This window comes from Pseudomonas fluorescens group sp., assembly GCF_020093335.1.
Taxonomy (GTDB): Bacteria; Pseudomonadota; Gammaproteobacteria; order Pseudomonadales; family Pseudomonadaceae; genus Aquipseudomonas; species Aquipseudomonas petroselini.
This window is the reverse complement of record NZ_JAIOKW010000028.1, coordinates 1-56,992: the sequence shown is the minus strand read 5'-3', so window position 1 is coordinate 56,992 and position 56,992 is coordinate 1. Positions and strand designations below refer to the sequence as shown.

The window sequence follows — 56,992 nt, the reverse complement described above, 5'->3', positions numbered from 1 at the left end:
GCGCGCACGATCGGTTCGCGCATGTCTTCGATGGAAGACAGGTCTGGAAGCTTGGACGGGTTGTCGACGTAAATCGTTTCACCGGTTTTCAGCGCCAGCTCAAAAATAACCGTCGGCGCGGTGGTGATCAGGTCCAGGTCGTACTCGCGCTCAAGACGCTCCTGGATGATCTCCATGTGCAGCATGCCGAGGAAGCCGCAACGGAAGCCGAAGCCCAGGGCGTCGGAGCTTTCCGGGGTGTACTGCAAAGACGAGTCGTTGAGGGTGAGCTTTTGCAGGGCTTCGCGGAAATCTTCGAAGTCGTCGGAGCTGACCGGAAACAGGCCGGCGTAGACCTGCGGCTGGATGCGTTTGAAGCCCGGCAGCACGTCGACGTCAGGGGTGGAACTCAAGGTCAGGGTGTCACCGACCGGCGCACCGTGAATGTCCTTGATACCGGCGATGATGAAGCCTACTTCACCGGCTTTCAGATCAGTGGTAGCCGTGTGCTTCGGGTTGAACACACCGACGCTGTCCACCAAGTGGATCTTGCCGGTGGACTTGACCAGGATCTTGTCGCCTTTTTTCACACGGCCATGGCGCACGCGTACCAGGGAAACAACGCCCAGGTAGTTGTCGAACCAGGAGTCGATGATCAACGCTTGCAGCGGATCTTCGTAGTTGCCGGTGGGGGCGGGAATGGTCTTGACCAGGCGCTCGAGCACTTCGTCGACGCCCAGGCCGGTCTTGGCGCTGCACTCGACGGCGTCGGTGGCGTCAATGCCGATGATTTTTTCGATTTCTTCTTTGACGCGGTCCGGATCGGCCTGTGGCAGGTCGATCTTGTTCAGCACCGGCATCACTTCCAGGCCTTGCTCGATGGCGGTGTAGCAGTTGGCCACGGACTGGGCTTCAACGCCCTGGCCCGCGTCCACCACCAGCAACGCACCTTCGCAGGCCGCCAGGGAACGGCTGACTTCATAGGTGAAGTCGACGTGGCCCGGGGTGTCAATGAAGTTCAGTTGGTACTTGATACCGTCTTTGGCGGTGTAGTACAGGGTCACGCTGTGGGCCTTGATGGTGATCCCGCGCTCGCGTTCGAGGTCCATGGAATCCAGTACCTGGGCTTCCATTTCACGCTCGGCAAGGCCGCCGCACATCTGGATGAATCGATCGGCCAGCGTCGACTTACCATGGTCAATGTGGGCGATGATGGAGAAATTGCGGATATGACTCAAATCACTCACGGATCAACACTCAAAAAGGCTGCAGGCAGATTGCCCGCTGAAAAATAGCCGGGAATTGTACCTGATGCTCAGGCCAGGCGTCATCTTTGCTGACCAGAACAAAAATGCCCCGATCTCTCGACCGGGGCATTTTTTGTTCATAAGCGCGCGGCTAGCCCGCCCGGCGCAGCAGCCAGAACCCGGCCAGGGCGCAGATAGCGGTCGGCACCAACACCGCAAACAGCGGCGAGAAACCAAACACCAGGCTCGACGGGCCCAGCAGGTCCTGGGCGATGCGGAAGGTGAAGCCCACCAGCACGCCGGTAAACACGCGTTGACCCAGGGTTACCGAACGCAACGGGCCGAAGATGAACGAAATCGCCATCAGCACCAGCGCCGCAGTGACCACCGGTTGCAACACCTTGACCCAAAATGCCAGCCAGTAGCGGCCGTTGTTCAGGCCCTGGTCCTTGAGGTAGTGGATATAGCTCCACAGCCCCGAGATCGGCAGGCTTTCCGGGATCATCACCACGGTATTCAAGAGTTCCGGCTTGAGGGCGATATCCCACTCTTCGCTCGGCACGTTGATCACTTCGGTACGGGCGTTGGTGCCTTGGCCAATATTGCGGAAGTACGTGGTGGTGACGTCGCTCAGTTGCCATTTTTCGCCACTGTATTGCGCACGTTTGGCGAAGCTCGACTCCAGCAAGTGACGTTCTTTGTCAAAGGTGTAGCGCGTCACACCAATCAACAGGCCGCCTGGCTGCACGGCGTTGATGTGGATGAACTCTTCACCCTGGCGGTGCCACAGGCCGTGCTTGGAACTTTGCGCATCGCCCGACCCCTGCGCCAGGGCGCGGTTGGCCTGGGCGGTGGTTTCGGCCGGTGGCGCCACGTATTCGCCGATCAGCACGCTGCAGGCCATCAGCAGCAGCATGGGTTTCATCACGGCCCAGACGATACGCCCAATGGACACGCCGGCGGCGCGCATGATGGTCAGTTCACTGCTACTGGCCAGGCTACCCAGGCCGATCAGGCAACCGATCAGCGCGGCCATCGGCATCATGTCGTAGAGACGGCGCGGCGCGGTAAGGGCCACGTAGCTCAGCACATCCCACACCGTGTAGGTGTCGCTGACGTTGCCGACTTCATCGATGAAGGCGAACAACGAGGCCAAGCCCAGGATGATGCCCAGTACCGCCAGGATGGCGATCAGTACGCTGCTACCAATGTAGCGATCGAGCTTAGCCACGAGCCAACTCCTTCTGGCCACGACGGCTCTTCATTTTCAAACGTATAGGTTCCCAATAAAGCAGCCCCAGGCCGATTGCCAGGAAGATCCCGTGCACCCACCACAAGCCCAGGGTCGGCGACAGCTTGCCTTTCTCTACCGCCCCATGGGCAGAGATCAGCATCGTCAGATAAGCCATGTACAACAGGATCGCGGGCAACAGCTTGAGGAAACGGCCTTGGCGCGGGTTGACACGGGCCAACGGAACAGCCATCAAGGTCACGATAAACACCAACAGAGGCAAGGATAAGCGCCACTGCAACTGGGCGATAGAACGCAGTTCGTTGCTGCCGAACAGGTCCATCGTCGGAATGGCATCGCGGTCGGTGACTTCATCGCTGATGTCCGGGCGAGCCAGCATCACGCCATAGGTGTCGTACTTGATCGCGCGATAATCCGCCATGCCTGGGCTGCCATCGTAACGATAGCCATTTTCCAGGATCAGGTAGCGGCTGCCGTCAGGACGCACTTCCTGGCGACCTGAATCAGCCACCAGCACGGAAATACCACGGTCTTTCTTGTCTTGGCCCAGACGCTTCTCGGAGATGAACACACCGCCCAGGTTGGCGCGGTCGTCGGTCAGCGTTTCGGTGTAGGTCACCCGTGAACCGTCATTGAGTGCCTGGAAGCGGCCGGGTTCGAGGGTGTCGAACTCAGTCATCGCGTCCTGTTTGTTCAGCACCAACTGGAACTGCATGGCGCCCTGAGGGGCCAGGCTCAGGCTCAGCCAGGCCACGATCAGCGCGACGCCGGCGGCCGGGATCATGGTCATGCCCAGCAGACGCTGCTGGCTCATGCCGGTGGCCGAGAGCACGGTCATCTCGCTTTCGAGGTACAGCCGGCCGTAGGCCAGCAGGATCCCGAGGAACAGACCCAACGGCAGGATCAGCTGCAGGAAACCCGGCAGGCGAAAGCCCATGATCAGGAACAGCGAGCCCGGATCGAGGGCGCCGGAGGCAGCCTGGGCCAGGTATTTGACGAAACGACCACTCATGATGATGACCAGCAATACCGCACTCACGGCACTCAGGGTCAACAGGACTTCGCGGGACAGATAACGGAAGACGATCAAACCAGACACTCCAGGGTTGTCAGGCTAAGGCGGCCAAACAAGCAAGCATACCGAGTCAGCCCATTGACACAGGGCCGGCTAAAAAGATGGCGCATTATCCTGTGATTGACCGCGCCTGTCACTGCGCAACCTCATGCACATGCACAAAGCAGGTGGCAAGGGTTGTCAGGCTCCGTCGGCGAGGTTCAAACTGCGGCCTTTGTCACCGGCGGTTTACACAGCTGCCTGGTATTAAAGCCGGAGTACAGACTCTTGGCTAACAGACCTTTATAAGGGACCCGAAAATGGAATTGGTTGTAAAAAGCGTTAGCCCCGAAACGTTGAAAACCGCCACCCTCGTGGTCGCCATCGGCGAAGGCCGCAAGCTCGGCGTTGCCGCCAAGCAACTCGACGAACTCAGCGGCGGCGCCATCAGCGCGGTGCTCAAGCGCGGCGACCTGGCCGGCAAAGTCGGCCAGAGCCTGCTGCTGCAAAGCCTGCCCAACCTCAAGGCCGAGCGCGTGTTGCTGGTCGGCGTGGGCAAAGAGGCCGAACTGGGCGACCGCCCGTTCCGCAAGATCATCAGCGGCATCCTCACGACCCTCAAGGGCCTGGGCGGCAGCGATGCGACGCTGGCCCTCGATGAAATCGTTGTAAAAGGCCGTGACAGCTACGGCAAGACCCGACTGCTGGCTGAAACCCTGGTGGACGGCGGCTATATTTTCGACGAGTTCAAGAGCCAGAAAGCCGAACCGCGTGCGCTGAAGAAAATCACCCTGCTGACCATCAAGGCTGCCCAGGCTGAAGTCGAGCGCGCCGTGACCCACGCGCAGGCCATCGCCAACGGCATGTCCTTTACCCGCGACCTGGGCAACCTGCCACCGAACATCTGCCACCCGACGTTCCTGGGCGAACAGGCCAAGGCGCTGGGCAAAGAGTTCAAGGGCTTGAAAGTCGAAGTGCTGGACGAGAAGAAGATCAAGGAACTGGGCATGGGCTCGTTCTATGCCGTGGGCCAAGGCAGCGACCAGCCGCCACGCCTGATCGTGATGCAATACAACGGCGGTAAGAAGTCCGAGAAGCCTTACGCCCTGGTCGGCAAAGGCATCACCTTCGACACCGGCGGCATCAGCCTCAAGCCGGGCCTGGGCATGGACGAAATGAAGTACGACATGGGCGGCGCCGCCAGCGTGTTCGGCACCCTGCGCGCCGTGCTGGAACTCAAGCTGCCGATCAACCTGGTGTGCATCCTGGCCTGCGCCGAGAACATGCCGAGCGGCGGCGCGACCCGTCCAGGCGATATCGTCACCACCCTGAGCGGCCAGACCGTCGAAATCCTCAACACCGACGCCGAAGGCCGCCTGGTGCTGTGCGATGCCCTGACCTACGCCGAGCGCTTCAAGCCGCAGGCCGTGATCGACATCGCCACCCTGACCGGTGCCTGCATCGTCGCCCTGGGCTCCCACACGTCGGGCCTGCTGGGTAACAGCGATGAGCTGATCGAGCAACTGCTCAGCGCCGGCAAGGCCGCCGACGACCGCGCCTGGCAACTGCCGCTGTTCGATGAGTACCAGGAACAGCTGGACAGCCCGTTCGCCGACATCGCCAACATCGGTGGCCCGAAAGCCGGCACCATCACCGCTGCCTGCTTCCTGTCGCGCTTTGCCAAGAACTTCAACTGGGCGCACCTGGACATCGCCGGCACGGCCTGGACCAGCGGCGGCAAGGACAAGGGCGCCACCGGCCGCCCGGTGCCCCTGCTGACCCAATACCTGCTGGATCGCGCCAAGGCCTAACCCGGTCGGAGCGGGCTTGATGTGGCGAGGGCGCTTGCTCCCGCTGGACTGCGCAGCAGTCCCCAGCTTTTTGGGGGCGCTTCGCCCCCCAGCGCAAGCACGCTTGCTCGCCACAACAAGCTGCCTTTTACCCTTGTTGAGGCCGCCCAGGAACCGCAATGACCCAAGTCGACTTCTATATATTGCCCAGCGCCGACCCGCTCGCGCGCCTGGACTTTGCCTGCAAACTCACCGAAAAAGCCTGGCGCATGGGCCACCGCATCTACCTGCATTGCAGCGATGCCGCCCAGCGCGACGAGCTGGATGCCCGCCTGTGGCGTTTCAAGGGCGAAAGCTTCGTGCCCCACGGCCCCGCCGAGTCTGAACCTGAAGGCCTGGTAGTGCTGGGTTTAGGCGACAGTTGCGGCGATCACCACGACCTGCTGGTCAACCTGGACCTGAAAGTGCCGCCGTTCGCCAAGGCATTCGCCCGTGTGGCGGAAGTGGTGGTGGAGGATCCGGCTATTCGTCAGGCCGCGCGGGAGAGTTTCCGTTTCTACCGCGAACAGGGCTATCCTCTGCAGGATCACCGGCTACAACGACTTTGAGTAAATGATGGACACGCCAAACCCTCTAAAAAAAGACGACCACCTGCTGGACGACCTGGAGTCGATCCGTCAGTTGCTGGGTGATGATAACGTGCAGCCGCCGCTGTTGACCGAGCCCGCCGAGGGCGAGCCGCAGATTCCGCTGTTATTCGATATGGTCGGTGGCAAGCCGGTCGAGCCGGCGCCGGTGGTCAAGGCCGCCGCCCCTGCAACGGCCGAAAAAGGCCCCGACGCCCTGCTGCTGCACCTGGACAACGAACTGCGCGCCGCCGCGCAACTGATCATGCAAGACGTGATCGACGACTTTGCCCCGCATATCGAAACCGAGATCAAGCGTCGGTTGGATGCGCGGATGGAGCGGTTGCTTAGCCAGTACCAGTCTTAAACCACACCAAAATCCCCTGTGGGGCTCGCTGTGGTGAGCAGGCTTGCTGTTGTGAGCAGGCTTGCTGTGTGGTGAACGGGCTTGCTGTGGTGAGCGGGCTTGCCCCGCGCTGGACTGCGAAGCAGTCCCCTTGGTTTTTCGGTAAGCCCGTCGGGGGAAAAGCCCCCTCACCACCACAAGCCCCTCCCCCATTAGTCTTGCATCAGCCTTAAGCCCGTCTTCAACTCGCCCTCCTCGTCCGCCCCCGTTATACTTGCCGGCTTTCCTGAATAAATGCCAACTAGGGTCCCGCCGCGCATGGATAAGACCTACCAGCCGCACGCTATCGAAACTTCCTGGTACAACACCTGGGAATCCGAGAATTATTTCGCCCCGCAAGGCGCGGGCGATTCCTACACCATCATGATTCCGCCACCGAACGTCACTGGCAGCCTGCACATGGGCCACGGCTTCAACAATGCGATCATGGATGCGTTGATCCGTTTCCGCCGCATGCAGGGCCGCAACACCCTGTGGCAGCCGGGCACCGACCACGCTGGCATCGCCACCCAGATGCTCGTGGAACGCCAACTCGAAGCCACCGGCCAGAGCCGTCATGATCTGGGTCGCGAGAAATTCCTGGAAAAGATCTGGGAATGGAAAGACCAGTCCGGCGGCAATATCAGCCGTCAGATCCGCCGCCTGGGCTCGTCCGTGGACTGGAGCCGCGAGCGCTTCACCATGGACGACGGCTTGTCGGAAGCCGTGAAAGAGGCCTTCGTGCGCCTGCATGAAGACGGCCTGATCTATCGCGGCAAGCGCCTGGTCAACTGGGACACCAAGTTGCACACGGCGATTTCCGACCTCGAAGTGGAAAACCACGACGAGAAAGGCTTCCTGTGGAACCTCAAGTACCCGCTGGCCGACGGCGCCAAGACCGCTGAAGGCAACGACTACCTGATCGTCGCCACCACGCGCCCGGAAACCATGCTCGGCGACGCCGCCGTAGCCGTTAACCCGAACGACGAACGCTACCAGGCGCTGATCGGAAAGTTTGTCGAGCTGCCGCTGGTGGGCCGCCGCATCCCGATTATCGCGGACGACTACTGCGACCCTGAATTCGGCACCGGCTGCGTGAAAATCACACCGGCCCACGATTTCAACGACTACGAAGTCGGCAAGCGCCACAACCTGCCGCTGCTGAACATCTTCGACAAGAATGCCGCCGTTCTGCCGGCCTGCCAGGTGTTCAACCTGGACGGCACGCTGAACGACAGCATCGACGGCAAGATCCCGGCTGAATACGCCGGCCTTGACCGCTTTGAAGCGCGCAAGCAGATCGTTGCCGCCTTCGACGCCGCCGGTTTGCTGGTCAGCGTTGACGACCACGGCCTGAAAGTGCCGAAGGGCGACCGCTCCGGCACCGTGATCGAGCCGTGGCTGACCGACCAGTGGTACGTGTCTACCAAGCCACTGGCAGAACCTGCCATTGCCGCCGTGGAAGACGGCCGTATCCAGTTCGTGCCCAAGCAGTACGAAAACATGTATTTCTCATGGATGCGCGACATCCAGGATTGGTGCATCAGCCGTCAGCTATGGTGGGGCCATCGCATTCCGGCCTGGTACGACGAGTCGGGCAAGGTCTACGTCGGCCGCGACGAAGCCGAAGTGCGCGCCAAGCACAACCTGGGGGCGGACGTTGCGCTGCAACAGGACAACGACGTACTGGACACCTGGTTCAGTTCGGGCCTCTGGACCTTCTCCACCCTGGGCTGGCCGCAGCAGACCGAATTCCTGAAGAAATTCCACTCCACCGACGTGCTGGTCACCGGCTTCGACATCATTTTCTTCTGGGTTGCCCGGATGATCATGCTGACCATGCACTTGGTGAAGAACGAGGACGGCACCCCGCAGGTACCGTTCAAGACCGTGTACGTGCACGGCCTGGTGCGTGATGGCCAGGGCCAGAAGATGTCCAAGTCCAAGGGCAACGTCCTGGACCCGCTGGACATCATCGACGGCATCGACCTGGAAACCCTGGTGCAGAAACGCACCTCGGGCCTGATGCAACCGAAACTGGCGAAGAAGATCGAGAAGCAGACCCGCGACGAGTTCGCCGACGGTATCGCCAGCTATGGCACCGACGCCCTGCGCTTTACCTTCTGCTCGCTGGCGTCCACCGGTCGCGACATCAAGTTCGACATGGGCCGCGTCGAAGGCTATCGCAACTTCTGCAACAAGATCTGGAACGCCGCGCGCTACGTGCTGGATAAAGGCGAAGACTGCGGCCAGAACGGCGAAGCCTATGAGTTGAGCCTGGCCGACCGCTGGATCATCTCGCAGCTGCAACGCACCGAAGCCGAAGTGACCCGCCAGCTCGACCAGTTCCGTTTCGACCTGGCTGCACAGGCCTTGTACGAGTTCATCTGGAACCAGTATTGCGACTGGTACCTGGAACTGTCCAAGCCCGTGCTGTGGGACGAAAACGCGCCGGTTGAACGCCAGCGCGGCACTCGCCGTACCCTGGTACGCGTGCTCGAAGTGGCGCTGCGCCTGGCGCATCCGTTCATGCCGTTCATCACCGAAGAAATCTGGCAGCGTCTGGCGCCACTGGCCGGTATCGAAGGCAAGACCATCATGCTGCAACCTTGGCCGGTGGCCAACGAAGCGCGCATCGACGAGGCCGCCGAAAGCGATATCGAATGGCTCAAGACCCTGATGCTCGGCACGCGCAACATCCGCGCCGAGATGAACATCGGGCCGGGCAAGCCACTGGCGGTGTTCGTGAAGAACGCCAGTGCCGAGGACCAGCGTCGTCTCAGCGAGAATGACGCACTGCTCAAAAAGCTGGCGAAGCTGGAGTCGATCACCGTATTGGCGGCCGGCGAAGACGCACCACTGTCTGCTACCGCACTGGTCGGCGACATGGAAGTGCTGGTGCCGATGGCTGGCCTGATCGACAAGGGTGCGGAACTGGCCCGTCTCGACAAGGAAATCGCCCGCCTGCAAGGCGAAGTGCAACGCGTGGGCGGCAAGCTGTCCAACGCGGCGTTCGTCGACAAGGCGCCGGCGGAAGTGATCGACAAGGAACGCGCCAAGTTGGCCGAGGCTGAACAGGCCTTGGGCAAGCTGGCGGAGCAACATGCGCGGATTTCCAGCCTGTAAGGTGGACCGCGTTTAAGAAAGAGGCCTTCAGGCCTAATGCCAGTCAGTTAAGACGTGGAAAGGGTAAAAATAACCTGTGGCGAGGGAGCTTGCTCCCGCTGGGCCGCGAAGCGGCCCCAGCTCTTTGTTTCAAAAGACTGGGACTGCTGCGCAGTCCAACGGGAGCAAGCTCCCTCGCCACAGGTACAGTGTTTGCCCTTAACTGACTTGCATTAGGCCTTCGGGCCTCTTTTTTTGCCTGGAGACTCCCAATGCCAGGCTGACAATACAGTCAATGTGGGTGGGGGCTTGCCCCCGATAGCGGTGTATCAGCGACCTATGAACTGGCGGGTCCACCGCAATCGGGAGCAAGCCCCCTCCCACATTTGACCGGGACAGGCTCAGGATGTGTGACAATGCCCACCACTTTGAGCCAACACCAGAATCATCATGACCGCCCCCAGCACGCCAAAACCTCAGCGCAAGAAGCCTAAAACCGCAACCACGGCCAAACCCGTCGTGCCGCGTAAAGAGGCCACCCTGCACCCGCGCAACCGCCACACAGGCCGTTACGACTTCCAGGCACTGATCAAGACCACGCCGGAACTGGCGCAATTCGTGATCATCAACCCGTACGGCAAGGAAAGCATCGACTTCGCCAGCCCGGACGCGGTGCGGGTGTTCAACCGAGCGTTGCTCAAGTCGTTCTATGGCATCCAGCATTGGGACATCCCGGCCGATTACCTGTGCCCACCGGTACCGGGGCGTGCCGACTACGTGCACTTCCTCGCCGACCTGCTGGCCAGCGTCAATGACGGCAAGATCCCACGCGGTTCGATCGTCAAGGTGCTGGACATTGGCATGGGCGCCAACTGCGTCTACCCGCTGATTGGCTACATGGAGTACCGCTGGAACTTCCTCGGCTCGGAGGTCGACCCTATCGCCGTGGCCGCCGCCAAGGCAATCGTGCAGTCCAATGACCTGAGCAAAGTCATCCAACTGCGCCAGCAGACCAACCCCAAGCAGATCCTGCTGAGCCTGCTGGAGCCGGGTGAGCGCTTTGACCTGACCATGTGCAATCCGCCGTTCCATGCGTCCATGGACGAAGCGACCAAGGGCAGCGAGCGCAAGTGGCGCGCCCTGGGCAAAGCCGACCCCAAGCGCAAGTTGCCGGTGCTGAACTTCGGCGGCCAATCAGCTGAACTGTGGTGTGAAGGCGGCGAAGCGCGCTTTGTGACGCAGCTGATTGCCGAGAGCGCGCATTTTGCCCACAAGGTGTTGTGGTTCAGCACCTTGGTGTCAAAAGCGTCAAACTTGCCCGCTATCGAGACAGCCCTGAAAAAAGCCGGCGTGCTGGAAAGCCAAGTGGTGGAAATGTCCCAGGGCCAGAAGCAAAGCCGTTTCGTGGCCTGGACCTTCCAGACCAAGAACGAGCAGCAGATCTGGCGCCAGCGCTGGGTGCGCGACTGATCCATTGTGGCGAGGGAGCTTGCTCCCGCTCCCAGACTTTTGGGGCCGCTGCGCAGCCCAGCGGGAGCAAGCTCCCTCGCCACAGTAACCCCGCAACTACAGTAAATCGCAGGCAACAAAAAACCGTGCCCGGATCGCTCCGGAGCACGGTTTTTTTGCTGCGTCTTACTTGTTAACAGCGTCGGTCAGGCCTTTGGCCACAACCAGCTTGATAACTTTCTTGGCAGCGATTTCGATGGCAGCGCCAGTCGAAGGGTTACGGCCAGTACGGGCAGGACGCTCGGTCACTTTCAGTTTGCCAACGCCTGGCAGAGTGATTTCGCCGCCGTTTTCCAGCTGGTCAGCAACAACTTGGCTCAGTTGGTCCAGCAGAGCGCGCACGGTAGTTTTCGGTGCGTCTACTGCTTCAGCCAGGTCAGCGATCAGTTGGTCTTTAGTAATAGCCATTGTGGTGTTCCTTCCCTATCAAATTCATATGGATTGCAGAGTGCAGTGTCAGCCGTCGAGCCCGACCGTCATGGCCTGGCACCCCCGGCTATAACCACGGAGATCGGGGTTATAGATGCTTGAAACGGGGATTGGTTCGACCTGACAGATGCTGAATGCACGCTTATCGCCGAGACTTGGCGTAAGACGGGGCAAAACTAGCACAGAGACGGGGAAATATCCGCTTCTACCTACCCATTTGGTCAGCTTTATCGCTCTAAACCGTGAAAAAAAGGCATATGGCCCGTCGGAGGGTGCTCGAAACACCCTTCGAAGCACGTCTTGGCCAATGGTGCGGTACACTTGGCGACTTTTCGGGGAGGCCAACCGCTCCCCTATCAACCAGCCGAGAAGCCTATGCCGATCCGTCACTGCATCGTCCACCTGATCGACAAAAAACCCGACGGCACACCTGCAGTTCTCCATGCCCGCGACTCCGAGCTTGCCGAGTCGGCCGCCATCGAGAACATGCTTGCCGACCTCAACGAGAGCTACAACGCCAAACAAGGCAAGGCCTGGGGTTTCTTCCATGCCGAGTCCGGTGCGCACCCGTTCAGCGGCTGGTTGAAGGAGTATTTCGAGGGTGGGCAGGATTTCACCACCTTCAGCCGCACCGCTGTCGAGCACCTGCAGAAGCTGATGGAAGAGTCCAACCTCTCCACCGGCGGCCACGTGCTGTTTGCCCACTATCAACAGGGCATGACCGACTACCTGGCCATCGCCCTGCTGCACCACAGCGAAGGCGTGGCGGTGACCGACGAGCTGGATGTGACCCCCTCGCGTCACCTGGACCTCGGTCAACTGCACCTGGCGGCACGCATCAACGTGTCCGAGTGGCAGAACAACAAGCAGTCCAAGCAGTACATTTCCTTTATCAAGGGCAAGAACGGCAAGAAGGTTTCGGAATACTTCCGCGACTTCATCGGCTGCCAGGAAGGCGTCGACGGCCCGGGCGAGACCCGCACCCTGCTCAAGGCCTTCAGCGACTTCGTCGAAAGCGAAGACCTGCCGGACGAGTCCGCCCGCGAGAAAACCAAGACCCTGGTGGACTACGCCAGCAGCCAGGCCAAGCTCGGTGAACCGATGGGCCTGGAAGAGCTCTCCGGATTGATCGATGAAGATCGGCCAAAAGCCTTCTACGACCATATCCGCAACAAGGACTACGGCCTGTCGCCGGAAATCCCTGCCGATAAGCGTACCCTCAACCAGTTCCGCCGCTTCACCGGCCGCGCCGAGGGCTTGTCCATCAGCTTTGAAGCGCACCTGCTGGGCGACAAGATCGAGTACGACGAAGCCGCCGGCACCTTGATCATCAAGGGCCTGCCAACCCAACTGACCGATCAGCTCAAGCGCCGCAACTGATGCTGAGCGGGGTTTTCAAGAAAGTCCTGCTGGTGTTGCTGGTCGTGGTGGTGATCCAGAACTGGGGCAAGATCGAGCGGGTGTTCAACCCCTCGCAAGGGGTGCCGGAGCACGTGCGCATGTCGGCGCGCGTGGTGCTCTATTCCACCGAATGGTGTGGGTACTGCAAACAGATCCGCCGGTTCCTGGACCAGAAAGGCATTCCCTACCAGGCGTTCGATATCGAGAAGGACGCCCAGGCGCGCAAGGCGTACGAGGCGCTGGGCGGCGGCGGGATTCCGTTCGTGGACGTGAACGGCACGCTGATTCGCGACTACAGCCCGGAGAAAATCATGGCGGCGCTGAAGTAATCAGCGCACCACGATCATTCGCCCCAGCACATGGTGCTGTTCAAAACCCAGTACCGCCTGCAATGCATTCAGCACCGCCTGCGGATCCTGGCTCGGGAAGCTGCCGCTGACGCGCTTGGCGCCCATCTCGTCATTGAGCAACAGGATGCGACCAGGGTAATAACGCTCCAGGTCCTTGACCACGTCGGCCAGCGGCGCCTTGTAGTAGTTGAGCCAGCCGTCGCGCCAGGCCAGGCGTGATTCGCTGTCGACCGCGTGCATCTGATCGGCGATGCCATCGGTGTAGGCCACTTGCTGGCCCGCCGTAAGAATCTGCTGCTGGCCCTGCGTTGACGGCGTCACGCCAACCCGCCCGGACAACACCGTTACCTGGGCGCCTGCCGGTTGCAGACGGACTTCAAACTGTGTGCCCAGCACCCGCGCTTCGCCACTGCCCGCCGCCACGACGAAGGACTCACCGGTGTGGGTCACGCTGAAAAAACCCGCGCCCCGACGCAGTTGGATATGCCGTTCGCCATGGTTGAAATCCACAGCAATGGCGCTGTCGGCATCGAGGGTGATTTGGGACTTGTCGGCCAGGGTGACGGTTTTGATTTCTCCGGGCGCCGTCACATAGTCCGCGCCAAAGTCATCGACCCAGCGCGACGGCTGCCAACCGGCGCCCATCGACACCATCACCACCAGGCACGCGGCCATCGCCAGCGCCCCGGACCAGCGCACCACCCGCGAACGCTTCGAGGCATGCATGGCATTAAGGTAGCCCTGCAATGCCAACGCCTCCTCGCCCGCCAACTTGCGCGCCGGTACTTCGCTCAACTCCCACAGCACCTGCGCCTGGGAATAGGCCGCGACGTGCGCAGGGTCGGCCCGCAGCCACTGGCTGAACGTAGCCTGGTCGCCGCTGCTGGGCTGGTCGTGCAGCAGGCTCAGCCAGGCCAGTGCGGCTTGCTCCTGGGCGGGCGTGGGGGTGACGTTCACGGTGCTTTCCCTGGCGTGCGGGGGGATGAAGGTTCGCGAAGGCTGGCTTTGCAGGCTTCGAGGGCACGCATCATATGTTTTTCCACGGCACTTTGGGACAGGCCCATGGCCTTGGCGATTTCGGCGTACTTGCGGCCGTGGATGCGGTTGAGCAGGAAAATCTGCCGCGTACGCTCGGGCAAGCTGCGCAGGGCCGCTTCGACGTGGCGCAGATCGTTGCCTGCCTCCAGCGCCGCCTGGGGTTCGGAGCCCTGGTTGTCTTGCTGTTCGGGCAGCCAGCCTTCGCTGCTGCGCACCCGTGCGCCTTCGCTGCGCAGGTGGTCGATAGCGATGTTGCCGGCGCAGCGCAACAGGTAGGTGCTGAGTTCTTCAACCTGTACCAGCGGCCGGCGCCAGAAGCGCAGGAACAGGTCCTGCACCAGGTCAGCCGCCGTGGCGCGGCACCCCACGCGTCGACTTACCAGGGCCTCCATCTGCGAACGCTGGGACAAGAACACCTGCAGGAAATGCGCACGTCCACCGGCCGCGTCAGCGTGCTGGCTGTCCTGGGATTCGGGTGGGGTGCTGATCATCAAGGTGGGCTCAAAGGATGGCAAACGCCGCAACCGGGCTGGCCAGCAGGCCGATGCCTGCCAGGATCAAGGCCAGCCTTGGCCGATACGGCAACAACAGCACCAACAGCAGCGCGCTGAGCATCAACACGGCGCACCATTCCACCAGGCCCTGCCCCCAACCGACGACACTCACCGCCGGCCAGATCGACAGCGTCAGCAGCAACCAGCCGGTCACACGCAACCCCAGGCGCCGCCGGGGCGAGGGTTTGCTGTGCAGCAGTTCGCCGTGGTGACGGTCAGTGGACAAGCACAGTGCCGTGAACCCGGCGTAGCACATCAGCAGAGCGAGCAGCATTCAGTTGGTCTCCTGCTTGAGCGTCAACGGGCGTGCGCGTTCAGCCTTGGGCGCAGGCGCGGTGCGATGCTGCATCTTCCAGGCGGCCCAGGCGAGAAACACTCCGCTGGCCAGGCAGGTCAGGTCGAAGCCGGCCATGGCCCAATCGCCGGTGGCCAGCGAAACGCCAAGGTGGTGCGAGGTCGTCAACGCATTGAGCAGCGGAATGGCGATAAACAGCAGCGCGCCGACGCTTAACTGCTCGACCCAACCCTGTCGCCCGCGCCGCAGGATGGCGTGCAACAGGCTCAGGCCCCAGGCGATAAAGAAGGTTTGCACTTCCCAGTCAGAACGCTCTGCGAAGCTCACCGGTAGCAGACGGTTTGCCCAGAAAAACACCGCGATGGCGATCATCAGCCCGGACATGCTGGCGATGTTGAGTACTTCCACCAAGCGCAATTCAAACGGCATGACCGCGGCTTTAGCGTGTTTGAGCTGGCGTTTGCCGAGCCAGATCACCAGCCCGGTGCCGATCATCGCCGTGCCCGCCAAGCCACAGATAAAGTACAACCAGCGCAGGACCGGGCCGGCGAAATGGCCCATGTGCAGGCCGTAGAAACTGCCGCCGATGGCCGCCGGCAGTGACTGCTCGCCACTCACCCGCAAGAGCTCACCGGTGCTGCCGTTGAAGGAAACGGTGCTGCCGAAATCGTGCACCACGCTGTCGGAACCTGCGCGGAACACATTGACCGAGGCGTTTACATCGCTGGGATTATTCACCGCCACGCGCCCCACATGCCCACCGTCCCACTGCGCCCGTGCCTGTTCGTACATCGGCACCAGCGGCCGCAATGTGCCTGGCTGGCCCAAGGCCGGCGCGTTGTTGGTATTGGGGAACACCTCGCTGAAAAAGGCGCGGGTGTCGTTGCCATAAGAAGCCAGGATCGGCGCCGGCATCACCATGCTCATGAAGATCACCAGGCTGCTGTAGGTAATCATCAAATGGAATGGCAGCACCAGCACGCCCACCGCATTATGCCCGTCGAGCCAGGAGCGTTGGCCTTTGCGGGGGCGGAAGGTGAAGAAGTCCTTGAAGATTTTCTTATGGGTAATGATGCCGGTGATCAGCGCGACAAACATCACCATCGCGGCAATGGTCGACAGCCAACGGCCCCACGGGTGAGGCATCTGCAGCTGGAAATGGAAGCGATAGAAGAACTCGCCGCCCATGCTTTCACGGGCCTGCACGGCCTGGCCGCTGACTGGGTCGAGGGTTTTCTGGATGAAATTACCGCGTTTGCCGGGGTCGACCTTGTCTTGCCACATCACCGACAGGCCAGGATCGCGGCTGTCGGGCAAGGTGATGAACCAGCGCGCGGCATTCGGTGCCTGCTGCTGCAGATACGCCTGTGCCACCGTGAGGCTGCGCGTGTCGTCGAGCGGATGGGCCTGTACTTCAGGCTGCATCCAATGACTGATTTCGTCCTTGAAATACGCCAAGGTGCCGGTCAGGAAAATCGCAAACAGCAGCCAGCCAAAGATCAGCCCAGCCCAGGTGTGCAGCCAAGCCATGGCCTGGCGAAAGCCCTCTTTCATGTGCGTGCCATCCAGAACCCCACACCCGCCAACGTGGCGAAAGCCGCGCTCGGCAGCATCACACCCAACCAGGCGCGCGCGGCACTGCGGCAGGCGAAACACCAGAGCACGGCCAGCAGATAGAACACGAACGAACTCATCATCCCGGTGATCACTGCGTCAGCACGGGAAATAGGCACCCACAGCGCCAGGCAGATACTGGCCAGGGAAGCCATCAGGTACCCCCCCACCACGGCAGCCAGCACGCGCGAGGTCACAGCAAGACGATAGGAGACAGGCAGCGAGGTTTTGCTTTTCATGCGGGAAGCGCCAGGTTCATCAGTACGCAATATTAATGATAAATATTCTCATAAGCAAAACAGAACGGATGAATCACCTGCGCAGGTGGATTGCCGAAGCCGCTCACGCACCCTACAATGCGAACAATTCTTGTTCTCTAAAGCATGGCGATGCTTGTGGAGTGTCCCCGTTGAGCCCGTCCAACACCGTCGAAGTTTTGTACAACGACCACCACCGCTGGCTCACCGGCTGGTTGCGACGCAAGCTCGGCTGCCCGGAAAGTGCCGCCGACCTGGCACAGGACACCTTCATTCGCGTACTCACCGCACGGGAAACGCCCCCGTTGATCGAGCCCCGTGCGTTTCTCACCACCGTCGCCAAGCGCGTGCTGTTCAACTTCTACCGCCGCCAGGACCTGGAACGCGCCTACCTCGACGCCTTGGCGCACATGCCCGAGCACGTCGCGCCGTCGGAAGAAGAACGCGCAATCATCCTGCAAACCCTGGTGGAGCTGGATCAGCTGCTCGACGGCCTGCCCGTGCAGGTCAAACGCGCTTTCCTGCTGGCCCAGCTGGATGGCCTGACCTACGCACAAATCGGCGCTGAACTGGGCATCTCCATCGCCACCGTCAAACGCCACCTGAACAAAGCGGCCATGCGCTGCTATTTCGCCCTATGAATTTTTCCACTCAAGTCGCCGAACAAGCCGTGCACTGGCTGATGGAAATGCAGCAAGGCGCGCTCAACCCTCGCCAGCAAGCGGCCTGGCAGCAATGGCTGAACGCCCACAGCGAACACCAGCGCGCGTGGGACCATATGCAGCGCGTGAATCAGCGCCTGCGCGGCATGCCCTCGCCCCTGGCCCATGCCGCATTGAATGCGCCGACCTCCACCAGCCGCCGCCAGGCCCTCAAGTTACTGCTGGTCCTCGGTGCCGGTTCGGCCGCCGCCTGGAGCCTGCGCCAGCAACATATCCTGCCGCCGCTGACCGCCGACTATCGCAGCCCCGTCGGCCAGCGTCGCAAGGTGCAATTGGCCGATGGCAGCCAATTGCAGCTCAATACCGGCAGCGCGGTAGACGTGCATTTCGATGGCCGGCAGCGGCTGATCCGCCTGCTTGAAGGCGAGATCCTGCTGACCAGCCTCGCAGGCAATACGCCGCTGAATGTCCTGACCGGCCAGGGCCTGCTCACCAGCCAGGCGGCGCGCTTGAATGTGCGCCAGTTCAACGATCACACCCAACTGACGGTCTTCGATGGCCGCGCCGAGGTGATGCCCAACACCTACAGCGGCCTGCCGCTGACGGTCGAGGCTGCGAGGCAGGTCAACTTCACCCGCAAAGGCTGGGACACCCCGCGCCCCACCGACGCCAACAGCGGCGCCTGGGCCGACGGCATGCTGGTCGCATCCCACATGCGCCTGGAAGATTTCCTCGGCGAACTGGGCCGTTATCGTCGTGGCCAGGTCAATTGCGACCCACAGGTGGCCAACCTGCTGATCTCGGGCAGCTACCCGCTGGATGACAGCGAACGCATTCTCGACCTGCTGGAAGTGAGCCTGCCGGTGAAAGTACGGCGCTTTACGCGGTATTGGGTGACGGTGCAGGCACACGCCTGAGATTAATTTCAAAACCGATGAGCCGTTTTCCACCCCTCGCGTGACAGAGAAGGAAAGCCACCTTGATCCTTCCTTCTCAGGACCGCTGTTCATGCCCCAGCAACCGACGCTTCTCACCCGCACCTTGCGCCAACTCCTACTCGGCGCCAGCCTGAGTCTTACCGTACTGCCGCCGGTGATGGCGGCCGATGCCAAGCCGTATCACATCGCCCCGACATCGCTGGAAGCTGCGTTGAACCAGTTTGGCCGCGAAGCGGGCGTGCTGATTTCCTTCGGCTCCGAAGTTACGGCGGGTAGACAGAGCCGTGGCCTGTCCGGCAATTACAGCGCCGCAGACGGCCTGCAAAAACTGCTGGAAGGCACCGGCCTGCAAGCCCGCGCCGAGGGCGACAATGCCTACAGCCTGCAACCGGTCACGGCACCGGCCAGTATCGAATTGGGCACGTCCAGCGTGGTCGGCGACTGGCTCGGCGATGCGGCGCAAACCAACGTATTCGAACACCCAGGCGCCCGTGATGTGATCCGCCGCGAAGAGTTCGAGCGTCAGGGCGCGACCCAGGCCAAGGACGTGCTCAACCGCATCCCCGGCGTCAACGCACCGGACAACAACGGCACCGGCAGCCACGACATGGCGCTGAACTTCGGCATTCGCGGCCTCAACCCGCGCCTGGCCTCGCGCTCCACGGTGTTGATGGACGGCATCCCGGTGCCTTTCGCGCCTTACGGCCAGCCGCAGCTTTCATTCGCGCCGATCAGCATGGGCAACATGGATGCGGTAGACGTCGTACGCGGCGGCGGCGCTGTGCGCTACGGCCCGCAGAACGTCGGCGGCGTGGTCAACTTCGTGACCCGCGCGATCCCGGATGCGCCCACCGTCAAAGGCGGCCTGCAGACCGAAACCAGCCCGTCCTCCAGCCACGACGGCTTCAAGACCACCGGCAACCTGCTCGCCGGCGGCACCGCCGACAACGGCCTGGGCGGCGCGCTGCTGTACTCCGGCACCCGAGGCGGCGACTGGCGCGAGAACAGCAACACGCGCATTGACGACTTGATCCTCAAGGGTAAATACCAGCTCGATGATGCCAACAGCTTCAACGCCATGGCGCAATACTACGAAGGCCAGGCCGATATGCCCGGTGGTTTGAACGTCGCGGACTACAAGGCCGATCCGTATCAGTCCACCCGTCCCTACGACAAGTTCTGGGGCCGCCGTACGATGTTCAACGTCGGCTATCGCTATGAGCATGACCGTCGCGAATTCACCGTGAACAGCTTCTTCACCAAGACGCTGCGCAGCGGCTACCTCGACCAAGGCACGTTCCTGTCGCTGTCCCCGCGCGAGTACTGGGTGCGCGGCTTGGAAACCCGCTTCGCCCAAGGCTTTGACCTGGGCCCGACCAGCCACGAAGTGGGCGTCGGCTACCGTTATATCAACGAGGCCGGCCACGAACTGCGCTACCGCACGCCGATTGCCGCCAACCAGCAAATCCCCACCACCGACAGCCGCAATGACCGCGACACCCGTGGCGGCACCGAGGCCAATGCTTTCTTCATCGATGACCGGATTGATATCGGCAAGTGGACCATCACCCCGGGCATTCGCTACGAGATGATCGAGTCCCAGCAAACCAACAACCTGAGCAACGTTAAATACAAGGGTGACTACAACACCGCGCTGCCGGCACTGAACGTGCTTTATCACCTCACCGACGACTGGAACCTCTACGCGAACACCGAAGGTTCGTTCGGTAGCGTGCAGTACAGCCAGATGCCCAACCGTGTGACCAGCGGCGAAGTCAAACCGGAAAAAGCGCGGACCTGGGAACTCGGCACACGCTACGACAACGGCAGCCTGCGCGCGGAAATCGGCGCGTTCCTGATCAACTTCGACAACCAGTACGAAAGCAACCAGACCAATGATTCGGTGATTGCCCGTGGTGAGACCCGTCACCAGGGCATCGAATCCAGCATCAACTACGCCCTCGACGGCTTGAGCCCGGCGCTGGCAGGGTTCGATGTGTATGCCAGCTACGCTTACGTGGACGCCACCATCCGCGAAGACGGCCCGAACAAAGGCAACCGCGTGCCCTTCTCGTCAAAACACAAGGGCACCCTCGGCGTGGGCTACACCGAAGGCCGCTGGAAGCTCAACCTGGACAGCAGCTACCAGAGCAGCCAGTTCGCCGACAACGCCAACACCCAGGCCGAAAGCGCCGACGGTGCGAACGGGCGCATCCCCGGCTACATGCTGTTCAGCAGCCGCGCCGCCTACGACTTCGGCCCGCAGCTGTCTGATTTGAACGTGGCGGTGGGAGTGAAAAACATCTTCAACAAGCAGTACTACACACGTTCATTCGACGATAACAACAAAGGCAAATACGTCGGTGAGCCACGCACGGTGTATGTGCAGACCTCCATCGCGTTCTAACGGCTCGAGCAACAAATAACCTGTGGTGAGTGGGCCCGCTGTGGTGAGAGGCCCGCTCACCACAACAAGCCCGCTCACCACAATGCCTATGTTCATCCTGAGTTTTAACTGCCCGCCAGGCACGACGGCGTGCCGGCCACCAACGCGTCGATGGCACAGCGCGTCTTGGCCGGCATGTGCGCCGCCGTGGGCCAGATCACGTGGATCGGCGAGGGCTGCTCGCAGTAACCAGGCAGTACCGCTTGCAGCTGACCGCGCAGCGCATAGTGGGCGATCAGCCAACTGGGCAACCAGGCCAGGCCCACGCCCGCGATGGCGGCATCGGCCACCGCCTGGAGGTCATCCATCATCAGCGGCGAGGCCACCCGCGCACGGTGTGGGCGGCCCTGCTCGTCATTGAGCGCCCACTCCAAGCGCGGGGCACTGCAGCGATAAGCAATGCCGCGATGCCCGGCCAGGTCCTCGATGCGCTCAATTTGACCCACGCGCTGCAAGTACGCCGGTGACGCCGCCAGGCCAATCGCCTGCTCGCCCAGGCGACGGGCGCTCAAGCGGTCGGTGTCGGGCAGCGCGCCAATGCGTACCGCCAGGTCGAAGCCTTCCTGGGCAACGTCGATCAGCCTGTCAGAGAAAGAAATCTCGATCTCCAATTCGGCAAATCTATCCATCAACCCCCATAGCGCAGGCGCCGCATAGTGGTGCCCGAACGCTAATGGCAGGCTGGCCCGCAACCGCCCGCGGGGTTGTTGCCGACCGCTTTCCAGCACGGACTCGGCGGCCTCAAGTTCCGCCAGCGCCCGCAGGCAATGCTCGTAATAGGCCTGCCCGTCCTCGGTCAACCGTTGGCGACGGGTAGAGCGCTGTAACAGGCACGTGCCCAGGCGGGCCTCAAGTCGCGCCAAGCCCTTGCCGACTGCCGAGCGCGTCACATTCAGCCGCTCGGCGGCTTCGGTCAGGTTGCCGCTCTCGACGATCTGCAGAAAGAGTTCAACGCCATCAAAACGTGGAGTGGTCATAGGCTCAATTGTCGCTCTCGGTTCCCTTATCTCTGGAAAATTTATCACGAATAAAGAACCAGATTCCCCTGAAAATAGCCCGATACCCCAACGACGGGAGAGTCCCCATGCCACCCGCTGCCACGTTATCGGTCGCCAGCCCACCGCGCACCGCCAAAAATGGTCTCGCGCTGACCGCCGTGTGCCTGGTCGCCCTGATGTTCGGCCTGGAAATCTCCAGCGTGCCGGTCATCCTGCCCACCCTTGAAAGGGAACTGGGCACCGGCTTCCAGGACGCCCAATGGATCATGAATGCCTACACCCTGGCCTGCACCAGCGTGTTGATGGCGGCCGGCACCCTGGCCGATCGCTTTGGCCGCCGACGCATGCTGGTGCTGTGCCTGTGGCTGTTCGGGCTAGCGTCCCTGGCCTGTGGGCTGGCGGAGCATGCTTCGACGCTGATCGCCGCGCGTTTCGTCCAAGGCATCGGCGCCGGGGCGATGATGATTTGCCAGTTCGCGATTTTGTCGCACTTGTTCCGCGAACCGGCAGCGCGGGCGCGAGCATTCGCGATCTGGGGCGTGATTGCCGGCGTGGGCCTGGGCTTCGGGCCGATGGTGGGCGCGTTGATCCTGGCGGTGGCGGATTGGCGCTGGGTGTTTCTCGTGCACGTGCCACTCACGGTGTTCACCCTGGTGCTGCTGCACGTCAGCGTGCAGGAATCCCGCGACCCGGCGGGCAATCGCCTGGACATCGCCGGCATGCTCACCTTGACGCTGTCGGTGTTCGCGCTGGTCTACTTCATCACCCAAGGCACCGAACACGGCTTTGGCACCCCGGCCATGCTCGGCTGGGCGGGCCTGGCAGTGGCCGCACTGCTGCTGTTCATCGTTGTTGAACGGCGCAGCGCCCACCCGATGTTTGATTTCTCGGTGTTCCGTATCCAGCGCTTCAACGGCGCGTTGATGGGCTCGATCGGTATGAACTTCAGCTTCTGGCCGTTCATGATCTACCTGCCACTGTATTTCCAGGCCGGGCTGGGCTACGACACCTTGACCACCGGCGGCGCCCTGCTCGCCTATACCTTGCCGACACTGCTGGTGCCGCCACTGGCCGAACGCCTGGCCCTGCGCTATGGCGCCGAACGCATCATCCCTCTTGGGTTAGGTTTGATGGGTGCAGGTTTCTTGAGCATGGCCGCTGCAAACGCTGCCGCGCAGCCAAGCATCGTGCTGGTGCTGAGCAGTTGCATCGCGGCCGGCGTGGGATTGGCGCTGACCAACTCCCCCACCACCAACACCACCACCGGTTCAGTCTCGGCCGACCGTGCAGGCATGGCCTCGGGCATCGACCTCAGCGCGCGGCTGATCACCCTCGCGCTCAACATCGCGTTGATGGGGCTGGTGCTGTTGCTGGGGATCAACCATCAACTGGCTGCTGTATTGCCCGAAAGCACCGTGCTGGATTGGGCGGCTATCAGCCAGAAGATTGCGGCGGGCAAACTGGCTTCATCGATGGACCTTAGCGTCACCGATGCCCAGGCAGCCCTGCGCCATGGCGTCGGCTGGGCCATGCTCTTCGCGGGATGGGGGGCGTGTGGGTTGGCGTGGTTGAGCAGGTCTTTCTTCCGGCGCGGACACTAAACGAAAACGGGCCTGCAATGGCAGGCCCGTTCAGTGGGGGATGAAAGAACTTTCAGTGATCAACTGTTAAACACAGCACGTTCTTTTTCCAGAAACTCCTGTTCAAGCTCATCTTCATTGACCTTGGTGTCCGACAGACTTTTCCCGGCAGCGCGTGGCTTGCCTTGCAGTCTGCCAAACAGATGTTCCAACGCATGGTCCAGCTTGGTCGCCGCACCGTCGATCGCCTGTTCCAGGGTATCGGCCTTGTGCAGTACCGACAGCGGTTGATGGCCTTTTGGCCGTGCTTCCAGGCGGCAACTTAAATCGTGGGGACCGGGCTTGTCGCCGTTCTCATCCCGCAGGTAGACCTCCACTCGGGTCAGGTCTTCTTCGTAACGTTCGAGCGTGCTCTCAATGGTAGTACGTACCCACTCCTCCAGTCGGATGCTGCTTTCAATATGGTTATCGCTATTGACTTGGATTTGCATAGTTCTTCCCTTATTTCAGCTAGCTCGCGAGAGGTCACAAACTGCAACACCGGGGTGGTGAAACCATGACCTCTTGATTACACAATTGAGCAGTCCGAAGAACAATTCAACCCCTTTGCAAAGATAAATCCCACATTACAAATTAAGTCTGACGACAAGCAAAAACGCTGTTAGGGTGGGGAGTTGGTTACATCTTCTTACGCTCAGCCAACCTTACAATTGCCCCTCTCCCAACGGGTGCAATCCGCGGAAAATCCCTGCTTCCTCCACCAGCCAATCATGCACCGCGCGCACGCCCGGATGGCTCAGTGCACCCGGCGCATAGAGCAGCACGTAGCGTTTGTGATTGGGCACGGCCAGGCCGAACGGCACGATCAAGGTGCCGCGCTCCAATTCATCGTTGAGCAAGGTGCGCCGCGCGATGGCCACGCCCATGCCGGCAATGGCCGCCTCGATGGTCAGGTGGTTGCGATTGAACGTATGCCCACGGCGCACGTCGGCGTCGTGATAGCCGATGGCATTCAGGTAGAACTCCCACTCTGCGTACTCATAACTCCCACGCCAGGCGGTAATGTCGTGCAGCAACGGGAAATGCACCAGGTCGGCCGGGCCATGCAACGGTGGCCTGCCGCGTAGAAGGCTCGGGGCGCACACCGGGAAGATCTGCTCGTCGAGCAAGGCTGTGGATAACAGGCCGGGGTAGCTGCCGTCGTTCAAGTCGATGGCCAGGTCGAAATCGCCCTCATGCAGAGCGATGCTGCTGTCCTCGGCAACCATGCGCAATTGGATATCCGGAAAGCGTTGCTGCAAGCGCGGCAAACGCGGGGTCAGCCACTTGCCGAGAAACGACGGGATCGAACGCAGCCGCAACGTGCCGCTGATCATCCCCGCGTCCAAGCGCTGCAGTTCAGCATCGATGCTGCCGTAGGCCTCACCCACCGTCGTCGCCAAACGCTGCCCCTCGGCACTCAGCTCTACCCCACGCGCGCGTCGATGAAACAAACGGAAACCCAATCGCTCCTCCAGCTGGCGGATCTGCTGGCTCACCGCACCCGGCGTGATGTGCAGTTCTTCGGCGCAGCGCGTAAACGACAAATGCCGCGCAGCGCAGGAAAAAACGTGCAGCCAGACATACGTCTGGCCATGAAGGGGCCGGGTCATAGCGTTTAGTCCTGCTAAAGGGTGTCTTAGGATAATTCGTTGGTCAGTGCCGATCCAGAGGCTCAGTATCGCGCCAATTCCGCTCGCTCTACAAAACATGGCAGCGATTTCTACTCCATTGCTTGTAAGGCTTTAGCATGGCTATCAGCGTTTTTGATCTATTCAAAGTGGGCATTGGCCCCTCCAGCTCCCACACCGTCGGCCCCATGCGGGCGGCGGCGACCTTCGCCAAAGCCCTGATCGACCAACAATTGCTGACCGATACCCGCCGCGTGGAAGTGCGCCTGTACGGCTCACTGTCCGCCACCGGTGTCGGCCACGCCACCGACCGCGCCTGCGTGATGGGGCTTATGGGCGAATGGCCAGATCAGGTCGATCCGAGCTCGATCAATCCCCGCATCCAGCAATTGCACGAGTCCGGCCGTCTGCTACTCGCAGGCACACAAGACATTGCCTTCAACTGGCACACAGACCTCCTGCTGCTGGACGAGAGCCTGCCCTACCACCCCAACGCCATGTCCCTGCACGCCTATGGCGAAAATGGCCTGTTGAGTGAGCAAACCTATTACTCGGTGGGCGGCGGTTTCATCATCGAAGCGGCAGAAGCCGCCTCCGGCATTGCGCCGACCAGCGATGTTGATTTGCCCTACGACTTTTCCAGCGCCGTGGAGCTGCTGGCCTTGTGCAACAAGCATGGCTTGCGGGTTTCCGAACTGATGATGGCCAACGAACGCGCTTGGCGCAGCGACGCCGACATCCGCAGCGGCTTGCTGCATATCTGGTCGGTGATGCGCGAATGCGTGGAGCAAGGCCTGCGCGATGAAGGCATCCTGCCAGGTGGCCTGGACGTGCCACGCCGCGCGGCAAAACTGCACCGCAGCCTGCTGGAAATCGGCAAGCCGAATGTGATCACCTCAACCTTGTCGGCGATGGAATGGGTCAACCTCTTCGCCCTCGCCGTCAACGAGGAAAATGCCGCCGGCGGGCGCATGGTCACCGCACCGACCAATGGCGCCGCCGGGATCATCCCGGCCGTGCTGCATTACTACATGAAGTTCAACGCCGACGCGTCTGACGACGACGTAGTCAATTTCTTCCTGGCCGCTGCTGCCGTCGGCATTCTCTGCAAGAAAAATGCCTCGATCTCCGGTGCCGAAGTCGGCTGCCAGGGCGAGGTCGGTTCGGCCTGCGCCATGGCCGCTGCGGGGTTGGCCGACATCCTCGGCGCCACCCCCGAGCAATTGGAAAACGCCGCCGAAATCGGCCTGGAGCACAACCTCGGCCTCACCTGCGACCCGGTCGGCGGCTTGGTGCAAGTACCGTGCATCGAGCGCAACGCCATCGCGGCAGTCAAGGCGATCAACGCCACGCAAATGGCCCTGCGCGGTGACGGCAAACACTTCATTTCCCTCGACCGGGTGATCCGCACCATGCGCGATACCGGTGCCGACATGCATGACAAATACAAAGAAACTTCACGGGGCGGCCTGGCGGTCAGCTGGGTGGAGTGCTGATCGGAGCACTGCTACCCGCCCCAAACGTGAGCCCGCGCAAAAATAATAACGAGGCAATAACGATGACCGATGTACGTACACCTGCTGCCGAAAATCCTGTTTCAGACAACACCGTGACCACCGGCTGGACCCAACACGACACCACCTGGATGCTGGGCCTCTACGGCACCGCCATCGGTGCCGGCACCCTGTTCTTGCCGATCAATGCCGGCGTCGGCGGTTTCTGGCCGCTGATCGTGCTGGCACTGCTGGCCTTCCCCATGACCTTCTTCGCCCACCGTGGGCTGACGCGTTTTGTGCTGTCGGGCAAATCCGGCGACATCACCGAAGTGGTCGAAGAACACTTCGGCGTCGGCGCCGGCAAACTGATCACCCTGCTGTATTTCTTTGCGATCTTCCCGATCCTGTTGGTGTACAGCGTGGCGCTGACCAACACCCTCGGCAGTTTCATGGAACACCAACTGCACATGGCCCCGCCGCCTCGGGCGATCCTGTCGCTGGTGCTGATCCTCGGACTGATGGCCATTGTGCGCTGCGGCCAGGGCGTGATCGTCAAGGCCATGAGCGTGCTGGTGTACCCGTTCGTTGCCGCCCTGTTGCTGCTGGCCGTGAGCCTGGTCCCCAACTGGAACGGTGCGTTCTTCGCCTCTGCCAGCGAGGGCATGCCGCTGCCGATGTTCTTCAAGACCTTGTGGCTGGCGATCCCGGTCATGGTGTTTTCGTTCAACCATTCGCCGATCATCTCCGCGTTCGCCGTCGACCAGAAACGCGTGTACGGCCCGCAGGCCGAGCGCAAAAGCAGCGGCATCCTCGCCACCGCCCACGGCATGATGGTGCTGACCGTGATGTTCTTCTGCTTCAGTTGTGTACTGGCGTTGTCGCCGGCCGACCTGGCAGCGGCCAAGGCCCAGAACATCTCGATCCTGTCGTACCTGGCCAACCACTTCCAGACCCCGGTGATCGCCTACGCCGCGCCGTTGATCGCGCTGGTGGCCATCACCAAATCCTTCCTCGGCCACTACATCGGCGCGAGCGAAGGCTTCCAAGGCCTGATCGTCAAATCCCTGCGCGGGCGTAACCGTTCGATGTCGTCCAAATGGCTGGAACGCTGCACCGCGCTGTTTATGGTGTTGACGTGCTGGGCCGTGGCGACTTTCAACCCGAGTATCTTGGGCATGATCGAGACCATGGGCGGGCCGATCATCGCGTGCCTGCTGTTCTTGATGCCGATGTACGCGATCCGCCGCGTGCCCTCTCTACGCCAGTATTCGGGTCAGCTGTCGAATGTGTTTGTGGTGGTGATTGGGTTGATTGCGCTGTCTGCGATCGTTTTCTCGGTACTGCCCTGAAACAGGTCACCGATCTCAAACGCAACCCAAAACAACGGTGGGAAGGGGCTTGTTCCCGATGGCGGTGTGTCAGCCAATGAATGCTCGGCGGAAAGACTGCTATCGGGGGCAAGCCCCCTCCCACATTGGAATCGCACTGTCTGAAAGATCTCTGTACGGCACGCCCCTTGCTGTACAGCATTGAAGCAAACGGATCTTGTGAAGCTTCAGCGACGGAGTGGCCGGTGGTCAGGAGACGCGAACTAAACCCGACACCGGTCGTCAATGACTGCATGTTCTTATCAGGCGGTAACGCACCATGGACAATCCTTTTCAGATCATCACCGACACGTTCACGCCAGAATATCGTGTCAACTTGAGCATCCAACGGCTGGACGGCAGCATCATGCTGACCCTCTCCAACGAGCAAGGTGTGGTAGCCAAACGCATGATCAGCGCCGAACAACGCAATGATCCAAAGCGGCTGAAGCGTCTGGTGCAGAGTATCCAATTCGGCATCGCCATCGAGCAGGGTCACAGCGCCATGGAAATCCTGGCGGTGATGACGGATGGCGATCACAAAGTACTACAGCGCCCGCCCAACCGCCCCCTGCCCTTCAGTGTCGGGCTTTAAAGCTCACCTTTCTCGGTTTCCAGGCTCGCTTCGCCCTTGCGGCGCGGGCCTTCTACCTTCACGGAGGGGAACGACGACGACGCATAGCGCACCACCAGGATCGCAAACGCCAAGAGCAGAATCCCGCCGCACAGGTAGATGATGCCGATGTCGGGTGGATTGTGGTGGGACACGTTGGAAATCAGCAGACGCGTCAGCGCGGTGATTGCCACGTAGATCAGAAAGCGCACCGGCATGTGGTTGGTCTTGAAATAAATCCCGACCATCGCGCCCAATTCCAGGTAGATGAACAGCAGCAAGATGTCATCGATCTTGATATGCCCATTCTCGAGCATCCCCAGAAACTCCATCACCGCCGCCCACGCGGTCACCGCACCAATGGCGAACAGCGCCAGGTAGTGGAACGACTCGACAAACAGATTGCCCAGGGACTCGGCCAGACCATGTACTTGCTGGCGCAGCCTTTCGGCCCAGTTGATTTTCACGATGATGCTTCCTTAGGTCGACTCGACCGGATAATGCGGGTTGGACGTGACGGTTGTTCTGCATGCAGAAAAAAGGCCAGGGCTGGGAAATGAGATGGTGGCAGCATGACATGAGACACAGATTCATTAAGTGGCACATAACCTGTGGCGAGGGAGCTTGCTCCCGTTGGGGGTCACATTGAAGAGGGTGTCACCGTAGGATTACCCGGCAACCTCGCCGTGTTGTCAGAAATTTCCGTTGTAGCAAACCTCTATTTCCCGACTACATTAAAAAACTGCTACCCAAACCCCACGGTTTGGCTTACTCTTTTCACTGTATATGAATACAGTAGTAGCGAAAGACAACTATCGTGAAGGCATGTGAGGTGGTGAATGGCCGTCGAAGTGGTATACCGCAGCAGCCGAGATCTGGAGCGTTTGTTCATGGATAAAGCCGAAGCTGACCGTCATGACAAGATGCTTGAACTCGCTGAGTTGCTGGCAGAAGTGTTGCAAAAAGCCGTGCCGTCCCTGAGCGAGCAGCAGGTGGAAGAAGCCGGGATCTACATGGCGAAGAACCGCGATGTATTTGCCAAGGCGTTCAAGAGTCAGCCGGACGCGTTGTCCGAGTTGCTGAACGCACCGGCGGAATAAAGCCCGAATTGAACAGGCCCTGAATCATCGATTCAGGGCCTTTTTAATAACCGGCTATTGGTAAAGCAGGCGCTCGGCCAATTCATCCGCGACCCGTGCGGGCGAGCGTTTTTCGGCTTGGGCGTGGGCGAAGATTTCCGTGAGGCGCGTGCCGATGTTGGATAAGTGCGCGGTGATGGTCGGCAGTTCTGCCCCGCTGTGTTTGAGCGCGACGTAGATCAGGCCGCCCGAGTTGATGACGTAGTCAGGGGCGTAGAGGATGCCGCGCCCTTCCAGTTGGTCAGCCACTTGCAGGTTGGTCAATTGCGCACTGGCGGAACCGGCCACGGCAGCGCAGCGCAGTTGGCCGACGCTCTGGCGGTTGAACACGGCCCCGAGGCCGCAGGGCGCGAGGATGTCGCACGGGGTGCTGAGCAAGGCGTCGTTGGCGATGGGGTGCGCGCCCAGTTGCTCCATGGCCAACTGCACCTTGCCGTGGTCGATGTCGCTGACCAGCAGTTCGGCACCCGCGGCGTGCAGTTGTTCGGCCAGGGCGTAACCGACGTTACCGAGGCCCTGGATGGCGACGCGCAAACCTTCTAGGTTGTCGCTGCCCAGGCGGGCCATGGCGGTGGTGCGGATGCCGGCGAAAACGCCCATGGCGGCATGGGGCGAAGGGTCGCCTGCCGCGCTGGTGCTGGTGACGAAGCGGGTGTGCTGGGCGATGCAGTCCATGTCGGCCACCGAGGTGCCGCTGTCGGTGGCGGTGATGTAGCGGCCGTCGAGTTGCTCGATACAACGGCCGAATGCTTCAAACAGTGCCGCGCGGTTTTCCACATGGCCGGGGCGCAGGATCACCGCCGTACCGCCGCCCACCGGCAAACCGGCCAATGCCGCCTTGTAGCTCATGCCTTGGGCCAGGCGCGCAGCGTCGGCCACGGCACTTTCGTCGTCGGGGTAGGAGAGATAGCGACAACCGCCGAGAGCAGGCCCCAGGCGGCTGTTATGGATGGCGATGACCGCCTTCAGCCCGGTAGCCGGGTCGACGCTCAAGTGCAGCGATTCAAGGCGGGTGCTGTGCATGAGAGCAAACATCGTCAAGCTCCCGAATCACTTCTGGTAGTGGGCCAAGTATAGGCTTGCGGCAGAAACCTGCCGAAATACGCTGGAATAAGCCGCTCGATTTCGCAGGCCTTGCGACATAAGCACACAGGTTATCGCCTAAGCCACTGGACGAAAATTCCCAGCAAGGCTAAAACGGGGCATCCGCCGGAGAATGCAATGAACCCCCGCAAAGCCTTTTTTGCCTGCCTGGAACGCTCCCCCCCTGCGCTGTTTGAAGCCGCGCTGTGGATAGCCGCCGAGCATGACCCGGCAGTGCAGCCATTGCTGATCCTGCAGGAGCTGACGTTGCTGCAACAGCAGGTGAGCCTCGGCATGCCCATGGTGCCGGCGGATGAACTGGGCCAGACGTTGTTGCGGCGCATGAATGACTTGGGGTTTGCCCAGGATGAGTTCACGCCACTGCGCCCCGCTGCCGCGCTGCTGGACAAGGTCTTGCAGCGCAAACGCGGACAACCCTTGGCCATGGGGCTGATCGCCCTTGAGTTGGCACGACGCCTGGATATCCCCATGGTCGGCGTGAATTTCCCCGGCCACTTTCTACTGCGGGTCCCCGGCGCCGATCACCTTCTGGACCCGTGCGGCGGCCGACGCCTGTACCCCAATGATTGCCGTGACCTGCTGCAACGCCAATACGGCCCCAACCTCAAGTTGCAGGCCGACCACCTGCACACCGCCGATCCACGTTCGATCCTGCAGCGGTTGTCACGCAACCTGCGGCAATTGCACCTGGCCAACGACGCCCCGCTTGAAGCCTTGGTCGACGCCGAGCGCGTGCTGGAGCTGGGCAATGCCAGTGCCGCCGATTACCTGGCACGGGCCAGCCTGTACCAGCGCCTGGACTGCCCCAACGCCGAGCGTTTTGACTTGGAACACGCGCTGATGCTCAGCGAAGACCCGATCCAACGCCTGCGCCTGACCGAGCGCCTGGGGCATTTGCCGCCCAATTCAGTGGTGCACTGACGCCCGATTCTCGAGCGCTTCCACGCTGATTGACGCTGGCTCAGTGATTGCCCGGCGCCTTGAAAATATCGCCCGGCAGCAAGGCGTTCGGCCTCACACCGCCAGGCGAACGCACCTGGATAATCAACAACGCCGCGATCACCGCCGGTATCGCGCAAAAGAAAAAAATCTGCTCCACCGGGATATGCATCGCCAGCAGTATGCTGCCAAACAGCGGCCCCAGGATCGAGCCAAACCGCCCCACGCCCAACGCCCAGCCCGTTCCGGTAGCGCGTACGTGCGCCGGGTAGAAATTGCTGGCAAAGGCGTTGAGGGTCAGCTGGCCACCGATGATGCAAAACCCTGCCGCAAACACGCAGGCCACCAGGTAGCGCGGGTTGTCATGGTTGAGACCGAGCAGAATGGTGCACACCGCCGCCGTCGCCATCACGCCGGACAGGAGGCGCACTTTGCTTTGCAAGCGGTCGGCGAACCAGGCCATGCCGATGGCCCCCAAGGTGCCGGCGAACAGGAACATCGACGTCACCAGGTTGGCTTCTTTCAACGCCAGCCCGCTTTCCAACAGCAGCGACGGCAACCAACTGATCATGAAATACAGCAGGATCAAGCTGACAAAAAAGGTCGCCCAGATCAGCAGCGTCGGACGCGCATAGCCATTGCGGAACAACTCCACGACGGTCAGTTTGCTACCCTGCTCCTGCTGGCTCTCGGCCTCGCTCGCCGGCGGCGCTTGCCAGCCGGGCAGCATGCGTGACGTCACGGCCTGCAGCCGCGCATACGGCGGCGCATCTCGCAGCAAGCGCGGCAAGGATTCCGGCAACCACCGCACAAGAAACGGGAACAACAGCAGCGGCGTTACGCCACCTGCCAAAAACACTGCCTGCCACCCGAAGCCTTCGATAAACCCCGCCGCCACAAACCCACCCGCTGCCCCACCAAACGAGAAGCCACAGGCCGCCAGGGTCACCATTAACGTGCGCAGGCGCGGTGGGGAGTAGTCCGACATCAATGCCATGGCACTGGGCATGGCGCCCCCCATGCCGATACCGCAGATAAACCTGGCGGCCATCAAGGTGGTCAGTGAGTGGGCGAACACCATCAGCACCGTGAGGCTGGCGTAGATCAGCACGCAGCCAAGCAGGATGCGTCGTACGCCAAAGCGATCCGCCAATGGCGTGACCAGTAGCGAACCCAAGGTCAGCCCAAGCAGGTTGGCGCTGAACACCGGCCCAAATGCGGCCTTTTCCAGCCCCCAATCCTGAGCCAACGCTGGAACTACATACCCCAACACCTGGGCGTCATAGCCATCCGTCACCAGCAACAGTGCCAGCAACAGAAGAATCAACCACTGGTAGCGCGAGACCGGACGAGCGTCGAGTGCCGCGCGAAAGCTGGCAATCTGATTGAGCATCGCAAAGTACCTATTATTTTTATAAGGGTGGCGCAGGTCAAAATGTGGGAGGGGGCAAGCCCTAATGCCAGTCAGTTAAGGGCAAACACTGTACCTGTGGCGAGGGGGCTTGCTCCCGTTGGACTGCGCAGCAGTCCCAGTCTTTTGAAACAAAGAGCTGGGGCCGCTTCGCGGCCCAACGGGAGCAAGCTCCCTCGCCACAGGTTATTTTTTGCCCCCTCCCACATTGGGTCCTAAGGCGTGTCAGGTTGATTGGCGGGGTGTGCCTGCACAAATGCTGGATGCTGTGCCGCCAACGCCGCCACCCGTCCGATGCGCGGGTACGCCGCCAATGGCACCTTGAAGCGCTCGGCCGCATACAACTGCGGAATCAGGAACGCGTCGCCCAGCCCCGGCTGGTCGCCGAAGCAATACCCCTGATCGCCGATCAATTGTTCCACCGCGCCCAATCCCTGGCTGATCCAATGGCCAATCCATTCCAGCACCTTTGCCTCGTCATGCCCCCACTGACGCAGCAGGTTCTGGGTACTGGAGTTGTGCAGCGGGTGAATATCGCAGCCGATGATCGACGCCACCGCACGCGCATGGGCACGGGCCGCAAGGTCGTTGGAGAGCAACGGCACCTGTGGATAACGCTCCTCCAGGTATTCGATGATCGCCAGCGACTGGATCAACAGCTCACCCTCATCGGTGCGCAAGGCAGGCACACGTCCTTGCGGGTTGATCGCCAAATACTCGGGTTGGCGATTGGCACCGCCCGCCGGCACCAGCAGGTTGACCGGCACGGCAGTGAAATCCAGGCCCTTGAGCGCCAAGGCGATGCGAACCCGGTACGACGCGGTGGAACGGTAGTAGGTATAGAGTTCCATCCCCCTCTCCTTCTAGCGCGCCGCGACCACAGTGCCGCGGCATTCGCCGAAGCCGATAGAGGCAAAACCTTCACGACTGCAGCGAGCGCGCAGGATGACTTCATCGCCGTCTTCGAGGAACTTGCGCACCTCGCCGGAGGGCAATTCGACGGCCTTTTTTCCGCCTTCGGTCATTTCCAACAGGCTGCCGAACTGACCGGCTTGCGGCCCCGACAAAGTCCCCGTACCCAACAGGTCACCGGCCTGCAGCTGGCAACCGTTGACGCTGTGGTGCGCGACCAATTGCGCGGCGGTCCAGTACATATGCAGGCTGTTGCTCAAGGCCAGGCGATAGGCCGGCAGGTTTTGCTCACGCATGGCGGCCGTGGTCAGCAGGACTTCCAATTCGATATCCAGGGCACCCGCTGCCTGGTCGCGTTGATCCAGCAGGTACGACAGCGGCTGCGGGTCACCTTCAGGCCGCGCCGGTTGCGCTGTGCGGAACGGCTCAAGTGCCTCGACCGTCACCACCCACGGTGAAATGGTGGTGATAAAGCTTTTCGACAGGAACGGCCCCAGCGGCTGGTACTCCCAGGCCTGGATATCCCGTGCCGACCAGTCATTGAGCAGGCAGAAACCGGCGATATGTTCAGCCGCGTCACCAATGGCAATCGAATCGCCCATCTCATTGCCCTGGCCGATCCAGACGCCCAGTTCCAACTCGTAGTCCAGGCGTGCACACGGACCGAAGATCGGTTCGGCCTGGCCGGCGGGCAAGGTCTGGCCCTTGGGGCGGCGCACATCGGTGCCCGAGGGACGGATGGTCGACGCGCGACCGTGGTAGCCAATCGGCACGTACTTGTAGTTGGGCAGCAGAGGGTTGTCGGGGCGGAACAGTTTGCCGACGTTCTGCGCGTGCTCGATACCGACGTAGAAGTCGGTGTAGTCATTGATCCGCGCCGGTACGTGCATCTGGCAATCGGCAGCACGGTGCAACACGTGCGCTTCACGCGCCTGCAGTGTGCTGCCTTCGGCCAACAACGTCAGCAAGCGCTCGCGCAATGCCACGCGCGGGCCACGGCCCAGTTCGAAAAAGGCGTTCAGTTGGCCACCGGCGGTCGCCTCGACGGCGCGACGGGCGTCACCGTCGAACGCATCGATCGCGGCGTGCAGGTCCAGGATCGAGTCGCCAATCGCCACGCCAGCGCGCGGTGCGGAGCCGTTGACGCTGAACACGCCCAACGGCAGGTTCTGCAGCGGAAAATCGGTGTGACCATTCGCGGAGGCCACCCAGCTGCGGGTGAGTGTTGGCTGCGTCATGGGTTTATCTCCGGTTCGGGTTGAAGGTGGCGGGCAACGAGGCCCAGCACGCGTCATAAGTGTTTTGCAGTTGCGGGCAGTCCAAGGCGAACTGGGTCGGGCGCAGCACTTGGCTGGTCTCGAACATAAAGGCCATGGTGTTATCGATCTTGTGCGGCGCCAGCGCCACGTTGATGGCCTTGGTGCAGGTTTCGCCGTCCGGGCCGTGGGCGCTCATGCAGCTGTGCAGCGACGCGCCGCCGGGCACGAAGCCTTCGGCCTTGGCGTCGTAGGCACCTTGGATCAGGCCCATGTACTCGTTCATCAGGTTGCGATGGAACCACGGCGGACGGAAGGTGTTCTCGGCCACCATCCAGCGCGGCGGAAAGATCACGAAGTCGAGGTTGGCCAGGCCGTGGGTGCTGGTGGGCGAGGTCAATACCGTGAAGATCGACGGGTCCGGGTGGTCGAAGCTCACGGTGCCTATCGTGTTGAAGCGGCGCAGGTCGTATTTGTAGGGCACGTTGTTGCCGTGCCAGGCGACCACATTGAGCGGGGAATGATCCAGCTCGCAGGCCCAAAGTTCGCCGAGGAACTTCTGTACCAGCGTTGTCGGTTGTTTCAGGTCTTCGTAGTGGGCGACCGGGGTCAGGAAGTCGCGCGGGTTGGCCAGGCCGTTGCTGCCGATGGGCCCCAGGTCCGGCAGGCGCAGTGGGGCACCGTGGTTCTCGGCGACGTAGCCGCGCGCTTGCGCATCCAGCAGTTCGACGCGGAATTTGAGGCCGCGCGGCAGCACGATGATTTCCAGCGGCTCGACTTCCAGCACGCCCAATTCAGTCGCGATACGCAGACGGCCCTGTTCGGGAACGATCAACCATTCGCCATCGGCATTGAAGAACACCCGCTCCATCGAACGATTGGCGCGGTAGTTGTAGATGCTGATGCCCGAGGGTTTTTCCGACCCGGAATTAGCGACCATCCCTACAAGCCCATCGACAAAGTCAGTCGGCTCACTTGGAATATCCAACGGGTTCCAGCGCAAGCGATTCGGCGTCACCGCCCCCAACGGCCCACCGACCAACTGCCGTTCAAGCTTGATAAACGCTGGGTGATTGGCCGACGGCTGAATGCGGTACAGCCAGGTGCGCCGGGCTTCACTGCGCGCCATGGTGAACGCCGTGCCGGAGAACAGTTCGGTGTACAGCCCATAGGGCGCTTTTTGTGGGGAGTTCTGGCCGACTGGCAGTGCGCCGACCAGGGCTTCGCTGGCGAACTCATTGCCGAAGCCCGACAGGTATTCGAGGTTCATGGATCATCCTCTGTACGGAAGTTGTTTTTATCGTAATCCAGTTACGCATAACGTAATTTGATCACTAACGACCGTCAAGCTATAAAGACGCCCATTCATCTCTCGGATTCTCGCCCCTCCATGGAAAAGCCCCGCGACACCGGTAAACAGAAAGTCCGCTCGGCCGAAGTGGGCACCGACATCCTCAAGGCCCTGGCCGAACTGTCACCGGCGACCTCGCTTTCACGCCTGGCCGAGCACGTGCAAATGCCGGCCAGCAAGGTGCACCGCTACCTGCAGGCGCTGATCGCCTCAGGTTTCGCCGAACAGAACACCGCCACCAATCACTATGGCCTGGGCCGCGAAGCCTTGCGTGTGGGCCTGGCGGCGCTGGGCAGCATGGACGTGCTCAAGGTCGGCGCGATGCCCCTGGCGGAGTTGCGCGATGAATTGAATGAAACCTGCTTCCTGGCGGTGTGGGGTAACCAGGGCGCGACCGTGGTGCAGATCGAACCGGCGGTGCGTGCGGTGACGGTGGTCACGCAGTTGGGTTCGGTGTTGCCGCTGCTCAGTTCGTCCACCGGGCTGGTGTTCAGTGCGTTCCTGCCGTCGCGGGAAACCGTAGAGCTGCGTGAACGCGAGATCCAGGCCGGCACCGCCCATGCCCTGGCGGACGACCAGGCTTACGCGACCGCCTGCGAACAGATCCGCCGCCGTGGCCTGCACTTTGTGCATGGTTTGCTGATGCCCGGCGTCGATGCGTTGTCGGCGCCAGTGTTCAACGCTGTCGGCCAAGTGGCGGCGGTGATGACCGTGGTCGGCCCCACCTCGTTGTTCCACGCCGATGAAGACGGCCCGGCGGCGCAGCGCTTGCTGGCGGCGACCCAGGCCGTGAGTTGGCGGATGGGGTATCAGCCCTGAGCTAGTCGTGCCATTGGCTCAGTGCCAGTGCCACGCGGTTTTCCAGCGCACGGATGGGCGTGGCGTCACTCACATAGTTATTGCTGATCATTGAAAACACCAGGCGTCGGCCATCGGCGTCGGTGATGTAGCCGCTCAACGAGGAAACCCCGGCCATGGAGCCGGTCTTGGCGTGCAGGTTGTTTTGCGCCGCCGTGCCGCGCAGGCGGTAGCGCAGGCTGCCGCCGGTCATGCGGTCGGGGTCACCGGCGATCGGCAAGGCGTTGTACCAGGCTTCGAACCAGGGCTGCTTGGCTGCGGCCAGCAGCAGGTCGGTCAGGTTCTGCGACGACACCCAGTTACGCCGCGACAGACCCGAACCGTCCACCTGGCTCAGCGTCATCGGGTCCAAACCCTGGCGCCGCATGAAATCCGCAACTGCCGCGACACCGGCCTGCGCCGTACCCGCGTTGGCTGTCTTGCGCCCCATGGCCTTGAGCAACGCCTCGGACATGTTGTTGTTCGACAGTTTGAGCAGCGGCGTGATCAGTTCCTGCAGCGGTGCCGATTGATGCTCGGCCAGCACCCTGGCCGTCGCTGGGCTTGTACCACCGATCACGCGTCGGCCCAGTACCTGGATGCCCTGCTGCGCCAACGCCTGCTCAAACAGATTGGCCACCAGTTGCGTCGGCTCCCACACGCTCACCCACTGCCGGCTTTGTTTGCCTGGCGCCAGCGCACCCGTGAGTTGCAGCAGGTTGGTGCCGTGCTGGCGGGTGATGCCGTAGGTGTTACCGGGACCGCTGACCGCGCGGTTGTTCAGTTGCACATAATCGGTGGACGGGCTCACCACCACGCTCACCGGCTGGCCAACCGCGACGGGCGCCTTCGCCGTGACGAGCAACGTGCCCGCATCAAAATCCGCATTGGGCGACACGGTCAGCGCCGAAATCTGCGCGCCGTAGTAGGTGCTTTCATCGTCCTGGGCCCAGTCCACGCCCAGCCGTTCGGCGTCGAACCAAGTGTCGTCGAAGACAAGATCGCCTTGGACCTGGCGCACACCCTGCCCCGCCAGTTGTGCCGCCAATGCCTGGTAGTCGGCGAATTGCGTGGTCGGGTCGCCCAAGCCGCGCAAATAGAGGTTGCCGCTGAGGCGCTCGCCCTGCTGGGTGCCGTTACCCAGCAGTTGAGTGGAAAACCGGTATTGCGGCCCCAGCACATCCATCGCCGCCGCAGTGGTGAGCAATTTGAGGTTGGACGCAGGAATGACCCGTGTTCGCGGGTTGTGTTGGTAGAGCGTGCTGCCGCTGCGGGCGTCACGCACCATCAGGGAGACAGTGGCGCCGTTGAGCGCCGGGTCGGCCATCAGGTGATCGAGGGTGCCTGGGGTGGAGGTCTGGGAAACACTCGCGCAGCCCCCCAGCAAAAGGCTCAAGCCAACCAGCATGCCGCGGGTGTGTAAGCATTTTCCAAAGTACATCAGTAGCGTTGTCCGCAAAGCTGTCAGTGGCGGCAACGCTACCAGCTCCCTCCCCCTGTGGCGAGCGGGCTTGCCACAAGGCGTCATGTCCTACTTTAGAATTCCAGGGTGCTCGACACCGATACCTGTCGCGCATCGCCCATGGACACAAACAGCCGGCTGGCTGCCGAGGTGTAGTAGACGCGATCAAACATGTTCTTCACGTTGAGTTGGAACTTGACCTTCTGCCCATCAATTTTAGTGTCGTAGGTAGCAAATGCGTCCGCCACGGTATAACCCGGCAAGTTGAAATCGTTGGCCGCATCGCCGGCGCGCTCGCCGACATACCGTGCGCCGGTCCCCACGCGCAGCTGGTCGCCACCAAAGATGTTGCCAAAGTCGTAGGCCACCGACAGCGAGCCGGTGTGCTTGGCCACGTTCTGCAGGCGGTTGCCCTCCAGCGTCGGGTCGTTGTCCTTGATGTCTTCGGCGTCGGTGTAGGCATAACTGCCGATCACGCTCCACTTGTCGGTCAATTGGCCGGTGGCGTCCAGTTCAAGGCCGCGTGAGCGCACCTGGCCGGCAATGCTGTAGATCGTATTCGCGCCGGAACCGACCGACACCAGCACATTGCGCTTGTCGATGGTGAACAGCGCCGCGCTGGCGGTGATGCGCCCAGGGATGTCGAGCTTGGCCCCCAGTTCCCAGGACTTGGATTCCTCAGGCGTGAGGTCGCCGGTCAAGGTGCTGCCATCGTTCAAGGCGGCGATGGTGGAGTTGGGTTTGAACGACTCGGTGTAGCTGCCATAGAACGACAATTCATCGGTGTAGCGATACACCAGGCCCGCACGCGGCACCCAGGCCTGGCCGTTGCCGTTGGTGTTGGCCTTGAACGGTACGCCCTTGCCGGCGTATTGGTCGTACATCTGATAGCGCGCACCGGCGACAAAAATCCACTGGTCGTTGAGGTGGATGGCATCCTGGAAGAACAGCGAGTCGCTGCGCAGCAGGTCGGTCTGGGCGCTGTCGACGGCGCTGACGGTAGTGCCCGCCACTTCATTGCCGTACACCGGGTTGTTGTAGTTGAAGGTGCCCCGCGAGCCCTGGCGAATCAGGTCGGCGCGGTAGATCTTGCGGTATTCGTCATCCAGGCCGAACACCAGGTCATGTTGCATGCCCAGCAGCTTGACCTTGCCTTCCAGGCTGGCCGTGGTGAAACGGTCGGTGGTGATCGCGCCCTGGGTGCCGTCCATTCTGCGGGTCAGGGTGCCGTTGTCATTCACCGCACTCACACGCACTTGGCTGGCGTCGTAGGTTTCGCGGTTCCAGCTGTAGCCGAAATGGGCCTTCCAGTCATCGTTGAGGTCGTGATCGGCTTCAAAGCGGTACAGGTCGGACCGCCCTTCCATGTTGTTGAAGGGTTCATCCAGCCGACGGGTGGCCGGGATGTCCAACGGGTGGTTGGACTTGTCGATGGCGGTGCCACGGTCGAACGGCGTGAGAAACTCGCGGTGCTCGTAGGCGAACAACAGCTTGGTGGTGTCGCCATACCAGGCCAGCGACGGCGCGATCAGGCTCTCGCGGTGGGTGCCGAAGTTGCGCCAGTAATCCTCGTCTTCATGGTCGACGATCAGCCGATAGGCCAGGCCGCTGTCGCCAATCGGGCCGGTGGTGTCTAGGCTGCCGCCGCTACCGTTCTTGCCATCACCGAAGGTGGAGCCGCGCACGGTCAGGGCGGTGGACTGGACCAGCTCAGGCTTTTTGCTGACGATATTCACCACGCCGCCCGGGTCCTGGATGCCGTACAGCAAGGATGCTGGCCCCTTGAGGACTTCGACCCGCTCCGCCGTAGCGTTCAACGCACGCCCCTGCACGATCGGCATGCCATCGCGCATGATCGAACCGTTGCGGTTGTCGCCAAAGCCACGCAGCATCACCGCGTCCTGGGTACTGGCCAGGGTGTTGGCCTGGGTGATGCCACTGATGTTGCCCAGGGCGTCATCCAGGTTGCGCGGGGTCTGGTCGCGCAGCACTTGGGCGGGCACGACGTTGACAGTCTGCGGGGTTTCCAGCAGCAAGCCACCCGAGCGCATCACCGAACTGGTGGGCGGTGGCTGGTAGCTGGTGCTGTCCTGGGCCTGCTGGCCAACGCCGCTGATCGTGGTGGCGCCGAGGTTCACCGCGCCGTCGGTGGGCACCGGCTCAAGGGCCAGGGTACGGGCGTCGATCTGGCGGAAGGTAAAGCCGGTGTTGCTCAGCAACCGTTGCAGGGCCTGGTTTGCGCTCATCTGGCCGCTGACCGCCGGGGCGCTCAGGCCGTAGGGCGCTTCATCGGTGTAGATCACGCTGATTCCAGTGACCCGGCTAAAATCGCTCAGGGCCTGGGGCAGCGGCTTGGCTGCCAGGGCAAAGTTGAACTGGGCGCTTTGCTGCTCCTGCGCCTGCGCCACGCTCAGGGGCAACAACGCCAGCCCCGAGACTGCCAATGCCGAGGCTCCCAGCCACTGTTTTATCCAACCGCCCGCCGTCGACTTCATGCTGTGAGAACCCGTGTAGAAAACGCTGTTAATGCGAATAGATCGCAGTTTCAAGCACTACACGGTTGAGCGGTGGATTTACCTCACCTTTATTTGCAAATATTTTTCGTTAGTGCGCCTGAATGCGAAAGCCCATGCGTGGGAAATGCACATGCACGGTGCCCGCGCGCTCATCGCTACGGCGCAGGATCAGGGTTTCACGCCCGACAAACAGCAGCTCACCGGCCACGGGGTCAGTGCCGTAGTCGGTGGCCGAAAGGGTCACCAGCTGGCCGGCCTTGAAGCCATTCAAGTCCTCGAACACTTCATCGGGCAACGCCGCTGGGGTGGCGTTGCGCGCCACGTCCAAGGCGTGCTCGGCGCTCATCTCACTGGCGGTGCCATGACCAAAACTCAGTACCCGGTCGAGCCAGGCGGCGACGGCGGGATACGCGTCCACCAGCGGCGCGGTCACCGAAGAGCCTTTGAGGAACCACAACGGATGGGCCAGGGCAAAGTCGGCAATCGACGGCTCGCCGAACAGGAAATCCCCCGATTGGTGCTGCAACTGCTGGTCGATTCGGCCGACAATCGCCGGCCATTGATGCTTGGCCACCTCCAATTGCACCCGGGTCGCGGTGCCGCCACTGAACAGTTGGGTACGGTCGGCCACCAGCACCTGCAGCATGTGCGGCGGCACCTTGGCGAACTTGACCGCCAGGGATTCCGGCTGGAACACCAGCGCCACGGCATGGGAAAACACCACCGAATCGGCCCAGGCGGCGAAGCCCTGGGTCACCAATTCCAAACCCTGCGGAAACAGCGCCGGCCCGGACTTCTCCTGCTCCAGGCGCCGGGCGATCAACGCGGTGTCGCAGTAGATATCGGCGCCGACCTGCAACACCGGTGTCTTGCGATAGCCACCGGTCAAGGCGGTCAGATCAGGCTTGGGCATCACCGGTGGAATAAACACCGAGCGCCAGGACAAGCCTTTGAAGCCCAGCAGCAGGCGGGCTTTTTCAGCGAAGGGGGACTGCGGGTAGTGGTGCAGGATCAACTCAGACATGCCAGGCTCCGCTCAATAGATGAGCCACTAGCTTAGCCTGCGAAACCGCGCATGGGGGCGATGGGAACCCATCAGTCAAATCAATGAGCCGCTGGCCGCCAGGCACTCCTTGGCGCTCTTTTTCAGCTTTTTGATCAAGCGTTCCTGGCGCAGCGCCTCGCCCTTGCTCGCGCATTGCTCGGTGTACACCAGCGCCACGGCAGGGCTGGATAAAAAGAACCGCGCGCCCTTGCCGCTCTGGTGCGAGGCAAAACGGCGTACCGGGTCGTTGCTGATGCCGCAATACAGCGAACCATTGGCGGCACGCACCAGGTAGACGAACCAGGGCTTGGGTTCAGGAATATCAGTCACGGGTCAATGTCGGCAAACCAGAAGAGTGCCAATCTTATCAACGACTGGCCTGGAATGCCCTCAGCCCTTTGAGCGCCTGCGCGCGCACGGCGTTTTTCAGCGCAGGTGACCAGCCCAGCAACAGCCCCTTTACACCCAACGCCTGGCGCGACCAACGCCACAGGTCGAAGTGGTCGTGGTGTTCGCAGATCTTGCCGTCGCGAAACACAAACCGCGCGCCGATATCGTTGACCACCGTATTGCCGGTGGCGCTGAACAGGTAAGTCGCCACCCAGTGCGCGCTGCCGGTGGTCTCGTCGCTGCGCACGTGGTCGAACGTCAGGGAAAAGTCCTTGGCCCGCGTGGTGAGCATGCGCCACATATCACCGGCATCACGGCCACGCAGCTCGCCAAACGCCGGGTCGCTGAACACCACATCATCGGTGTAGCAGGCGGCCATGGCTTCGGCATCCAGGCGCTGAAAGGCTGTGTAAAACTCGCTGATCAAGGCGTTATGGGCATCACTCATGGGCAGGCTCCGCGTGAGGAAAAAGAGTAGGCGCACGATAAGCCGTCAACGCCGCCAAGGCTACTGACATTCGCCGGGTAAATAGCCCGCCTCAGGGCACCATGCCACTGCTGCGCGCATAGGCGAACAAATCGACATCGGTGGAAATGCACAGCCTGCTCATCGCGGTGCTTTTCTGCTTGCTGATGGTCGAGATACTGCGGTTGACCCGCGCCGCGATCTGGCTGACGGTCATGCCACTGGCGAGCATGCGCACCACCTCGCGCTCCTTGCCGGACAACTGCGGCATACCCTGCTGGTCACCGACACCCGCCTCCTCAAGTTGCAATCGCAGGCATTCGCTGACAAAGGTGTGCCCTTCACACACGGCCTTGATCGCCAGCGGCAGTTCCCTGGCCGATGCACTCTTGGCAACGATGGCGCGCGCGCCATGGGAGAACGAGGACCTCAGCGTGGCAACGTTGGCGAACATGGTGACCAGAATCACCGGCAAATCGGGGTGTTGTCGATGCAGCAAGCCCAACAACCCGTAGCCATCCGCCTGTTGATTACCCGGCATGGCAAAATCCGTCACCAAGACGTCGCAGGGTGTGCGCTGGACCAGCGCCAGCAATTGATCGGGTCCATCGGCCTCCCCCACGACTTTGCACTTTCCGTTGGCCTCAATGACCACTTTTTGACCAATACGTACGATGGGATGATCGTCAGCAATAATTACGCGAAGCATGGGCACCACCAGGATCGCCAATTGAGTCCGGGCAAAATAGCGCTGATGGCTTTCAGCCACAACCGCCGAAATCGGCGGTTTCCGGGCCTCAGCCAGCAATCAGTGAAACCCGACTTTAGGCCCACAGAAAAAACAGACGCCACCTACAGAATAGAACTACAAAGATGAGGGAAACTTCCTTCACTAAGCCTGAGGCCATAGCTCGGCCAGGCGCAGCAGGTAACGCCGCAAGTCGGCGTATAAAAGCCCAAGTGAGCGCGAGTTCGCCGCGACGCCCTCACACGCCACCGCAGTGATCAAGTGGGCGCCGCGGTCCTCCAATTGCCCGGCCCCCAAAAAGGCAAGACCACCCACCAACCGATGCAAGTGCCGGCTCGTCGCCGTCGCATCCTGTTTAAGGAGGGCGTCATCCAAGGCTGCCAGATCCGCCTGCGCCTCCTCCAACAAGCACCCCACCATGCGCTCTACCACTGCCGCACAGCCAAAGGTTTCTATCAGGGCCGCACGGGCGGGCCAGGTGATGGGCACGTCTTGAGCAACCGGCTCGGGTCGCTGGGTGTCCGCCTGGGGCACCCATAAGGTCAGGATTTCGCGCAGTTGTATCAAGGTCAACGGCTTGACCAGCCAGGCATTGATGCCGGCCTCCAGGCAGCGATGAATCTGGGCAGCCTCAAGGGTCGAGGTCAGGGCAATGATCGGCACCGGCGCGGTGTGGGCCAGGCGCTCACGACGGCGTACCTCACAAGCCAGGGCATAGCCGTCCATGACCGGCATCTGGCAGTCCGTGAGGATCAGGTCGAAGTGCCTGTCGATCATCGCCGTCAAAGCGGCCTGCCCGTCGTTCACCACTTCCCTGTCGACCCCCAGCTTATGCAGCATCCCACCCAACAGCATCCGATAGGCCGGATGATCTTCCACCACCAACACGCTCAATCCCTTGGGCCCCGAGGTCATTGGGCCGAGCGGCAGTGACGCAGAACCTGCGTTCCCACCGGGTGGGCTACCTGGCTGCATGATGACCTCGTTACGGAATGGACCGGCCAGGAATGAGCCATTACGCAGGTGCACTGTGCCGCCGCAACAACCCGAAAAAACAACTCAAATGGATTACATATTTAGTCAAATAATATTCTTTTGGATTATTTTTTAACCATGCAACAACTACGAAATATTCCCTCCTTACGCATAAATACGTCTTTATCTGACAGCCGGAGTCGCCACGAACCATTGTCGTATTTGTTGTATTTCCCCTATTGCAGGCACCCGATAAATTCCCCGGCGTCCTTCGAGGGCCCTCGCTCTCTTGGTGTTTGAGGCCTCTTGGACGGACACCCGCCTCCCAGTGAACGCGAACGTTATCGCCTGGGGAAATGCCCACGGCCTTGCACCGGAAATCATCAAAAAATGAGAAAGACCCTGACCGTAGTTGCCGCCACCTTAATGGCCTCGTCCTCTTGGCATACCTTTGCGGCAAGCAGCGTGGACCTCACCGTCACCGGGCTGATCACACCCAGCGCCTGCACGCCCGGCCTGTCCGGCGGTGGCGTGGTGGACCATGGAAAAATCTCGGCCAAGGACCTGAGTGCCACCGACCAGACCCTGCTCCCCGCCAGCACGCTGCAGATGGTTGTGAACTGTGACGCGCAAACCCTGTTTGCCTTGAAGGGCATCGAAAACAGCGTCGGCAGCACGAATCCGAACGGCTTTGGCCTGGGCCTGATCAACGGTAATCAGCCGCTGGGCCATTACACCTTGGAGCTGCTGAACGCTTCGGCCGACACCGCCGCCGCCACCACGCTCAAGTCCGTCGACGACGGTAAAACCTGGGACGCCATGGGCGGCGATGTCTGGTCGACCCTGAACCTGGCCAGCTTTGGCAATCAGTCCGGCGGCAACTGGGCGCCGATCCCGATCAAAGACTTGGCCGCCGACCTCAAGGTCTCGACGCTTATCGCGCCCGCCTCAGAACTGGACCTGACCAACGAAGTGCCGATCGATGGCAGCGCCACCCTTGAAGTGAAATACCTCTGAACCCTTTTTTCCTCAACCCGAGGCATCACCGAATATGGATGTTCGTACTTCGACCCTAGTGGTCACCTTGCTGATTGGCGTGACGTCGCAAACCGAGGCCGCCAGCAGCACCGACTTGGCCGTGACCGGCCTGATTATTCCGAGCGCTTGCAGCCCCAGCCTGTCCGGCGGCGGCGTGATCGACCACGGCAAAGTGGCCGCCCGCGACCTCAACCCAGACACTCACACGTCCCTGCAGCGTCAGGTGATGCGCCTGAATGTGCGCTGTGACGGGCCGACACTTTTCAGCCTGAGCACCCTGGATAACCGCGAAGGCACCTCGGCCATTCAGGACCGGTTTCATGGCCTGGGTATGACGGCCAACGACGAAAAACTCGGCAGCGCCTCCCTGAGGCTTTCTACAGCGGTGGCCGACACCGAAGCGGTGCGCACCATCGTGTCTACCGATGGCGGCGCCACCTGGATCGAAGGCACCTATTTGGGTCACACCGCGATGACCGCCGTGGCCTCGGCCACCGGCAGCCTCACCCCGATCGCCGTGCAGGAGCTGGATGCCGACGTGCGCCTCAACACCATGATCGCGCGTTCCGACAGCCTGACCCTGGTCGACGAGGTGCCCCTGGACGGTCACGTGACTGTTCAATTGCGTTACCTGTAATCCCTGATCCGTTCTCCCTACCCTGGACCCTGCTCACCATGAAACCTCTATCGCGCCTGCTCAGCTCTTGCCTGATGATCGGCTTCGCCGCACCGGCACTCGCTGCCTCCACCACCGACCTGACGGTCAAGGGGCTGATCGTGCCCTCGGCCTGCACCCCCTCCTTGTCGAGCGCAGGCCTTGTCGACCACGGCAAGATTTCGGTGGGTGACCTCAAACCCACCGCCGTCACCTACCTGCCGCCCGTCTCTGTGCAGCTGTCAGTGGATTGCGAAGCAAAAACCCTGCTTGCGCTGATGCCTACCGACAATCGCAAGGCGTCCGGAATCGGTCCCTACAACTATGGCATCGGCCTGGTCGACGGTAAAAAGCTGGGCGCCTATTCGCTGGTCTACGACAACGTCCTCGCCGATGGTGAGACGCCCAGAATGCTGATGTCCTGGGACAGCGGCACAACCTGGCAAAGCGCGGACGACAGCGATATGTGGGACTTCTTCCTGTCGGTCGGCGACGTGGCTGGCCCACGCATTCCGGTCCCGGTCCAAAACCTGAGCATGGACCTGTCGATCCGCACCTATATCCACCCCACCCAGAACCTGCCCGTGGCTCAAGAGATGATCATCGACGGCAGCGCCACCATCGCCGTGCATTACCTCTGAGCCCGAGCTCGCAAGCGTTTCACCCAACCCCCTGTATCCCTGGAGACCCACTGAAATGAACCTGTCCCCCCGCGTCCTCGCTACTGTTCTGCTGGCTATCGCCAGCCCATGGGCGGCTGCCGCGTCTACCGTCGACCTGACCGTCAAGGGGCTGATCGTGCCCTCGGCCTGCACGCCCACATTGTCCAACGCCGGCACCATCGACCACGGCAAGATCTCGTTCAAAGACCTCAACCCGACCACCCCGACCAACCTGAAAGCACAAACCATCGACCTGGCCGTGGCATGCGACGCCCAAACCCTGATGGCTCTGCAAACCACTGACAACCGTGCCGACTCAGGCATCCATGGCGGCTACGGCATTGGCCTGGTCAACGGCAACCAGAAACTGGGTTACTTCAACCTGACCATCGCCAAGGCCGTAGCCGATACCGTGGCCGCTGACTTCGTCTACTCCCTGGATGGCGACCGTTGGTTCTGGCAAGACATCAACGATGCATGGGTTGCCAATTACATGATCGCTCCCAGCCTGACCACCTTTGCCGCCCCCATTCCGGTGCAAAACCTGTCCGCGATGCTGACCGTCTACACCATCATCAATCGCAGTGACGCCCTGCCCGGTGGCACGGAAATCCCCATCGACGGCTCCGCAACACTGACCGTGCGCTACCTGTAACCCCTCGACCGCCCAGCCCGAATCACGCCAGGTAACTGATCGTCATGAATATGCTTCTCCGTTCGCTGGTACTCGCGTTTTTGCTCGTGGGTGTGCCGTTGACCTTTGCCGCCTCGGGCGTCGATCTGCAGGTTGAAGGCCTGATTACCCCCAACGCCTGTCTGGTGTCGCTGTCGGACGATGGCATGGTGGACCACGGCAAGATTCCGGCACGCCGACTCAACCTCGATGAGTTCACCGTGTTGCCGAGTTTCCCCATGGCGCTGGGCGTGAGTTGCAACGCAGCGGTGCTGTTCGCCCTCGTGGGCGTCGACAATCAAGCCGACTCGTCCCTGGCACCTGATTTTTTCTACGGGCTGGGCATGAACCACCAGGCACCCACCGAGCGGCTGGGCTCGGTGGCCCTGTCGCTGCGCGGCCCTGTAGCCGACGCACAACCGATGCAAACCTTGACCTCATCCGACCAAGGCGCCACCTGGCACGTGGAGCCCAACGCCTACCCGAACAGATTCATGGCCTTCGCCGTACCGGGCAGCCTGATACCCGTGCCCCTCAGGAACCTGGTGGTCAATCTGCGAGTGGACACCTCGATCAGTCCGGCCAACAACCTGACATTGAAGGAAGAAGTGCCCCTGGACGGCTTGATCACCCTGGAGTTGCGTTACCTGTAATCCGTGCTACTGACTATTTGGAGAACGTCTGCATGACCCCTTTATTCACTACTCTGCGTCGCTTAAGCGCCGCAGGTTGCACGCTGCTGGCCTGTTTCCAGACGCTGCCGGCTGCCGCTGACGGCATGGTGCCGGACACCTCGGTGGTGATCGTGCACGAGGAGGCCGGTGAAACCTCGGTAGCCGTCACCAACACCGACCCCGACTTGGCCCTGCTGCACGTCACCCTCGAGGACATTCCCCAGGACATTGAACCCTTGCTGTTCGTGACCCCGCCCCTGACCAGGGTGGAGCCCGGCAAGAGTCAACTGGTGCGGTTTATCCTGCAAACCAAACAACCGTTGACCACCCAACGCCTGAAACGGGTGGTGTTTGAAGGCATACCTGCCAACCGTAAACCCGCCAAGGCCGGGCATGCACGTGTAGGTGTCACGGTGCGCCAGAATTTGCCGGTGATCCTGCACCCCAAAGGCCTGGCCACCAACCGCACACCCTGGACCGACCTGAAATGGTCGCTGCAAGGTGAGCAACTGTGGGTGCACAACGACACACCCTACGTCGTGCGCCTGGCTCAGGAGCTGCAACTGTTGCCCGGCGACAACAGGGCACTGCTGCCGCGAGCCTATGTGCTGCCTGGGGAAAACATCCCGATCCAGGCAAACGCCGCGGGCGCCACCACCGTACGGTTTCAACCCGCCACCGTGTACGGCTTCGCGGTCAGCGCCTATGACGCGCCCCTGACACCTGCCCGGCCTTAGCCTCCTCAAGCACTAACCTGGGCCACCAGCGCCCACACCCGAGTGAGTTCTGTGAACACAGTCATGATTTGCCATGACGGCGAAGCCTTGCCCGTCATTCGGCCGCGCGCCCTGCGCCGTGGCCTGATCCACCCGGCAACCCGGTCCGTCATCCCGCTGGCCGGCGTCCTGTGGCTGGCAGAGGCCGTGGCCCAGCCAGCGGCAGCTACCTTCGACGCCACCACACTGCAACAACGAGGTATCGACCCGGGACTGGCCATGCTGTTGGTCCAGGCCCCGCGTTTCGGCGGCGGCAGTCATCCCGTCACGTTAAGTGTCAACGGCCGCCCGAAAGGACGGGTAAACGCCCACTTCACCGCGGACGGCGAACTGTGCTTCGACCAGTCGCTGCTGGATAAAGCCAACCTGCTCGGCACAGTGCCCGACAGCGACGAAACACTGCGCTGCCATGATTTCATGACGCGCTGGCCCACCACCCAGATCGAACAGGACACCGCCAACCTCGGCCTCTCGCTGATCGTACCCACCGATGCCTTGCGCCCCGTGGTGCGGGATTTTTCAGGCTATGAAACCGGTGGCTTCGCCGGCTTGATCAACTACGACCTGACCGGGCTGTACAGTCACTACGGCGATCAAACCAGTCGCTACGGCTCGGCCAATACCGAAGTCGGCTTCAACGCCGGTGACTGGATCGTGCGCAGCCGCCAAGTACAAACCTGGCAGGACGACGACTCGCGCACCACCCACCTGGAGGCCTACGCCCAGCGCACCTTTGCCCAGCAGCAACTGGTCCTGCAAGCCGGCCAGATCAACCTCTACAACCCGGTGCTGGCGGGCGCGCAGATCACTGGCGTGCAGGTACTCACCGAGCAGGCCCTGCAAGAAGAAAACCAGGGCTCGACCATTGACGGCATCGCCTACAGCCAGGCCCAGGTGGAGGTGCGGCAGAACGGTGCGCTGATCCACTCCACGGTGGTGCCGGCCGGGCCGTTTTCCCTCAGTGATGTCAGGCGCCTGGACAGCCGTTCGGACGTCGAAGTCACCGTCAAGGAGATAGACGGCAGCGAGCGCCGTTTCACTGTGCCGGCGGCCATGCTCGGCGTGGGCCTGCCCGCGCCCGGGTATTCCGTAGCGGCGGGCCGGGTGCGCGATATCAGCCACGACCAAAGCGCCGAGCCCTGGGTGGTCAGCGCCGGCTGGAGCGGCGGCGTGCTGCCGGGCGTGAACCTGGCCGGTGGCAGCTTGCTCGCCGACAGCTATCAGGCCGCCGGCATCAGCCTGGGTACCCAACTGTGGACCAACGCCGACGTGCAGGCCTCATTGACCGCTACCGACGCGCGCCGCCACACACAACGACGAGGCATACAAACCGATCTATTGCTGTCGCAACAGCTGAACGATCGCTGGTCGTTCTACCTCGGCACATCCCAGCGCACCGAGGGCTATCGCGAGTTACAAGAAAGCATCGCCGAGCGCTACGCCGACGAGCGCAATCAGCGTTATCGCGACCAGCAAAGCGCCGGCGTGGCCTGGTCCCACCCCTGGATGGGCGCCTTCAGCACCGGCTACTCGCGCTCGACCTTGTTCGACGGACGCAACAGCAGCCGTGCGCTGGCCACCTGGGGCACGCGCGTCGGCAATGTCTCGGTGTCGGCCAGCGCCGAATGGCAAGTCAGCGGCAGCCAGGGTCGCGACGACAGCCTCTACCTGAACCTGAGTATTCCCCTGGGCGAAAACCGTCGCGCCCGCACCTGGCTGCGCAACTCCGGTGGCGAACACCGCATCGGTGTCGGGCTCAACGAGCAGCTCAATGATCAACTGAGCTACCGCGCCGGCGTCGAGCGCGACTCCCGTGACCGGCAAGTGCAATCGAGCCTCGGGGTTTCGGCGCTGCCGCGCTATACCCAGCTGGACCTGAACTACAGCCGCGATGACGCCGAGCGTGACAGCTATCAAAGCAGCGCCCGCGGTGCGGTAGTGATGCATGGCGACGGTGTGACATTGTCACCGTACCCGGTGCGCGACACGTTTGCCGTGCTGTCGGTGGCGGACATTTCCGGGATCAAGGTCAACACCCCCAGCGGCCCGGTGTGGACCGACTGGCAAGGCCAGGCCGTCGTGCCGCAGGTATCGGCCTATAGCCGCACCGCCGTGGAAGTTGAAACCCGCACCCTGCCGCGCAATGCCGACATCAACAACGGTCTGGCACAGATCACGGCCGGACGCGGTGCCGTCGACCGCGTCGACTTCGGCGTCAGCCTGACACGCCGCGCCCTGCTCTCCGTCACCACCGTGGACGGCAAACCACTGCCCAGGGGCGCCTCCGTCAGCAGTGCCAACGGTGAGTTCATCACCCTGGTCCAGGACGGTGGCCAGGTATTCCTGACCAACGCGCTGGAGCAACCGTCACTGTGGGTCAAGGCGCCAGGGCAGCCACCGTGCGAAGTGCACTACCAATTGCAGGCCAAGCCTGACACCCAGTCGTACTACGAAACCGCTGCGGCCCAGTGCCGTACCCCTTGAGGAGCAATGCCTGTGATTTCCCGTTTGTGTCGCCCGCTGGCCGGGCTTGTATGGCTGGCCGGGGTAGCCCTCGGCACCCCGGCGCTGGGCGATGAATGCCGGTTGAGCCTGAGCCAGTCGTCCGTGGATTTCGGCCAGTTCAATCGAAGCGTGCAAAGCACCCCGGCAACGCAATACCCGGTGGGGGAGCAACACCTGAGCCTGACCCTCGCCTGCGATCACGTCACGGACATGAGCCTGTTCTACAACGCCGTGAGCAACGGGGCGGAACGCTTTCGTTTTGCCGAGCACGGCGAATATGCCTTGCGACTGCGCAACGGCGTGTTGGACGGGCAAGCGGTGGAGCTGGGCGTGATCGCCGGTCAGGGCCAGCCGCCCGGCGAAATCGCCGCACAGTTGGCTTGGCGCCCTACCGTGGGTGTGGTGCCGGTGCGCGCAGGTGCGCCGGTGCAGGGTAAGACCTTCTCCGTGCAACTGGACATCAGTGCCTGGGCCGAGGAACCGGCACTGCGGGTCCGCGAGGCGCTCGTCTGGGAAACCTCCGGGGTGTTCGAAGCGTCGGCCAGGGCCGCCAGCCGCGAATTGCAATTGCGCGCCACCTTCGCCCCGACCGCCTGTGAACTGAGCCTGTCAGGCGGGGGGGTGGTGGACTTTGGCCGGATTTCACGCAACGACTTGAACAGCGGGCAATCGACGCGCCTGCCGTCCAAGTCACTGATGCTCAACCTGGGTTGCGATGCCCCGACGCGGTTCGCCTTGCGCATGCAAGACAATCGCGACGGCAGCGCCACGGTCAACAGCGAGATTTACTACGGCCTGGGCCTGGACCAGAGCGCCAACCGCATCGGCCTGTACTCATTGGTCTTCGACCCCACCGACGCCTCAGCCGACAGTTTCCCGCGCCTGTATCGCACCGACTCCACCACCGCCGGGGTGGCCTGGAGCCTCAGCAACGCCAGCCCCTTGCCGGTGGGTGCCAACAGTTACCTGGGTTTCAGCCCGATCGGCGGCAGCCAGGCGGGCCCGGTCGCCATTCAACATCTGTCGAGTCGGGTGACCGTGGAGGCGGTCATCGCCCCGACCAACACCCTGGACCTGAGCAGCGACGTGGTGCTCGACGGTTCGGCCACCCTGGAAGTCATCTACCTCTAACCCTGCCCCTACAAGGACATCACGATGAAGCTCTATCGATTTTTCCTGCCGTTGCTCGTGAGTTCACCCGCCTTTGCGGCCTCGATCACCGACCTGACCGTCCGCGGCCTGATCACCCCGACCGCCTGCACACCGGGGCTGTCCAGCAGCGGATTGGTGGATTACGGCAAAATATCCCAGCAAGACCTCAAGCCCGACCGAGGCACCCGTCTGCCGATCAAACAGTTGCTGGTGACCGTCAACTGCGAGGGGCTGAGCCGCTTCGCCTTGCGCATGCGCGACAACCGCGATGGTACAGCCAACGTCAACAGCGAGATTTACTACGGGCTGGGACTGGACGGCAGCGGCAATCGTATCGGTGTGTACTCCCTGAGCTTCGATCCGAAGTTGACCGATGTCGACGCCCTGCCGGTGGTGTATGGCACCGAGTCCACCACGGGTGGCCTTGGCTGGCGCACCGCCAATACCAACCCTATCGACATTGGCGCCAGAAGTTACCTGGGGTTCACCGATACCGAGGGCAGCACCGCAGGCCCCACGGCGATCCGCAACCTGAGCAGCACGGTGAACATCCAGACGGTGATCAGCGCCAAGCAGAACCTGGACCTGAGCCGGGACGTACTGATTGACGGCTCGGCCACCATGGAGGTGATCTACTTATAGGCGTTCACTGGTGACCTGCACATACAACGCCCTCCCGGCACCGAGGCCGGCGAGGATCGCACCCAGGCCGAGCACCGCAAAGATCCAGCCCACTGCGTTCCAGCCGCCGGTCCAGTCATGGACCAGCCCGACTGCAAACGGCCCAAGGGACGCCAGGGTGTAGCCAAAGCCCTGGGCCATGCTCGACAGGTTGGCGGCCACATGGGCGTCGCGCGAACGCAGCACGATCAAGGTCAGCGCCAGGCTGAAGGTGCCGCCCTGACCCAGGCCGAGCAAAATCGCCCAGCCCCACAAGCCGTCGAGGGGTGCGTACAAGCAACCGAACAGCCCGCCAAGGGTCAGCAGCATGACCAGCACAATTGCCAGGCGCTGGTCCTTGCCTCGGGTGGCCAGCCACGGTGCGGCCAGGGAGCTGAACAATTGCACGATGATGGAGCCCGATAGCGCCAACCCGGCTTCAGTGGCACTCAAGCCGCGGCCGATCAGGATCGACGGCAACCAGCCAAACACGATGTACGACAAGGATGATTGCAGGCCCATGTACAAGGTCACCTGCCAGGCCAGCGGGTCACGCAGCAACCCCTTCACGCGGTAAGCGACGTGATGGGCACCGTGCTTTTGCCCGACTTGCGGCAACCAGAACAGCATCGCCACCAGGGCCGGCAGCGCCCAAAAGCCAAGGCCGATGTTCCAGCTGTCGCCGAAGGCCTTGCTCAGCGGCACCGTGGCACCGGCGGCCAACGCAGCGCCCAGGCACAACGCCATGGTGTAGACGCCCATCATGGCGCCCGCCTTCTTGGGGAAATCGCGCTTGACGATACCCGGCAGCAACACGCCGATGACACCGATGCTCGCACCGGCGAGCAGGCTGCCGGCAAACAGCCCGACTTCACCGACCAAACTGCGCAGGATGATCCCGGCAGCCAACGTCAACAAGATCCCCAGCACCACGCGCTCAGCGCCAAAGCGCCGGGCCAGGACCGGCGCCAGCGGCGCGAACAGGCCCAGGCACAGCACCGGCAAGGTCGTCAGCAAGCCGGCTTTGGCCGCTGACAACCCCAGGCTCTGTGAGACATCAGCCAGCAGCGGCGCCAGGCTCGACAGCGCCGGGCGCAGGTTCAGCGCCACCAGGATCAGGCCGAGCAACAACAACCATGGGCGGCGCACCAACGGCTGGCTGTGCTGGACAACCTCATCGTCCGCTTCGGCGTCGATCAAGAGTTCGTCGAGTTCAGGTGTGCGCTTGGCTTCAAGGTTCATTGATCAACTGCCGGCAGAGGGATTTGGCGCGTTCCGGGTCTTGGTTTTCCACGGCGTCGAGCAGGGCAATGTGCAGGTCGAATACGGCCTGGCGACGCGGTGAAATGTTCAGGGTCTGGCGCAACTGGGCAGCGACGATGCGGGAGAAATACTGGTACAGCTCGCTCAACGCGGGGTTGTGCGCCGCGTCTACCAAGTGTTTGTGAAACACCAGGTCAGCACTGATGTAGGCCTCCAGATCACCGTGATAAAGCTCGCCGCTGGTTTCGAGCGCCTCGCGCAACGCGTTGAGGTCATCCTCGGTACGGCGCAACGCCGCAAGCCCGACGGCCTCTACTTCGAGAATCTGCCGCGTCTCCTGCGCTTGCTCCAGGGTGCAGTGGGATAACGCGCGCATGGCGCCCAGCGGGTCGGTCATGGAACGCAAATAACTGCCGTCGCCCTGGCGGATCTCGATCAAGCCGGAAAACGCCAACACGCGCATGGCCTCGCGCACGGTGTTGCGGCTGATACCTAACTCAGCGGACAGCTCCGGCTCGGTGGGCAGGCGTTCACCGATGGCCCATCGGCCTTCAGTGATGCGCAGGCGTAACTGCTCAAGGGCCTGGTCGACCAGGGAGCGTTTGATCAGCGGGGCGATGTCTGTCATGGGTTCAGCGCTTTCGTCCAATCATAGGATGAATTTTCCTACAGGCTATTCGGAGTTGCCTACAAAGGCAACGCACTAGGGTTCTTGGGTGGGTAAAGGAGCAGTATTTTCGATTGGTAAAATTACCCTTTGAGGGTAATTATGGACTCAGGTGTCTTATGGAAAAGTACACACCTCATTACGATTTGGCGGTGATAAAGGCGGATGTGAGGCGGCTTGGCAGCAGGGCGTTCACGAGGACAGCAAAGGAGTCCGGCGAGAAACTCGGCTTTAGTATCGAGGGAATGCAGATCGTGATTTACGAGTTACAAAACAGGATGTTGTACAAGTCGATGACTGCCTACGGCAATCATCGAATGTGGCAGGACGTGTACCACACGCAAGTGAAAGATCGGGAGATTTACATCAAGGTCACTTACTCCTTAGACGGTGCCCCTCCGGTGATCTCCTTCAAGGAGAAAAACGTATGAAGGTAAAAGATTGCTACATTTGTGGCGCTCCCAGAGGATTGACCTATTTCGAGGGCCGCAGCGAAACCATCAGCATTAAAGGTATGGACCGCCGGGTCGACGAACTTTCAGGGTGGGAGTGCAAAGTATGCGGTGATGGTTTCTGGGACCCAGACAACGACAGTACCGACCGCTACGATGCAGCAAAAGATGCACTGACACTCGCCGCCCGAAAAATGATCGGCACCGAAATGAAACGTACCCGTCGCAAACTGCACCTTACCCAAAAGGAAGCCGTGGAATTACTGTCCGGTGGCGGCCACAACGCATTCTCTCGCTACGAACGTGGCGAGTTGCTTGCCCCTAAACCGTTGGTGCTGCTGATGCGGCTTTTGGATCGTCACCCACATTTGCTTGCGGATGCGAAAATCCTGGCAGAAGGCGCTGATTTGCGTGGCGCCTTCACCTACACCGTGAACGACGAAGCACAAGCACTCAAGGTGTCCTAACCCCAAAAAATAAACCCGGCACCAGGCCTAATGCCAGTCAGTTAAGAAGCAGCATGAGCGAAAAGTAACCCGTGGCGAGGGAGCTTGCTCCCGCTGGGTCGCGAAGCGGCCCCAAAAATGGGGCTGCTGCGCAGTCCAGCGG

55 protein-coding genes (1 of these 55 cut by a window edge) are annotated in these 56,992 nt (G+C 61.7%); 28 read left to right on the top strand and 27 right to left on the bottom strand.

Annotated features, from left to right (window positions below; all coding sequences use genetic code 11):
• The 3 genes from lepA to lptF all read right to left on the bottom strand — a co-directional run.
• Window positions 1-1,226 carry the 5' portion of a translation elongation factor 4 gene (gene lepA / locus K7431_RS22995; RefSeq protein ID WP_003210439.1) on the bottom strand. It extends 574 nt beyond the left edge of the window, so only the first 1,226 of its 1,800 coding nucleotides appear in the window; it begins with the start codon at window positions 1,224-1,226; its stop codon lies beyond the left edge, outside the window.
• A 151-nt stretch (window positions 1,227-1,377) separates the two neighbouring features.
• Entirely contained in the window at window positions 1,378-2,457 is a 1,080-nt protein-coding gene (gene lptG / locus K7431_RS22990; RefSeq protein ID WP_012722399.1) for an LPS export ABC transporter permease LptG, read from the bottom strand.
• Complete coding sequence (gene lptF / locus K7431_RS22985; RefSeq protein ID WP_012722398.1) at window positions 2,450-3,568, bottom strand: LPS export ABC transporter permease LptF; 1,119 nt, start codon at window positions 3,566-3,568, stop codon at window positions 2,450-2,452. The genes lptG and lptF overlap by 8 nt, the downstream gene beginning before the upstream one ends.
• 284 nt (window positions 3,569-3,852) lie before the next feature.
• On the opposite strand from lptF, the gene K7431_RS22980 reads away from it, so the two are divergent.
• From K7431_RS22980 to rlmF, 5 genes are all read left to right on the top strand, one after another.
• Entirely contained in the window at window positions 3,853-5,343 is a 1,491-nt protein-coding gene (locus K7431_RS22980; RefSeq protein ID WP_012722397.1) for a leucyl aminopeptidase, read from the top strand.
• A gap of 158 nt (window positions 5,344-5,501) precedes the next feature.
• On the top strand, window positions 5,502-5,930 hold the full coding sequence (locus K7431_RS22975; RefSeq protein ID WP_012722396.1) for a DNA polymerase III subunit chi: 429 nt from the start codon (window positions 5,502-5,504) through the stop codon (window positions 5,928-5,930).
• Window positions 5,931-5,937: 7 nt separating this feature from the next.
• Window positions 5,938-6,315, top strand: coding sequence for a hypothetical protein (locus K7431_RS22970; RefSeq protein WP_043204835.1), 378 nt, complete (start codon window positions 5,938-5,940; stop codon window positions 6,313-6,315).
• Between the two features lie 297 nt (window positions 6,316-6,612).
• Window positions 6,613-9,459 (top strand): valine--tRNA ligase, encoded by a 2,847-nt coding sequence (locus K7431_RS22965; RefSeq protein ID WP_012722394.1) that lies wholly within the window; start codon window positions 6,613-6,615, stop codon window positions 9,457-9,459.
• A 429-nt stretch (window positions 9,460-9,888) separates the two neighbouring features.
• Window positions 9,889-10,908 (top strand): 23S rRNA (adenine(1618)-N(6))-methyltransferase RlmF, encoded by a 1,020-nt coding sequence (gene rlmF, locus K7431_RS22960; protein WP_012722393.1) that lies wholly within the window; start codon window positions 9,889-9,891, stop codon window positions 10,906-10,908.
• 165 nt (window positions 10,909-11,073) lie between these two features.
• Here the strand turns inward: rlmF and K7431_RS22955 are convergent, their stop codons facing one another.
• On the bottom strand, window positions 11,074-11,355 hold the full coding sequence (locus tag K7431_RS22955) for an HU family DNA-binding protein (protein ID WP_003188840.1): 282 nt from the start codon (window positions 11,353-11,355) through the stop codon (window positions 11,074-11,076).
• Window positions 11,356-11,751: 396 nt separating this feature from the next.
• Between K7431_RS22955 and yejK the strand changes: the two genes are divergently transcribed.
• Both yejK and K7431_RS22945 read left to right on the top strand, forming a co-directional pair.
• Entirely contained in the window at window positions 11,752-12,756 is a 1,005-nt protein-coding gene (gene yejK / locus K7431_RS22950) for a nucleoid-associated protein YejK (RefSeq protein ID WP_012722392.1), read from the top strand.
• Window positions 12,756-13,106, top strand: coding sequence for a glutaredoxin family protein (locus tag K7431_RS22945; RefSeq protein ID WP_043204832.1), 351 nt, complete (start codon window positions 12,756-12,758; stop codon window positions 13,104-13,106). The genes yejK and K7431_RS22945 overlap by 1 nt, the downstream gene beginning before the upstream one ends.
• Here the strand turns inward: K7431_RS22945 and K7431_RS22940 are convergent, their stop codons facing one another.
• From K7431_RS22940 to K7431_RS22920, 5 genes are read right to left on the bottom strand one after another with little or no spacing between them, the layout of a single operon-like run.
• Window positions 13,107-14,084 carry a FecR family protein gene (locus K7431_RS22940; RefSeq protein ID WP_012722390.1) on the bottom strand — a complete coding sequence of 326 codons (978 nt, stop codon included), beginning with the start codon at window positions 14,082-14,084 and terminating at the stop codon, window positions 13,107-13,109. It abuts the gene before it with no gap.
• Window positions 14,081-14,659, bottom strand: a complete 579-nt coding sequence (locus K7431_RS22935) for an RNA polymerase sigma factor (RefSeq protein WP_043204830.1) — start codon at window positions 14,657-14,659, stop codon at window positions 14,081-14,083. The genes K7431_RS22940 and K7431_RS22935 overlap by 4 nt, the downstream gene beginning before the upstream one ends.
• A 7-nt stretch (window positions 14,660-14,666) precedes the next feature.
• Entirely contained in the window at window positions 14,667-14,993 is a 327-nt protein-coding gene (locus K7431_RS22930; protein ID WP_012722388.1) for a DUF3325 domain-containing protein, read from the bottom strand.
• Window positions 14,994-16,568 carry a PepSY-associated TM helix domain-containing protein gene (locus tag K7431_RS22925; RefSeq protein WP_012722387.1) on the bottom strand — a complete coding sequence of 525 codons (1,575 nt, stop codon included), beginning with the start codon at window positions 16,566-16,568 and terminating at the stop codon, window positions 14,994-14,996. It abuts the gene before it with no gap.
• A complete protein-coding gene (locus K7431_RS22920; RefSeq protein WP_043204828.1) occupies window positions 16,565-16,867 on the bottom strand; it encodes a DUF3649 domain-containing protein in 303 nt (100 codons plus the stop codon). Before K7431_RS22920 ends, K7431_RS22925 begins: the two co-directional genes overlap by 4 nt.
• A gap of 170 nt (window positions 16,868-17,037) precedes the next feature.
• On the opposite strand from K7431_RS22920, the gene K7431_RS22915 reads away from it, so the two are divergent.
• The 3 genes from K7431_RS22915 (at window position 17,038) to fecA (ending at window position 20,892) form a co-directional block, all read left to right on the top strand.
• Complete coding sequence (locus K7431_RS22915; RefSeq protein WP_043204827.1) at window positions 17,038-17,526, top strand: sigma-70 family RNA polymerase sigma factor; 489 nt, start codon at window positions 17,038-17,040, stop codon at window positions 17,524-17,526.
• Window positions 17,523-18,464, top strand: coding sequence for a FecR domain-containing protein (locus K7431_RS22910; protein WP_012722384.1), 942 nt, complete (start codon window positions 17,523-17,525; stop codon window positions 18,462-18,464). Before K7431_RS22915 ends, K7431_RS22910 begins: the two co-directional genes overlap by 4 nt.
• A gap of 91 nt (window positions 18,465-18,555) precedes the next feature.
• Window positions 18,556-20,892, top strand: a complete 2,337-nt coding sequence (gene fecA, locus K7431_RS22905; protein WP_012722383.1) for a TonB-dependent Fe(3+) dicitrate receptor FecA — start codon at window positions 18,556-18,558, stop codon at window positions 20,890-20,892.
• A gap of 104 nt (window positions 20,893-20,996) precedes the next feature.
• Here the strand turns inward: fecA and K7431_RS22900 are convergent, their stop codons facing one another.
• Window positions 20,997-21,908, bottom strand: a complete 912-nt coding sequence (locus K7431_RS22900) for a LysR family transcriptional regulator (protein WP_012722382.1) — start codon at window positions 21,906-21,908, stop codon at window positions 20,997-20,999.
• A 107-nt stretch (window positions 21,909-22,015) separates the two neighbouring features.
• Between K7431_RS22900 and K7431_RS22895 the strand changes: the two genes are divergently transcribed.
• Complete coding sequence (locus K7431_RS22895; RefSeq protein ID WP_012722381.1) at window positions 22,016-23,530, top strand: MFS transporter; 1,515 nt, start codon at window positions 22,016-22,018, stop codon at window positions 23,528-23,530.
• Between the two features lie 59 nt (window positions 23,531-23,589).
• Here the strand turns inward: K7431_RS22895 and K7431_RS22890 are convergent, their stop codons facing one another.
• Both K7431_RS22890 and K7431_RS22885 read right to left on the bottom strand, forming a co-directional pair.
• On the bottom strand, window positions 23,590-24,000 hold the full coding sequence (locus tag K7431_RS22890; RefSeq protein ID WP_012722380.1) for an HPF/RaiA family ribosome-associated protein: 411 nt from the start codon (window positions 23,998-24,000) through the stop codon (window positions 23,590-23,592).
• Between the two features lie 213 nt (window positions 24,001-24,213).
• Complete coding sequence (locus K7431_RS22885; RefSeq protein WP_012722379.1) at window positions 24,214-25,161, bottom strand: LysR substrate-binding domain-containing protein; 948 nt, start codon at window positions 25,159-25,161, stop codon at window positions 24,214-24,216.
• 137 nt (window positions 25,162-25,298) lie between these two features.
• Here K7431_RS22885 and K7431_RS22880 point away from each other — a divergent pair, with 137 nt between their 5' ends.
• From K7431_RS22880 to K7431_RS22870, 3 genes are all read left to right on the top strand, one after another.
• Window positions 25,299-26,675 carry an L-serine ammonia-lyase gene (locus tag K7431_RS22880; protein ID WP_012722378.1) on the top strand — a complete coding sequence of 459 codons (1,377 nt, stop codon included), beginning with the start codon at window positions 25,299-25,301 and terminating at the stop codon, window positions 26,673-26,675.
• Between the two features lie 62 nt (window positions 26,676-26,737).
• Window positions 26,738-28,024, top strand: coding sequence for a serine/threonine transporter (locus K7431_RS22875; RefSeq protein WP_012722377.1), 1,287 nt, complete (start codon window positions 26,738-26,740; stop codon window positions 28,022-28,024).
• Window positions 28,025-28,322: 298 nt separating this feature from the next.
• Window positions 28,323-28,637, top strand: a complete 315-nt coding sequence (locus tag K7431_RS22870; RefSeq protein WP_012722376.1) for a DUF3509 domain-containing protein — start codon at window positions 28,323-28,325, stop codon at window positions 28,635-28,637.
• On the opposite strand, the gene K7431_RS22865 is transcribed toward K7431_RS22870, so the two are convergent.
• Window positions 28,634-29,122, bottom strand: coding sequence for a phosphate-starvation-inducible protein PsiE (locus K7431_RS22865; RefSeq protein ID WP_012722375.1), 489 nt, complete (start codon window positions 29,120-29,122; stop codon window positions 28,634-28,636). The genes K7431_RS22870 and K7431_RS22865 overlap by 4 nt on opposite strands.
• 372 nt (window positions 29,123-29,494) lie before the next feature.
• On the opposite strand from K7431_RS22865, the gene K7431_RS22860 reads away from it, so the two are divergent.
• Complete coding sequence (locus K7431_RS22860; protein ID WP_012722374.1) at window positions 29,495-29,755, top strand: YebG family protein; 261 nt, start codon at window positions 29,495-29,497, stop codon at window positions 29,753-29,755.
• A gap of 54 nt (window positions 29,756-29,809) precedes the next feature.
• Here the strand turns inward: K7431_RS22860 and K7431_RS22855 are convergent, their stop codons facing one another.
• On the bottom strand, window positions 29,810-30,829 hold the full coding sequence (locus K7431_RS22855; protein ID WP_043204825.1) for a Glu/Leu/Phe/Val dehydrogenase family protein: 1,020 nt from the start codon (window positions 30,827-30,829) through the stop codon (window positions 29,810-29,812).
• 186 nt (window positions 30,830-31,015) lie between these two features.
• On the opposite strand from K7431_RS22855, the gene K7431_RS22850 reads away from it, so the two are divergent.
• Entirely contained in the window at window positions 31,016-31,819 is an 804-nt protein-coding gene (locus K7431_RS22850) for a SirB1 family protein (RefSeq protein WP_012722372.1), read from the top strand.
• Window positions 31,820-31,859: 40 nt separating this feature from the next.
• On the opposite strand, the gene K7431_RS22845 is transcribed toward K7431_RS22850, so the two are convergent.
• The 4 genes from K7431_RS22845 to hmgA form a co-directional block, all read right to left on the bottom strand.
• On the bottom strand, window positions 31,860-33,230 hold the full coding sequence (locus K7431_RS22845; protein WP_012722371.1) for an MFS transporter: 1,371 nt from the start codon (window positions 33,228-33,230) through the stop codon (window positions 31,860-31,862).
• Between the two features lie 233 nt (window positions 33,231-33,463).
• A complete protein-coding gene (gene maiA / locus K7431_RS22840) occupies window positions 33,464-34,099 on the bottom strand; it encodes a maleylacetoacetate isomerase (protein WP_012722370.1) in 636 nt (211 codons plus the stop codon).
• 12 nt (window positions 34,100-34,111) lie between these two features.
• A complete protein-coding gene (gene fahA, locus K7431_RS22835; RefSeq protein ID WP_012722369.1) occupies window positions 34,112-35,398 on the bottom strand; it encodes a fumarylacetoacetase in 1,287 nt (428 codons plus the stop codon).
• Between the two features lie 4 nt (window positions 35,399-35,402).
• On the bottom strand, window positions 35,403-36,686 hold the full coding sequence (gene hmgA / locus K7431_RS22830; protein ID WP_012722368.1) for a homogentisate 1,2-dioxygenase: 1,284 nt from the start codon (window positions 36,684-36,686) through the stop codon (window positions 35,403-35,405).
• Between the two features lie 120 nt (window positions 36,687-36,806).
• Between hmgA and K7431_RS22825 the strand changes: the two genes are divergently transcribed.
• A complete protein-coding gene (locus K7431_RS22825) occupies window positions 36,807-37,586 on the top strand; it encodes an IclR family transcriptional regulator (protein WP_012722367.1) in 780 nt (259 codons plus the stop codon).
• Between the two features lies 1 nt (window position 37,587).
• On the opposite strand, the gene dacB is transcribed toward K7431_RS22825, so the two are convergent.
• The 7 genes from dacB to K7431_RS22790 form a co-directional block, all read right to left on the bottom strand.
• Window positions 37,588-39,045, bottom strand: coding sequence for a D-alanyl-D-alanine carboxypeptidase/D-alanyl-D-alanine endopeptidase (dacB, locus tag K7431_RS22820; RefSeq protein WP_043204822.1), 1,458 nt, complete (start codon window positions 39,043-39,045; stop codon window positions 37,588-37,590).
• 95 nt (window positions 39,046-39,140) lie between these two features.
• Window positions 39,141-41,561, bottom strand: a complete 2,421-nt coding sequence (locus K7431_RS22815) for a TonB-dependent siderophore receptor (RefSeq protein ID WP_012722365.1) — start codon at window positions 41,559-41,561, stop codon at window positions 39,141-39,143.
• Between the two features lie 109 nt (window positions 41,562-41,670).
• Window positions 41,671-42,606 carry a glutathione S-transferase family protein gene (locus K7431_RS22810; protein WP_012722364.1) on the bottom strand — a complete coding sequence of 312 codons (936 nt, stop codon included), beginning with the start codon at window positions 42,604-42,606 and terminating at the stop codon, window positions 41,671-41,673.
• A 75-nt stretch (window positions 42,607-42,681) separates the two neighbouring features.
• A complete protein-coding gene (locus K7431_RS22805; RefSeq protein WP_012722363.1) occupies window positions 42,682-42,957 on the bottom strand; it encodes a GIY-YIG nuclease family protein in 276 nt (91 codons plus the stop codon).
• Between the two features lie 37 nt (window positions 42,958-42,994).
• A complete protein-coding gene (locus K7431_RS22800) occupies window positions 42,995-43,465 on the bottom strand; it encodes a nuclear transport factor 2 family protein (RefSeq protein WP_012722362.1) in 471 nt (156 codons plus the stop codon).
• A gap of 91 nt (window positions 43,466-43,556) precedes the next feature.
• Window positions 43,557-44,192 carry a response regulator transcription factor gene (locus K7431_RS22795; RefSeq protein ID WP_012722361.1) on the bottom strand — a complete coding sequence of 212 codons (636 nt, stop codon included), beginning with the start codon at window positions 44,190-44,192 and terminating at the stop codon, window positions 43,557-43,559.
• A gap of 183 nt (window positions 44,193-44,375) precedes the next feature.
• Window positions 44,376-45,206, bottom strand: a complete 831-nt coding sequence (locus tag K7431_RS22790) for a response regulator (protein WP_043204820.1) — start codon at window positions 45,204-45,206, stop codon at window positions 44,376-44,378.
• A gap of 390 nt (window positions 45,207-45,596) precedes the next feature.
• Between K7431_RS22790 and K7431_RS22785 the strand changes: the two genes are divergently transcribed.
• Genes K7431_RS22785 through K7431_RS22745 form a run of 9 tightly spaced genes read left to right on the top strand, consistent with a single transcriptional unit; the run spans window position 45,597 to window position 53,983 of the window.
• Window positions 45,597-46,223, top strand: a complete 627-nt coding sequence (locus tag K7431_RS22785; protein ID WP_012722359.1) for a DUF1120 domain-containing protein — start codon at window positions 45,597-45,599, stop codon at window positions 46,221-46,223.
• Window positions 46,224-46,257: 34 nt separating this feature from the next.
• Window positions 46,258-46,881: a DUF1120 domain-containing protein gene (locus K7431_RS22780; RefSeq protein WP_012722358.1), complete on the top strand. Its 624-nt coding sequence runs from the start codon at window positions 46,258-46,260 to the stop codon at window positions 46,879-46,881.
• A 38-nt stretch (window positions 46,882-46,919) separates the two neighbouring features.
• Window positions 46,920-47,540, top strand: coding sequence for a DUF1120 domain-containing protein (locus K7431_RS22775; protein ID WP_012722357.1), 621 nt, complete (start codon window positions 46,920-46,922; stop codon window positions 47,538-47,540).
• Window positions 47,541-47,595: 55 nt separating this feature from the next.
• Window positions 47,596-48,216: a DUF1120 domain-containing protein gene (locus K7431_RS22770; RefSeq protein WP_012722356.1), complete on the top strand. Its 621-nt coding sequence runs from the start codon at window positions 47,596-47,598 to the stop codon at window positions 48,214-48,216.
• A gap of 44 nt (window positions 48,217-48,260) precedes the next feature.
• Window positions 48,261-48,887: a DUF1120 domain-containing protein gene (locus K7431_RS22765; protein ID WP_012722355.1), complete on the top strand. Its 627-nt coding sequence runs from the start codon at window positions 48,261-48,263 to the stop codon at window positions 48,885-48,887.
• Between the two features lie 32 nt (window positions 48,888-48,919).
• Window positions 48,920-49,645, top strand: a complete 726-nt coding sequence (locus K7431_RS22760; RefSeq protein WP_043204818.1) for a fimbria/pilus chaperone family protein — start codon at window positions 48,920-48,922, stop codon at window positions 49,643-49,645.
• A 51-nt stretch (window positions 49,646-49,696) separates the two neighbouring features.
• Entirely contained in the window at window positions 49,697-52,168 is a 2,472-nt protein-coding gene (locus K7431_RS22755) for a fimbria/pilus outer membrane usher protein (RefSeq protein WP_224265950.1), read from the top strand.
• 6 nt (window positions 52,169-52,174) lie between these two features.
• A complete protein-coding gene (locus K7431_RS22750; protein WP_012722352.1) occupies window positions 52,175-53,320 on the top strand; it encodes a DUF1120 domain-containing protein in 1,146 nt (381 codons plus the stop codon).
• Window positions 53,321-53,344: 24 nt separating this feature from the next.
• A complete protein-coding gene (locus tag K7431_RS22745; RefSeq protein ID WP_012722351.1) occupies window positions 53,345-53,983 on the top strand; it encodes a DUF1120 domain-containing protein in 639 nt (212 codons plus the stop codon).
• Here the strand turns inward: K7431_RS22745 and K7431_RS22740 are convergent.
• Together K7431_RS22740 and K7431_RS22735 are read right to left on the bottom strand one after the other, a co-directional pair.
• Complete coding sequence (locus K7431_RS22740; RefSeq protein ID WP_012722350.1) at window positions 53,978-55,243, bottom strand: CynX/NimT family MFS transporter; 1,266 nt, start codon at window positions 55,241-55,243, stop codon at window positions 53,978-53,980. The genes K7431_RS22745 and K7431_RS22740 overlap by 6 nt on opposite strands.
• Window positions 55,233-55,892: a FadR/GntR family transcriptional regulator gene (locus K7431_RS22735; RefSeq protein WP_012722349.1), complete on the bottom strand. Its 660-nt coding sequence runs from the start codon at window positions 55,890-55,892 to the stop codon at window positions 55,233-55,235. The genes K7431_RS22740 and K7431_RS22735 overlap by 11 nt, the downstream gene beginning before the upstream one ends.
• Before the next feature lie 158 nt (window positions 55,893-56,050).
• Here K7431_RS22735 and K7431_RS22730 point away from each other — a divergent pair, with 158 nt between their 5' ends.
• The gene (locus tag K7431_RS22730) at window positions 56,051-56,362 is read left to right on the top strand and encodes a type II toxin-antitoxin system MqsR family toxin (RefSeq protein WP_012722348.1); all 312 of its coding nucleotides are present in this window, start codon (window positions 56,051-56,053) and stop codon (window positions 56,360-56,362) included.
• Window positions 56,359-56,850, top strand: a complete 492-nt coding sequence (locus K7431_RS22725) for a type II toxin-antitoxin system MqsA family antitoxin (protein ID WP_012722347.1) — start codon at window positions 56,359-56,361, stop codon at window positions 56,848-56,850. Before K7431_RS22730 ends, K7431_RS22725 begins: the two co-directional genes overlap by 4 nt.
• Window positions 56,851-56,992 lie beyond the last annotated feature (142 nt).

Bases quoted from the DNA above. Each gene is read 5' to 3' on its own strand.
- K7431_RS22980 (WP_012722397.1), top strand. From the start codon at position 3,853: ATGGAATTGGTTGTAAAAAGCGTTAGCCCCGAAACGTTGAAAACCGCC.
- K7431_RS22975 (WP_012722396.1), top strand. From the start codon at position 5,502: ATGACCCAAGTCGACTTCTATATATTGCCCAGCGCCGACCCGCTCGCG.
- K7431_RS22970 (WP_043204835.1), top strand. From the start codon at position 5,938: ATGGACACGCCAAACCCTCTAAAAAAAGACGACCACCTGCTGGACGAC.
- K7431_RS22965 (WP_012722394.1), top strand. From the start codon at position 6,613: ATGGATAAGACCTACCAGCCGCACGCTATCGAAACTTCCTGGTACAAC.
- rlmF (WP_012722393.1), top strand. From the start codon at position 9,889: ATGACCGCCCCCAGCACGCCAAAACCTCAGCGCAAGAAGCCTAAAACC.
- K7431_RS22955 (WP_003188840.1), bottom strand. From the start codon at position 11,355: ATGGCTATTACTAAAGACCAACTGATCGCTGACCTGGCTGAAGCAGTA.
- yejK (WP_012722392.1), top strand. From the start codon at position 11,752: ATGCCGATCCGTCACTGCATCGTCCACCTGATCGACAAAAAACCCGAC.
- K7431_RS22945 (WP_043204832.1), top strand. From the start codon at position 12,756: ATGCTGAGCGGGGTTTTCAAGAAAGTCCTGCTGGTGTTGCTGGTCGTG.
- K7431_RS22930 (WP_012722388.1), bottom strand. From the start codon at position 14,993: ATGCTGCTCGCTCTGCTGATGTGCTACGCCGGGTTCACGGCACTGTGC.
- K7431_RS22925 (WP_012722387.1), bottom strand. From the start codon at position 16,568: ATGAAAGAGGGCTTTCGCCAGGCCATGGCTTGGCTGCACACCTGGGCT.
- K7431_RS22920 (WP_043204828.1), bottom strand. From the start codon at position 16,867: ATGAAAAGCAAAACCTCGCTGCCTGTCTCCTATCGTCTTGCTGTGACC.
- K7431_RS22910 (WP_012722384.1), top strand. From the start codon at position 17,523: ATGAATTTTTCCACTCAAGTCGCCGAACAAGCCGTGCACTGGCTGATG.
- fecA (WP_012722383.1), top strand. From the start codon at position 18,556: ATGCCCCAGCAACCGACGCTTCTCACCCGCACCTTGCGCCAACTCCTA.
- K7431_RS22900 (WP_012722382.1), bottom strand. From the start codon at position 21,908: ATGACCACTCCACGTTTTGATGGCGTTGAACTCTTTCTGCAGATCGTC.
- K7431_RS22895 (WP_012722381.1), top strand. From the start codon at position 22,016: ATGCCACCCGCTGCCACGTTATCGGTCGCCAGCCCACCGCGCACCGCC.
- K7431_RS22890 (WP_012722380.1), bottom strand. From the start codon at position 24,000: ATGCAAATCCAAGTCAATAGCGATAACCATATTGAAAGCAGCATCCGA.
- K7431_RS22885 (WP_012722379.1), bottom strand. From the start codon at position 25,161: ATGACCCGGCCCCTTCATGGCCAGACGTATGTCTGGCTGCACGTTTTT.
- K7431_RS22880 (WP_012722378.1), top strand. From the start codon at position 25,299: ATGGCTATCAGCGTTTTTGATCTATTCAAAGTGGGCATTGGCCCCTCC.
- K7431_RS22875 (WP_012722377.1), top strand. From the start codon at position 26,738: ATGACCGATGTACGTACACCTGCTGCCGAAAATCCTGTTTCAGACAAC.
- K7431_RS22870 (WP_012722376.1), top strand. From the start codon at position 28,323: ATGGACAATCCTTTTCAGATCATCACCGACACGTTCACGCCAGAATAT.
- K7431_RS22860 (WP_012722374.1), top strand. From the start codon at position 29,495: ATGGCCGTCGAAGTGGTATACCGCAGCAGCCGAGATCTGGAGCGTTTG.
- K7431_RS22855 (WP_043204825.1), bottom strand. From the start codon at position 30,829: ATGTTTGCTCTCATGCACAGCACCCGCCTTGAATCGCTGCACTTGAGC.
- K7431_RS22850 (WP_012722372.1), top strand. From the start codon at position 31,016: ATGAACCCCCGCAAAGCCTTTTTTGCCTGCCTGGAACGCTCCCCCCCT.
- K7431_RS22845 (WP_012722371.1), bottom strand. From the start codon at position 33,230: ATGCTCAATCAGATTGCCAGCTTTCGCGCGGCACTCGACGCTCGTCCG.
- maiA (WP_012722370.1), bottom strand. From the start codon at position 34,099: ATGGAACTCTATACCTACTACCGTTCCACCGCGTCGTACCGGGTTCGC.
- fahA (WP_012722369.1), bottom strand. From the start codon at position 35,398: ATGACGCAGCCAACACTCACCCGCAGCTGGGTGGCCTCCGCGAATGGT.
- hmgA (WP_012722368.1), bottom strand. From the start codon at position 36,686: ATGAACCTCGAATACCTGTCGGGCTTCGGCAATGAGTTCGCCAGCGAA.
- K7431_RS22825 (WP_012722367.1), top strand. From the start codon at position 36,807: ATGGAAAAGCCCCGCGACACCGGTAAACAGAAAGTCCGCTCGGCCGAA.
- dacB (WP_043204822.1), bottom strand. From the start codon at position 39,045: ATGTACTTTGGAAAATGCTTACACACCCGCGGCATGCTGGTTGGCTTG.
- K7431_RS22815 (WP_012722365.1), bottom strand. From the start codon at position 41,561: ATGAAGTCGACGGCGGGCGGTTGGATAAAACAGTGGCTGGGAGCCTCG.
- K7431_RS22810 (WP_012722364.1), bottom strand. From the start codon at position 42,606: ATGTCTGAGTTGATCCTGCACCACTACCCGCAGTCCCCCTTCGCTGAA.
- K7431_RS22800 (WP_012722362.1), bottom strand. From the start codon at position 43,465: ATGAGTGATGCCCATAACGCCTTGATCAGCGAGTTTTACACAGCCTTT.
- K7431_RS22795 (WP_012722361.1), bottom strand. From the start codon at position 44,192: ATGCTTCGCGTAATTATTGCTGACGATCATCCCATCGTACGTATTGGT.
- K7431_RS22790 (WP_043204820.1), bottom strand. From the start codon at position 45,206: ATGCAGCCAGGTAGCCCACCCGGTGGGAACGCAGGTTCTGCGTCACTG.
- K7431_RS22785 (WP_012722359.1), top strand. From the start codon at position 45,597: ATGAGAAAGACCCTGACCGTAGTTGCCGCCACCTTAATGGCCTCGTCC.
- K7431_RS22780 (WP_012722358.1), top strand. From the start codon at position 46,258: ATGGATGTTCGTACTTCGACCCTAGTGGTCACCTTGCTGATTGGCGTG.
- K7431_RS22775 (WP_012722357.1), top strand. From the start codon at position 46,920: ATGAAACCTCTATCGCGCCTGCTCAGCTCTTGCCTGATGATCGGCTTC.
- K7431_RS22770 (WP_012722356.1), top strand. From the start codon at position 47,596: ATGAACCTGTCCCCCCGCGTCCTCGCTACTGTTCTGCTGGCTATCGCC.
- K7431_RS22765 (WP_012722355.1), top strand. From the start codon at position 48,261: ATGAATATGCTTCTCCGTTCGCTGGTACTCGCGTTTTTGCTCGTGGGT.
- K7431_RS22760 (WP_043204818.1), top strand. From the start codon at position 48,920: ATGACCCCTTTATTCACTACTCTGCGTCGCTTAAGCGCCGCAGGTTGC.
- K7431_RS22750 (WP_012722352.1), top strand. From the start codon at position 52,175: ATGCCTGTGATTTCCCGTTTGTGTCGCCCGCTGGCCGGGCTTGTATGG.
- K7431_RS22745 (WP_012722351.1), top strand. From the start codon at position 53,345: ATGAAGCTCTATCGATTTTTCCTGCCGTTGCTCGTGAGTTCACCCGCC.
- K7431_RS22740 (WP_012722350.1), bottom strand. From the start codon at position 55,243: ATGAACCTTGAAGCCAAGCGCACACCTGAACTCGACGAACTCTTGATC.
- K7431_RS22735 (WP_012722349.1), bottom strand. From the start codon at position 55,892: ATGACAGACATCGCCCCGCTGATCAAACGCTCCCTGGTCGACCAGGCC.
- K7431_RS22730 (WP_012722348.1), top strand. From the start codon at position 56,051: ATGGAAAAGTACACACCTCATTACGATTTGGCGGTGATAAAGGCGGAT.
- K7431_RS22725 (WP_012722347.1), top strand. From the start codon at position 56,359: ATGAAGGTAAAAGATTGCTACATTTGTGGCGCTCCCAGAGGATTGACC.